Below are 57,223 nucleotides of genomic sequence, written 5' to 3' on the forward strand. Positions count from 1 at the left end.
CCGAGGACGCCGTCTCACGTCAGTCCTCACAGGACAAGCGGCCAAAGCGTTCCTCGGGAGCTCCCGATGACAAAAGAAGGTAATGCCATCAGCGGCGTAGCCGGGGACGGTTCGGGCGAGGCGGGCGTCGTCGTGGTGGAGGGGCTCGAGGCGACGGCGGAGCCGGCCGGCTCGGTGCAGCGGCCGCCGGCCGAGGTGCGGTTTGCGGATGAGCTGCGGCTGCTGGCCGAGACCGACGGCGGGCCGCGGCCGCCGGGGTGGGTGCTGAGCCTCACCGCGGCCCGGCGGTTCATCGTCGGGGACCCGGGCGCGGGGATCAGCCGCAAGTTCGTCGGCGATCCGTCGCTCATCGACCGGGCGCTGGTGTCGCTGGCCACGAGCCGGGGGCTGATGCTCGTCGGGGAGCCGGGCACGGCCAAGTCGCTGCTGTCCGAGCTGCTCGCGGCGGCCGTGAGCGGGGTGTCGACGCTGACGATCCAGGGCGGGGCGGCGACGACCGAGGACCAGATCAAGTACTCCTGGAATTACGCGCTCCTGGTCGCCGAGGGGCCCTCGACCCGCTCGCTGGTGCGGGCGCCGCTGCTGCGCGGGATGGCCGAGGGGCGGGTGGTGCGGTTCGAGGAGATCACCCGCTGCCCGCTGGAGGTGCAGGACAGCCTGCTGTCGCCGTTGTCGGACCGGGTGCTCGCGGTGCCGGAGCTGACCGGCCCGGACGCGATGGTGTTCGCGCGTGACGGGTTCAACGTGATCGCCACGGCCAACACCCGCGACCGGGGCGTCAACGAGATGAGCGCGGCGCTCAAGCGCCGGTTCAACTTCGAGACCGTCTTCCCGATCCCGGACCTGCAGACCGAGCTCGCGCTCGTGGAGGCCGAGGCGGCGGCCCTGCTGCGGCGCTCGGGGGTGACCGTGCCGCCGCGGCGGGACGTGCTCGAGGTGCTGGTCACGACGTTCCGGGAGCTACGGACCGGGCGCACGGCCCGCGGCGACTCGATGGATCGGCTCACGGCGGTGATGAGCACGGCCGAGGCGGTGTCCGTCGCGCACGCGGTCGGGCTGCGCGGGTGGTTCCTGCGCGGGGAGCCCGGCACCGCGGCCGACCTCGTCGCCTGCCTCGCCGGCACCGCGGCCAAGGACAGCCCGGAGGACCTCGCGAAGCTGCGGCGATACCTGGAGCAGCAGGCCACCTGGCGCGGCGGCGAGCAGTGGCGGGCCCTGCACGCCGCCCGGCACCAGCTGCCGGGCTGAGGTCCGCGGTGACGGCAACATGCGGCGAGGGGCGGAACCACGGCCCGGCCCGTGCTCACGGGACCGGCGTCGAGGGGCGAGACCACGGTCCGGCCCGTGCCCGCGGGGCCGGCGAGGGGGTCGCCGCGCGATGACGGTGACGTTCATCGGGGTGCGGCACCACAGCCCGGCCTGCGCCCGCCTGGTCGGCGAGACGATCGCCGCGCTGCGGCCCGCCTACGTGCTCGTCGAGGGGCCGGCGGACATGAACGAGCGCATGGACGAGCTGCTGCTCGGGCACACGCTGCCGGTCGCGGTGTTCAGCAGCTACCGCGACGAGCATCGGCACGCGGGATCGTGGGCGCCGTTCTGCGAGTACTCGCCGGAGTGGGTCGCGCTCACCGCCGGCCGCGCCGCGGGGGCCGAGGTGCGCTTCATCGACCTGCCGGCCTGGCACGAGGCCCTGGCCGGGCGCGAGAACCGCTACTCCGACGCCGAGGAGCGCTACGCCGAGGCCGTCGACCGGCTGTGCGCGGCGTTCTCGGTCGACAACGTGGACTCGCTGTGGGACCACCTCTTCGAGATCGAGCCCGCCACCGCCACCGGCCCGGACAAGCCCGCGGGGCCGGACGCCGGCCCGGACAAGCCCGCGGGGCCGGGCGCCGGCCGGGACGGGCTCGCGGGGCCGGGTGTCGGCCGGGACGGGCTCGCGGGGCCGGGCGCCGGCCCGGTGCGGCGCCACGACGACACCCCGGCCGTGGGCGGGACCGGGTCCGGCAGCGCGATCGAGGCGCGGCTGGCGGTCTACTTCGACCTGCTGCGCGGGGAGTCGGAGGCGAGCGACGGGGATCGGGCGCGCGAGGAGTACATGGCGCGGTGGGTGCGGGCCGCGCGGCACAAGGCCGGAGCGCGTCCCGTCGTGGTGGTCACGGGCGGGTTCCACCGGCCCGCGCTGATGCGGCTCACGGGCCGGGATCACGGAAGTTCGATGCCCGCAGGGGCCGAGCCCGGCGACGGGTGGCCGGCGGCGCCCTCGTTGCCGGGCGGGGCCGTCGGCGGGAGCTATCTCGTGCCGTACTCGTTCCGGCGGCTCGACGCGTTCGACGGCTACCAGTCGGGGATGCCGTCGCCGGAGTACTACCAGCGGCTGTGGGAGTCGGGGGCGCAGGCGGCGGCCGACGGGCTGGTCGGGGCCGTGGTCCGGCGGTTGCGTGAGCGGCGGCAGCGGGTATCCACCGCCGATCTCATCGCGGCCCGGGCCTCCGCCGCCGGGCTCGCGGCCGTGCGCGGGCATCGGCATCCGGGGCGGACCGACATCCTCGACGGGCTGGCCGCCGCGCTGGTGCAGGACGCGCTGGACGAGCCGTTGCCGTGGGCCACGCGGGGCAGGCTGCGGGCCGGCACGCACCCGGTGGTGGTCGAGATGGTCGCCGCGCTCAGCGGGGGACGGGTCGGGCGGCTGCACGAGGCGACGCCGCTGCCGCCGCTCGTGCACGACGTCGCGGCGGAGCTCGAGCGGGAGGGGCTGGTCACGGGCGGGGCGGTCGCGCTGAGCCTGACGGCGCCGGACGGGCAGCGGCGCAGCCGGACGCTGCATCGGCTGCGGGTGCTGGCCATACCGGGGTTCGAGCGGCGGCACGGGCCGGCCACCGGGGTCGATCCGGTGCTGGACGAGCAGTGGACGGTCAGCGAGCACGAGCATCGGCTGCCGTCGCTGATCGAGGCGGGGGCGTACGGGGCGACGCTCGAATCGGCCGCGGCCGCCCGGATCGCCGAGCGCGTCGCGGACGCGGGCGGGAACGTGGGGGAGCTGGCCGGGGCGCTGTTCGACGCGGCGCTGTGCGGCACGACCCGGCTCTCCGAGCAGGTGCTGCGCGACCTCGGGCTCGGCATCGCCTCGGCGCAGGATCTGGGGGAGCTGGGGCGGCTGCTCGGGGTACTGCTGGCGCTGTGGCGGCACGATTCACTCCTCGGCACCGCCGGGTCCGCGGCGCTCGGGGTGGTCATCTCGGCCTCGCACGATCGGCTGCTGTGGCTGGCGGAGGGGGCCCGGGGGGCCTCGGCGGCCGCGGACCCCGGGCGGATCGGGGCCGTGGTCGCGCTGCGGGACGTCGTGCGGCACGCGGGGGCGCGGCTCGGGCTCGATCGTGCGGCGGCGCTCGGGACGATGGCGCGGATCGCGGCCGGGCGGGACGGGCCGCCGGATCTGCGGGGCGCGGCGTTCGGGTTCGGGTGGGCGCTCGGCGCGCAGGACGACCCGGTGCGGGCGGTGCGCGGCGCGGGCGGGGCGGTGGCGCTCGGGGACTGGCTGGCCGGGTTGTTCGCGGTGGCGCGCGAGGAGGTACTGCACGCCGAGGGGGTGCTGGATCTGCTGGACGAGCTCGTCTCCGGGCTCGGGGCGGAGGACTTCCTGATCGCGCTGCCGGCGCTGCGGCAGGCGTTCGCGTACTTCCCGCCGCGGGAGCGGGAGACGATCGCGGAGCACGTGCTGGCGCGGCGCGGGGTCGCGGGGTCGGGGCGGGCGATGCTGCGGGCGCCGTCCGTCGATGCGGAGTCGCTGGCGCTGGCGGCGGTGCTGGAGTCCCGGGTCGACGAGGCACTGGCGCGGCACGGGATGCTGTCGTGAACGGCGAGCCGGTGCCGGGACGCCCCGAAGCGAAGGCCGATGCGAAGGGCGCGGCGGGAGCGGGGGCGCCGGGCGGGGCCGATCCGGGGCTGCAGCGGTGGCGGCTCGTGCTCGGGCACGCCGCCGACGGAGGCCTGGGCGGCCGGGGAGTGCTCGACGGCGTCGGGACGGGGCAGGACGCGGCGCTGGAATGGCTGTACGGGCGGGACGAGGAGCTGCGGCGGCGCGGGGTCCGGGGCAGCGGGCGGCACGGCGGGGACGGGCCGTCGGTCCTCACCACCGTCGACTGGCTCGACCAGATCGCCAAGCTGTTCCCCAAGGAGACCATCGAACGGCTCGAGCGCGATGCGGTGGAGCGGTACGAGATCCATGACGTGGTGACCGATCCCGCCGTCCTGGCCCGGATCGAGCCGAACGAGACCTTGCTGCGGGCGGTGCTGCGTACCAAGCACCTCATGGATCCCGAGGTGCTGCGCCAGGCGCGGCGGATCGTCGAGGCGGTCGTGCGCCAGCTCATGGAGCGGCTCGCCACCGAGGTCCGGCGGGCGTTCACCGGGGCGCGGTCGCGCACGGCGAGCCGGTTCCGGCTGGCGCGGGACTTCGACGTGCGCCGCACGCTGCGGGCCAACCTGGGGCACTACCGGCCGCAGGAGCGCAAGGTGTACGTCGAGCAGGCGTACTTCTTCTCGCGCACCCGCCGCCACGTCGAGCGGTGGCAGCTCGTGCTGCTGGTGGACCAGTCCGGGTCGATGGCCGGGTCCGTGATCCACGCCGCGGTCACGGCCGCGTGCCTGTGGGGGCTGCCGGGCGTGAAGACGCACCTGGTCACGTTCGACACCGACGTGACCGACCTGACCGGCGAGGTCGACGATCCCGTCGAGATCCTGATGAAGGTGCAGCTCGGCGGCGGCACCGACATCGCGCGGGCGGTCGCCTACGGCACGCAGCTGATCGAGCAGCCCCGCCGGACCATCGTCGCGGTCATCAGCGACTTCTACGAGGGCGGGGACCCGGGGCGGCTGGTGCGCGGGGTGCGGGCGCTCGTCGAGCAGGGCACCACGGTGCTGTGCCTGGCCGCGCTGGACGAGCAGGCGGACCCGTCGTACGACCCGGACATGGGGCAGCGGCTCGCCGACGTCGGGGCCGCGGTGGGGGCGATGACGCCGGGCGAGCTGGCGGCGTTCGTGGCGGAGCACGTGGGCCGATGAGGGCGGACGTGCTCGCGCTGACGGCCGACTCGCTGGCCGCGCTCACGAACCGGGGGCTGGTCAAGCGGGCCGCCCGCGAGGCCGAGGCCGCGCCGCCCGGCGTCGCTGAGGACGCCGACGGGACGCTGCGGGGCACCTTCGCCGACGGGGCCGCTCCGGCGCTGCCGACCGGCGGGCTGGAGCGGGCCACCTGCACGTGCGGGGCGGTCGGCGTCTGCCGGCACGTGCTCGGGCTGATCCTGGCGTACCAGGCGGCGGGCGGCAACGGCGAGGAGGCGGTGGGCGGGACCGGCGAGGGGCCGGCGGGCGGGACCGGTGTGGAGGCCGGCGGGACCGCCGGGTGGTCGCCGGGCGGGTTCACGGACGATCAGGTCGCCGAGCGGATCGGGGCGCGGATGATGGCCGCGGCGCGCCGGGCGCGGCGGGCCGGGTACCACGCGCGGGTGTACCGGCCCGGCGCCGCCGATCCCGTCGCGCGCGTCGACCTCGGGTCGGCCACCGTGCGCTTCCTGGTGCCCGACGACCTCGGGTTCGTGCACACCGATGCCGTGGCCGGGACCCGCGACGACGTGATCGCGCTCGCCGTGTGGGCGTTCCGGGAGGCCGACCGGCAGGCCCCGGGCCAGGCCGACGTGCGGGTCGACGTCGGCGAGCCGGTGACGGAGCACGGCGAGGGGCCCGACCTCGCGGCCGGGCTGGCCGGCGAGGTGCTGCTCGGCGGGGCGGTGCAGCTCGGGGCCGGGATCGTCGGCCGCATCGCCGACGTCGCCCGGCGGCTGGAGCGCGACGGGCTGCGGTGGCCGCTGCTGGCCGTCGGGGAGCTGGCGGAGCAGCTCGAGGCGTACCGGGACCGGGGGAGCGGGTACTCGCCCGAGCGCCTGGCCGAGCTGGTCGGGGAGCTGCACGCGCGGGCGCGGGCGGCCCGGGGGCTCGGGGGCGGGGCCCGGGCCCGGGTGCTCGGCACCGAGGAGGCGGCCGAGACGGCGCTGCGGCGGGTCCGGCTCGACGGGCTAGGGTGCCGCGTCGTGGCCGCCGGGAGCGCGGTGACGGGGGACGAGCGGCGGGTCGTCGAGGTGTACCTGGCCCACGCCGACAGCGGCACCGTGCTCGTGCTGCGGCGGGCCTGGGACGGCAACGAGCCCGGGGCGCAGCTCGGGCGGCGGCGGCTCGCCGGGTCGAGCGTCGGGGCGCTCGCGGCCGGCACGCTGGTGACGGAGTCCGCGGTGCGCAGCGCGAGCCGGGCCGTGCGGCTGACGACGAGCCGGGTCGCGAAGGCCACCGTCACGGCGTCGCGCGGCGCGTGGGACCGGTTCCCGGACGCGCTGCTCGTGCGGGACCTGGCCGCGCTCGCCGGGGAGCTCGACGGGCTGCCGCCGCGGGTCGTCCGGCCGCGGATCGAGGCCGAGCTCGTGCGGGTGCTGGAGGTCGCGCGGGTGCACGCCGTGGCGTACGCGCCGGGGGCCCAGCGCCTCCGGGCCGTCCTCGCCGACCGGCACGGCAATCAGGCGGTGCTCGCCGCGACCCACACCGCCGCCGCCCCGGGCCGCCTCGACGCCATCGCCGAGGCCCTCGCGGCCGCGCCGTCGTACGTCAGCGGGGTGGTGCGCAGGACCGGCGGCGGGATCGAGATCGACCCGCTCGCGATCGTGGCGGGGACGACGGTCGTCGTCCCGGATCTGGGTGAGGCCGGCGCCGGGGAGCTCGCGCTGCCGGACGGCGGCCGCCAGGAGCCGCTGCCGGCGGCGCTCGACCACGCGATCGCCACGCTCGCCGAGATGCCGCACCGGGGGCTGCGCCACCTCCCGCCGGGCTTCGGTGACCGGCTGCGCAAGGCCGGTGACGGGCTGAACCGGGTCGGGCTCCACCAGGCCGCCGCCGCGCTCGAGACGCTGCGTGACGCGCTCGGGCCCGACCCCGGCGAGGCGGCGGCGAGGGCCTGGGTCGATGCCCATCTGCGACTGACGGTGACGGCGGAACTGCGGTAGCGCAGTGCCGTTCGACACGTCCGTGGGGGGTCCGACCAAAGGCGTCCGGATGGGGGTAGGGTCCATGGCCGGACCTGTCAGACCGAGCCCCGGGGGGTTGAGCATGGCCGACTCGTTCGTGCATCTCCACGTGCACACCGAGTACTCCATGCTCGACGGCGCCGCGCGCCTCAAGGAGATGTTCGCCGAGGCCAATCGGCTCGGCATGCCCGCCGTGGCGATCACCGACCACGGCAACATGCACGGCGCGTACGACTTCTACAAGCAGGCGAAGGCCGCGGGCGTGACGCCGATCCTGGGCGTCGAGGCATACGTGGCGCCGGAGTCCCGCCTGACCAAGAAGCGCGTCAAGTGGGGGCGACCGGACCAGAAGGACGACGACGTCTCCGGCTCGGGCGGCTACACCCACAAGACGATCTGGGCCCGCAACAAGACCGGCCTGCACAACCTCTTCCGCCTCAACTCGCGCGCGTCGATCGAGGGCCACTTCGTGAAGTGGCCGCGGATGGACGCCGAGATCATCGCCGAGCACGCCGAGGGCCTCATGGCCACCACTGGCTGCCCGTCCGGCGAGGTCCAGACGCGGCTGCGGCTCGACCAGTTCGACGAGGCGCTGAAGGCCGCCGCGAAATACCAGGAGATCTTCGGCAAGGAGAACTACTTCCTCGAGGTCATGGACCACGGCCTCGACATCGAGCGCCGGGTTCGCGAGGGCCTGACCGAGATCTCCAAGCGGCTCAACATCCCGCCCGTGGTCACCAACGACTCGCACTACACGCACCAGGCCCAGGCCGAGGCCCACGACGTGCTGCTGTGCGTGCAGACCGCGGCGAACATCAACGACCCCAACCGGTTCCGGTTCGGCGGGTCGGGCTACTACCTCAAGTCGGCCGACGAGATGCGCGCCGTCGACTCGTCCGAGATCTGGCAGAACGGCTGCAAGAACACGCTGCTGGTGGCCGAGAAGGTCGACACCGCGGACATGTTCAAGTTCGTCAACCTGATGCCGCGCTTCCCGGTGCCCGAGGGCCACACGGAGGAGTCCTTCTTCCGGGCCGAGGTCGCCCGCGGGATGGCCCGGCGGTTCCCGAACGGCGTGGACGAGGTGCACCAGAAGCAGGCCGACTACGAGACGGACATCATCCTCTCGATGGGCTTCCCGGCGTACTTCCTCGTCGTCTCGGACTTCATCATGTGGGCCAAGAACGAGGGCATCGCCGTCGGCCCCGGGCGTGGTTCGGCGGCCGGAAGCCTGGTCGCGTACGCGATGGGGATCACCGACCTCGATCCGCTCCCGCACGGGCTGATCTTCGAGCGGTTCCTCAACCCCGACCGCGTCTCCATGCCCGACATCGACATCGACTTCGACGAGCGCCGGCGCGGCGACGTCATCCGGTACGTGACCGAGAAGTGGGGCGACGACCGGGTCGCGCAGATCGCCACCTTCGGCACCATCAAGGCCAAGGCCGCCATCAAGGACTCGGCCCGCGTGCTGGGCTATCCGTTCGCGGTCGGCGACAAGATCACCAAGGCCATGCCGCCCGCGGTGATGGGCAAGGACATCCCGCTGTCGGGCATCTTCGACCCGAACCATCCGCGGTACTCCGAGGCGGTCGAGTTCCGCGCCCTGTACGACAGTGACCCCGACGTCAAGAAGGTCGTCGAGACCGCCAAGGGCCTCGAGGGCCTGATCCGGCAGACGGGTGTGCACGCGGCCGGCGTGATCATGTCCGCGGAGCCGCTCATCGACCACGTGCCGCTCATGCGGCGCGACGCCGACGGGGCGATCATCACGCAGTTCGACTACCCGACCTGCGAGACGCTCGGCCTGCTCAAGATGGACTTCCTCGGCCTGCGCAACCTGACGATCATCGACGACGCGGTCAAGAACATCAAGCGCCGCGGGATCGACCTGGACCTGCTCTCCCTGGAGCTCGACGACAAGCCGGCCTACGAGCTGCTGGCCCGGGGCGACACCCTCGGCGTGTTCCAGCTCGACGGCGGCCCGATGCGCTCGCTGCTGCGGCTGATGAAGCCCGACAACTTCGAGGACATCTCGGCCGTGCTGGCGCTGTACCGGCCCGGTCCGATGGGCGCCAACTCGCACACCAACTACGCCCTGCGCAAGAACGGCCAGCAGGACATCATCCCGATCCATCCGGAGCTGGAGGAGCCGCTCAAGGAGATCCTCGGCCCGACCTACGGCCTGATCGTGTACCAGGAGCAGGTCCAGCGCGCCGCGCAGAAGCTGGCCGGGTACACCCTGGGCCAGGCCGACCTGCTGCGCCGGGCCATGGGCAAGAAGAAGAAAGAGGTCCTGGAGAAGGAGTACATCCCGTTCCGCGACGGCATGCGCGGCAACGGCTACAGCGACGAGGCGATCAAGAGCCTCTGGGACGTGCTCGTCCCGTTCGCCGACTACGCCTTCAACAAGGCCCACACCGCCGGGTACGGCCTGGTCTCCTACTGGACCGCGTACCTCAAGGCGAACTACCCGGCCGAGTACATGGCCGGCCTGCTCACGAGCGTCGGCGACGACAAGGACAAGATGGCCATGTACCTCGCCGAGTGCCGGCGCATGGGCATCGACGTCCTCCCGCCCGACGTCAACGAGTCCGCCGGCCCCTTCACCCCGGTCGGCAAGGACATCCGGTTCGGGCTCGCCGCGGTGCGCAACGTCGGCCACAACGTCGTCGACGCGATCGTGCGCTGCCGGCAGACCGCCAACGGGCCGTACAAGGACTTCGACGACTTCCTGTCCAAGGTCGACTCGGTCGTGTGCAACAAGAAGACGATCGAGTCTCTGATCAAGGCGGGCGCGTTCGACTCGATGCAGCACCCGCGCCGCGGCCTGCTGGCCATCCACGCCGACGCGATCGACAACTACGCCGACCTCAAGAAGAACGAGGCCATCGGGCAGTTCGACCTGTTCGGCGACGCGTTCGGGGCGGACGACTCCTCCAGCGGCACGGCGATGTCGGTGCAGATCCCGCAGATCGAGTGGGACAAGCGCGAGCTGCTCACCTTCGAGCGGGAGATGCTCGGCCTCTACGTCTCCGACCACCCGCTGTTCGGCCTGGAGTCGGTGCTGTCGAAGGCGGCCGACACCGAGATCAGCCGCCTCTCGGAGGAGGGCGCGGTCGCCGACGGCGCCGTGGTCACCCTGGCCGGCATGCTCACCGGCGTGCAGCGGCGCATCACCAAGCAGGGCAAGCCGTGGGCCTCGGCGTCGCTGGAGGACCTCGGCGGCGCGGTCGAGGCGTTGTTCTTCCCGAACACGTACGAGCTCGTCGGGCAGTACATCGCCGAGGACGCGATCGTGGTGGTGAAGGGCCGGGTCGACCGCCGCGACGAGACGCCCCGGCTGATGGCGATGGACCTGTCGATCCCGGACGTGAGCGCCGCCGACGAGAACCGGCCGGTCGTGCTGTCGCTGCCGGCCACCCGGTGCACCCCGCCGCTCGTCGACCGGCTCAAGGAGATCCTGGTCAACCACCCGGGCAAGGCCGAGGTGCACGTGAAGCTCAGCCACGGCTCGCGGGTGACGCTGCTGCGCCTCGGGCCCTACCACGTGAACCCGACGACCGCGCTCAAGGGCGACCTGAAGGCTCTGCTCGGCCCGAACAGTTTCAGCTGACGTGATCGCGGGGTAGCCTCGGCGGGTGCATGCGCACGCCTTAGCCGACGACCTGCGCCCGCGTCGGTCGCTGTGGCTCTCCCGGCGTGCGCGGTGGTCGGCGTCCGGAGTCGCCGCGCTGGCCGTCGTGCTGCTGGTCTTCGGGTTCGTGTACCGGCTGAGCCAGCGCCCGTACGGCTTCGAGCGCTTCGAGCGGATCGGCGGCGTCGCGCTGCCCGCCGACAGTGTCCGGGCCCGGGCCTTCCTCGACGGCGGCCGCGCCTTCCTCGGCCGGGCCACCGGCGGCGGGGGCTACGAGCTGCGGGCCGTCGACTCCGACAAGCCCGCCGTCGCGATCTGGACCAACACGTCGCTGACCGACGTCGACACGTTCCGCTCGGCCCGCGGCATGGTGCAGGTCACCGGGCTGCCCGACGCGGCCGGGCACCGGCGGGTGACGCTGCTCAACGCCAACAACGGGGTGCCGTTCGCGACCTTCGACGTCGACTCCGGCGACCGCTGGGCGCTCGTGGGCAAGTACTTCGTGCGGTACGCCGACGCCGAGCACCGGCTGCGCGTCACCGACGTCGGCACCGGCAAGACGACCGCGGTGCTCGACCAGCCGGGTGGCGCGGCGAGCTGGTGGCTGACCGACAACTGGAGCGGCCAGCAGGTGCCGACGTCCACGGCGGGGGAGCCGCTGGACGAGGCGCTGACCGTGGACCCGAACATCGTCCGGGCCATCCCCGACCGGGGCCTGGAGGTCGTCGGGCTCGCCGGCGGGCACGTGCTCGGGGCCGGGACGGGCCTCGCCGACCCGGACGATCTCGTGTACCCGTACGAGGACCAGGTCTTCGTGGCGCCCCGGGCGGCGAAGTTCGCGCTGCGGGCGTACGACCGCAAGAGCCTCGGCAAGGCGAGCTGGACGTGGGTGTCCCCGGACGCGCAGGCCCGGCCCCTGTTCGTCACCTCGTGCGGGGAGCAGCGGGTGTGCGTCGGTGAGGAGCACTTCCTCACCCAGCTCGACACCGCGGACGGCCGGGTGGTGTTCCGCATCGCGGCCGAGCGCCCCTCGCAGGCCGTGCCGGTCGGCGACCGCATCATGCTGCGCACCGTGTCCGGCACCGACACCGCGGAGACGCTCCTGGACGCCGACGGCCGGACGGTGCGCAGCTGGCCCGGCAAGCGCGCGGCGCGCCTGGACGAGGGCAGCTACCTGCTGCTGCCGGCGGTACCGCCCACCGGCGCCTACCCGTGGATGGGCGTCGACGCCGAGCACGGCACCGCGCGCAACCTCGGCGACGTCGACGCGCGCCCCGACTCCTGCACCTGGAGCCACACCTACCTGGCCTGCGCGACCGAGGGCGAGTTCACGTTCTACCGCATCCGGGCGCCCTGGTACTCCATCTGAGTCGCCTGAGTCGCCCTGCGCACCCGGGCCCGCCGCGCGATCCGGAACATGGCCACCGCCCCGATCCCGACCCACACGACGTTGACCGCGGTCGACGGCCACGCGTGGCTGACGGCCGAGTTCCAGGCGAGCGCGACCGCCCCGACGATGTTCATGGCCTGGAACGCGAACCCGTCACCGGTCAGGCGCTTGGCGGACACCAGGCCGTACGCGGCGAGCACCAGCCCGGCGCCGACCCACCCCATGAAGCCGATCAACATGCCGACGATCGTCGCATCAAGTGCAGCTAACGTGTGAGCGAGAATATCTACAGCAGCACTGCAGTAAGGCTTCACATGGATCTTGACCCGCGCCGCCTCGCGGTGCTGGCCGCGATCGCCCGCCGCGGCACCCTGGCCGGCGCCGCGGCCGCCCTGCACGTGACCCCGTCGGCGGTGTCGCAGCAGCTCGCCCAGCTCGAGCACAGCGTCGGGCGCCCCCTCGTCGACCGCTCCGGCCGCCGCGCGGTGCTGACGGCCGCGGGCCGGGTGCTGGCCGGCCGGGCCGAGGCGATCGCCCGCGAGCTGGCCGAGGCCGAGCGCGAGCTGGCCGCGATGTCGGGCCGGGCCGCGGGCCTCGTGCGGGTCGCCGCCTTCGCGACGGTGATCCGGCACCTGCTCGTGCCGGCGATGGCGCTGCTGGCCGAGGACTTCCCGGATGTGGTCTGCGCGATCACCGAGCTGGAGGGCGGCCCGGCCCTGCGCGAGCTGCGGCTGGGCGGCATCGACCTGACCATCACCGAGCGCGACGCGGTCCTGGGCCTGGAGACCCACCGCCGGCTGACCGTGATCCCGCTGTGCGAGGACCAGTACCGCGTGGTCGTGCCGGTGGGCTGGCCGCCCGTGCACTCGTACGCGGACCTGGTCGACCGCCCGTGGGTCGCGGGCTCCCCGTCGTCGACGACGGGCCAGATCCTCGACCGGGTCTGCCGCGAGCAGGGCTTTGCGCCCCGGCGGGTGCACGAGTGCCTGGACTATCCGACGGTGCTGGCGCTGGTCGCGGCCGGGCACGGGGCGACGATCGTGCCGGACCTGGCCCTGCGCGGGGTGAGCCGCGACGAGATCACCGTGACGTCGCTGCCGGGCGCGGGCGCGCGCCGGCTGGACGCCCACGTGACGGCGGCGCGAGCCCAGCTCCCAGCGGTGGAGGCGCTGCTGTCGTGCTTGCGGACGGTGGCTCCCGGGCCTCGGTAGTGTCCCGACCGGCCGAGGCCCGGGAGCGTCTCTAGGCGGCGACGATCGTGCCGTCGGGCTGTCTGGTGCAGGTGACCGCCCGGGCGGCCGTCGTCGAGGCGGCGGCCAGGCACTTGGCCAGCACGGCCTGGCCCGCGGCCGTGGGGTGCCACGACTCCTGGCAGGTCTGGAAGTACGAGACGCAGGTGTTGGCGATCCGCTGGATGGCGATCTTGTCCTTGCCCGAGAGGCTGGTCACGAAGGTGCCGCTGGGGCCGTCCTGCAGGCGGATCGGGGTGGCCAGGGCGCCGACCGGGCTCCCGGGCTTCTCGCACAGCCGGGCGCCGTCGAAGGCGTGCTGGACGTCGAGGAACACGAGGTCGTCGTTCGGGCGCTCGGCCGCGAGGGTGTTGCGCACGGTCTGCACCATCGTGCCCAGGCCCTGCGAGAAGAGGTGCCCGGCGGAGAGGCTCGCGCGGTGGATCGGGCAGCCGGCCGCGTACCGCAGGGCGCCGAGGTCCCGGAACTTGTCCCGGTCGTCCTGTCGGCCGTCGGCCTCCCAGTAGGACGGGTCGAGGTCGAACGGCAGCGGGTTGGTGTAGTCCTGGAACACGACCCGGTGCTGGTGGTCGGCGTCGACCTGGTCGAGGGTGGTGAGCAGCTGGCGGACGGCGGCGATCGTCTCGGCGGTGGCCGCGTCGAACTGGGCCTGGGTGGCCAGGTCGCCCGCGGCGCACGGGGCCTGCTCGACGGGGCCGCCGAGGTACGCCCAGAACTCCCACCACCCCGTCCACGCGTCGGCGATGAAGCGGTTGGCGCACTTCTCCGCCACGTCGCCGAAGGTGAACTGGCTGTTGTTGGAGCCGAGCCCGACGAGCACGAGGTCGATGTCGTGCGTCTGGGCGACGGCGCGGAGCTGGTCGAGCTGGGCGGCGACGGTCCGGCCCTTGTCGCGGGCCGAGGACGGCGCGGCGAAGTCGGCGGGGCGGCCGCCGGAGCAGGCGAGGTTGTAGCGGTCCTGAATCCCCGGCAGCGTGGCCTGCAGCAGCGAGGCGTTGGCGGAGCGGTGGCAGAAGAAGGCGTTGCTGTTCGGCGCCGACCAGCCGGGGAAGCCCTGGGCTACCCCGTTGACGTCGACGACGGGCTGGTAGCTGCCCGCCCCCTCGCCGGAGATGAAGCTGTCACCCAGGGCGACGGCGGCGGTGGGCAGGGCGGCGGCGGCAGCGGTGGGCGGGGTGGCGGCTGTCGCGGCGAGCGCTCCGGAGGCGACGACGGTCGCCACGAGCGCGGCACGGAGGAACTTGGACACAGGCGGTCTCCTCGATCCCAGAACGTGAAGAGTTCTCGGATCAGATCACGGGAGCACCGCGGAGGTCAATGTCTAGTAGATCGACATGTGGACATGGTTCGTGTGGTCGCTGCTCGGGTCGCCCTGGCCGCTGGAGTACGGGTGCCAGCCCGCGGCCGGGGTCCAGATCTGGCGGTACCAGATCACGTACATCACCCCGAGCGCCGGCGCGTTGCGCACGAGCCACGTCGCCAGCTCGGTGCCGTACTCCTTCGCCGCGCCCGTCGCCACCCCGCCGAAGCCCTTCGGGTCGGCCGCGAAGTCGCAGGCCCGGCCCTTCGGATGCTCGTAGGGGCCGCTCGGGCGGAAGCACGACACGTGGTGCTCGAAGCCCGCGAGCTTGACCTGCTCCAGCGCGTGCTCGGTGCGCGGGGTCAGGCAGCCCGACGTCGTCGGGTCGTGCAGGCCGCACGTCTCCGGCGGCCACGAGCCGTCGGGCCGGCGCGGGGCCGGCTGGGCGTTGACGAGCGGCGTCTTCACGCTCGTGGTCGTCGCCGGGTCGAGGATCGGCTGCGACTCCCGGTTCAGCGCCTCGGCGAGCGCCTTCTCCACGGCCGCCTTCTGCTGGGCCATCACCGCGAGCTGGTCCTGCTGGCGGCGCACCTCGGTGTCGATGGTCGCCTTGTTCGCCTCGAGGGTGGCCCGCACGCTCGTCAGCTCCTGCAGCTGCGCGGACTGCCGCCGGGCGACGAGCTCGAGCAGGCTCACGCGGTCGGCGAAGACGCCGGGGCTGGGGCTGTCCAGCAGGGTCGCCGCGTCGCGCAGGCCGCCGCCGTACTGGTACGCCGCCACGGTCACCGTGCGCGTGGCCTCGACGAGCCGCTGGTAGCGCGGCTCCAGCTCGGCCTGCTCGGCCTGCACGAGCGCCTGGCGCGTCTGGGAGGCGGCGAGCTGGTTCTGCGCGTCGATGTAGGCCTTGTTGGCCACCTCGAGCTGCTCGGAGAGCGCGTCGGAGCCGGTCTCGACCGCCACCGTCGCCCTGGGGGAGGGCTGCTTGGTCGATGGCTGGGGCTTCGGACTCGCCGACGCGGGGGCCGCCGTCAGGGCCAGCAGGGCGCACACGACGGCCGCGATCCATGGTGATCTGGTCATACCGCTCGTCTGATCGGCAGGGAGCGGGCCGGCTTGAGGGCTACCGCACCGCCGCGTAGAGCCCGGCCGTGGTGCTCGTCCCCGTGGCCCGGACCAGCACCCGCTCCAGGTCGCTGAGGAAGCCGAGCGGGCCGCGCCGGCCGAGGTACCCGTGCGCCGCGCACAGCCGCAGCTCGGCGGTCCGCCCGAGCCGGAGCAGGCACAGGAAGAAGCGCGCTCCCGCCGGAGCCGGATCGCGGGGCACGACCGCGGCCAGCCGCGCGGCCCCGTGCACCCCGGCGGCCCCGGTCGAGTCGTGCCGCCGGTCGGCGAACCAGCAGCCGTCCGGGCGGGAGTCCTCGTAGGCGACCTCGGCCCGGCGCAGCAGCGAGCCGAACGGCTCGTGCCGGTAGCGCGAGGGGGTGCAGTCGAGCCGGAACCCGCCCGCCGGCACGCGCAGGGCGGCCTCGTCCTCGCCCGTGTACGCGGCCAGCTCCAGCGCGACGGCCGCGAGCAGCACCGTGACCGGGTCGGCCCGGTGCCGCGCGCCGAGGCAGTGCACGGCGAGCGCGAGCGCGGGCGACTCGATCAGCCCCGAGTCGAGATCCATGTGATCCACCGGTGCCGAAGGTAGGGCCGCCCGGGCAAGCCGATCAATGCGTTCTCGAGGAACTTGCCGGTTTCTTGCGGCACGCCGGGGATAGATTGGCAGACATGTGGCAGATCACCATCAGCGACGCCTGCATCGGCTCCGGCAGCTGCGTCGGGGTCGCGCCGGGCCGTTTCGACCTCGACGACGCCGAGGGCCGCTCGCACCCGGTGCACCCCGAGATCGAGCCGGGCGACGAGGCGGTGCTCGACGCGGTCGCGAACTGCCCGATGGAGGCGATCACCGTCGTGGACCTGGAGACCGGCCGGACGGTCGAAGCCTAGGAGGGTCGAGGCCTAGGACGGGGCCTGACCGCGGTAGGCGGCCAGGAGCGCCTCGGCCGCCTGGACCGGGGTCAGCGAGCCGTCGAGGACCGCGCGCTCGACGCGGGGCGTCAGCTCGCGCACCGCCGGCGACGTGCGCAGGCCGTCGAGCAGGGCGTCGCGGGTCATCGCCCAGACCCAGCCGATCTGCTGGCGCTCCCGCCGCGACCGCAGCTCGCCGCCCGCCTCCAGCCCGTCGTGGTGGCGGCGCAGCCGGTCCCACAACGTGTCCAGGCCGGCCCCGGTCAGGCCGCTGCACGTGAGCACCGACGTGCCGGAGTGCAGCAGCCGCAGGGCGCCGGAGAGCTCGCGGGCCGCGGCGCGGGCGTCCTGCTCGTGCGGGCCGTCGGCCTTGTTCACCGCGATCACGTCGGCCAGCTCCAGCACGCCCTTCTTGATGCCCTGGAGCTGGTCGCCGGTGCGGGCCAGGGCCAGCAGCAGGAACGTGTCGACCATGTCGGCGACCGCCGTCTCGGACTGGCCCACCCCGACGGTCTCGACCAGCACCACGTCGTAGCCCGCGGCCTCCACGACCACCATCGCCTCGCGGGTCGCGCGGGCCACCCCGCCGAGCGTGCCGGAGGTGGGGGAGGGGCGCACGAACGCGGCGGGATCGTTGGCCAGGCGGTTCATCCGCGTCTTGTCGCCCAGGATGCTGCCGCCGGTGCGGGTCGAGGACGGGTCGATCGCGAGGACGGCGACGCGGTGGCCGGCCTCGATGAGGTACATCCCGAGCGCGTCGATGAACGTGGACTTGCCGACCCCGGGCACGCCGGTGACGCCGATCCGCCGGGCGCCGCCCGCGTGCGGGGCGAGGGCGTGCAGGAGCTCCTGGGCGCGGGCGCGGTGGTCGGCGCGCGTGGACTCGACGAGCGTGATCGCCCGGGCGATCCAGGCGCGCGAGCCGCCCCGCACGCCCTCGACCAGGTCGCTCAGTGCTGCAACCGGGATCGCAGCACCTCCAGCAGGTCCAGGGCCGCGTCGGCGATGACGGTGCCCGGGCCGAAGATCGCGGCCGCGCCGGCCGTGCGCAGCTCGTCGTAGTCCTGCGGCGGGATCACCCCGCCGACCACGATGAGGATGTCGTCGCGGCCCAACTCGGCGAGCTCGTGGCGCAGGGCCGGTACGAGCGTCAGGTGCCCCGCGGCGAGCGAGTTCACGCCCACGATGTGCACGTCGGCCTCGACCGCCTGCCGGGCCACCTCGGCCGGCGTGGAGAACAGCGGGCCCACGTCGACGTCGAAGCCGAGGTCGGCGAAGGCGGTCGCGACCACCTTCTGGCCGCGGTCGTGCCCGTCCTGGCCCATCTTCGCCACGAGGATGCGCGGCCGGCGGCCCTCGTCGTCGGCGAAGGCGTCGGTGGCGGCGCGGGCGCGCTCCACGTTTCCGGCGCCGGCCGCCTCGTCGCGATACACCCCGGAGATGGTACGGATCTGCGCCGTGTGCCGCCCGAAGACCTTCTCCAGCGCGTCGGAGATCTCCCCGACGCTCGCGTGCGCCCGGGCCGCGGCCACGGACAGCTCGAGCAGGTTCCCGCCGTTGGACGCGCCCTCGGTGAGCGCCCGCAGCGCGTCGTCGCAGGCGGCCTGGTCGCGCTCGGCCCGCAGCCGCTCCAGCCGGGCGATCTGGGCCGCGCGCACCGCCGAGTTGTCGACCTTGAGCACCTCGATCGGCTCGTCGGTGTCGGGCCGGTACTTGTTCACCCCGATCACCGGCTGCCGCCCCGAGTCGATGCGGGCCTGCGTGCGGGCCGCTGCCTCCTCGATGCGCAGCTTCGGGATGCCCTCGTCGATCGCCCGGGCCATGCCGCCGGCCCGCTCGACCTCCTCGATGTGCGCCCAGGCGCGGGCGGCGAGGTCGTGGGTGAGCCGCTCGACGTAGGCGCTGCCGCCCCACGGGTCGATCACCTTCGTGGTGCCCGACTCCTGCTGCAGCAGCAGCTGCGTGTTGCGCGCGATGCGGGCCGAGAAGTCGGTCGGCAGGGCCAGGGCCTCGTCCAGCGCGTTGGTGTGCAGCGACTGCGTGTGGCCCTGGGTCGCGGCCATCGCCTCGACGCAGGTGCGCACCACGTTGTTGAAGACGTCCTGGGCGGTCAGCGACCAGCCCGACGTCTGGCAGTGCGTGCGCAGGCTCAGCGACTTGGGGTTCTTGGCGCCGAACTCGCGCACCAGCCGCGCCCACAGCAGCCGCCCGGCCCGCAGCTTCGCGACCTCCATGAAGAAGTTCATGCCGATCGCCCAGAAGAACGACAGCCGCGGCGCGAACACGTCCACGTCCAGCCCGGCGTCGCGGCCGGCCCGCAGGTATTCGACGCCGTCCGCGAGCGTGTAGGCGAGCTCGAGGTCGGCGGTCGCCCCGGCCTCCTGGATGTGGTAGCCGGAGATCGAGATCGAGTTGAACTTCGGCATGTGCTTCGAGGTGTACCCGAAGATGTCGCTGATGATCCGCATCGACGGCGCGGGCGGGTAGATGTAGGTGTTGCGGACCATGAACTCTTTGAGGATGTCGTTCTGGATGGTGCCCGAGAGCTGCTCGGGCTTCACCCCCTGCTCCTCGGCGGCCACGATGTAGAGCGCCAGCACCGGCAGCACCGCGCCGTTCATCGTCATCGACACGCTCATCCGGTCCAGCGGGATGCCCTCGAAGAGGCGGCGCATGTCCAGGATCGAGTCGATGGCGACCCCGGCCATGCCCACGTCGCCGGCGACGCGCGGGTGGTCGGAGTCGTAGCCGCGGTGGGTCGCCAGGTCGAACGCGACCGAGAGGCCTTTCTGGCCGCCGGCCAGGTTGCGCCGGTAGAACGCGTTGGACTCCTCGGCCGTGGAGAAGCCGGCGTACTGCCGCACGGTCCACGGCTGCGTCGTGTACATGGTCGGGTAGGGGCCGCGGACGAAGGGCGCGATGCCGGGCAGGCTCCCGAGGGACTCGACCCCGGCGAGGTCGTCGGGGCCGTAGACGCCCTTGACGTCGATGCCCTCGGGCGTGGCCCAGACCTCGCCGGGCTCACCGCGCTCGGCCGGCTCGACGCGCGGCGTGCCGAGGGCGACCTCGGAGAAGTCGGGGATCACGGTGCCACTCCCAGGTCCTCGTGCGTGCGGCGCAGGACGGCGAGCGCGTCGCAGCCGCTGTACAGATAGGCGTCCACGCCGTCGTAGTCGCCCTTGCCCGCGAGCCAGACCGTCGCGACGCCCTCGGCGCGCAGGCGGGCGGCGGTGGCCGCGGCCTGCTCGGCGTAGGAGCGGTCGGAGCCGCAGATGCACGCGACCGGCGCCGCGCTGTCCTCGGTCAGGCGCACGCCCCCGGCCGCGAACAGGTTCGCGGCGAAGGCGACGCGGGCGGAGTGCGCGGCCACCGGGCCGAGCGCGACCAGGCGCACCGTGGGGGGCTCGGCCGCGGCGTCGGCGGCGTCGCGGAGCGCCTCGAAGCCGTGGGCGTACGACATCCGCGGCAGGCCGCCGCCCGGCGGCACCGGTGCCGGGGGTCTGATCGGCCGCCGCTCGTCCAGGTCCGGGAACTCCGACACGCCCGTGATCGGCTGCCGGCGGTGGGCCAGGTCGGCCTCGCGCCGCTGCCGGACCGCGCCGACGCGCTCCTCGACCAGCCCCGAGCGCAGGGCCGCGGCCATCCCGCCGGCGCGCTCGACCTCGGTGAAGACGTCCCAGGCGGCGTGCGCGAGGGCGTCGGTGCGCGACTCGACGTACCAGGACCCGCCGGCCGGATCGAGCACCCGGGCGATCCCGGACTCCTCGATGAGCAGGGACTGGGTGTTGCGCGCGATGCGCCGGGAGAAGGCGTCGGGCAGGCCGAGCCGCGCGTCGAACGGCTGCACGGTGACCGCGTCCGCGCCGCCGGCCCCGGCGCCGAAGCACGCCACGGTGGTGCGCAGCAGGTTGGTCCAGGGGTCGCGGGCGGTCATCATCGCGTCGCTGGTCACCGCGTGCTGCCGCTGGGCGCCGAGGTGCGGCACGTCGCAGACCTGCGCGACCCGCGTCCAGATCCGCCGCGCGGCGCGCAGCTTGGCGATCGTGGCGAACTGGTCGGCGGTCGCGGCGAAGCGGAACTCCAGCTGCTTGAGGGCCATGCCCGCGGAGAGCCCGGCGCCGACGAGCTCGCGCAGGTACGCGACCCCGGTCGCCGTGGCGTAGCCGATCTCCTGGGCGTCGCTCGCGCCGGCGTCGTGGTACACGGTCGCGTCCACGGTCGCGATGGGGACGGGGGAGGCCTTCAATGCCGACAAAATGCTCATATCGGGCGATGTTCCGGTCCGCGCGGCCAGGCCGAGCGGATCGGCGCCCAGGTTGCCCGACTTGTCCGCTCCGGGCAGCGCCAGGAACGCGCGCGCGGCCTCGTGGGTCAGCGGCCCGTGGTCCAGCACGACCGCGGCCAGATCGAGCAGCACCCCGTCGAGCGCCTCGGCGAGGTCGCCCGGGGCGATCCCGGCCAGCCACAGCGACGTGGCCCCGTTCTCGAGGTCGGCCAGCACCGCCGCCCGGGTCACCTTCGGGTCGAGATCGGCGTGGCGCTGCCGCACGTCCCACGGCCGCGGCGCCGCGCTCGCGCCCCGCACGAACGGCACGTGCCCCGGCTGACCGGCCGGCGGCGCGGGGTCGGCCGCCGTGTACAGCGGCGCGATCCGCAGTCCGTCGTAGGTCTCGGTCGCCAGCAGGTCCGCCACCGCCTCCGGCGGCGTGTCCTCGCCGGCCAGCCCGGACTTGCGCAGCACGCCCAGTGCGAGCCGCTGCCAGTCCAGAAGTTCCTCGGTGGGCGTGCTCATGGTGGACACGTTAAGGCCGCGTGCGCGCCGGTGGGCACCCCTGTGACAACCTCCACCCACTCCACACTGCCACCGGATCAGCCCCTACGCAGGATCTGCAGGCCGAGCACGACGCCGAACGGGGAGTCGGTCACCGCCGTCACCGCGCGGTGGCCCCCGGTCCGGGCGGTGAGCAGGAGCTGGGACACGAGGACGTGCTCGGCGACGCACTCCATGTCGACGAAGGCCTCGTCGTCGCCGATCCGCAACAGCGCCCAGACCTGCCCGTCGCCGAGGCAGATGGCCTGGAGGCGGTACTCCCCGGCCGGCAGGGTGCGATCGTCGTCGAGCCGCAGGAGGTTGTCGCGCCGCCCGCTCATGAGCCGCTCGGGCGTCGTCTCGACCGCGTCGGACTCGGGCTTGTTGTACTCCCGCACCCGGCGCAGCATCGTGCCGACCTGCTCGCCGGAGAGCCCGGCGGGCACGGGGTCGGTGGTGGCCGGGGCCAGTGGTGCGGCCGGCGCGGCGACGATCGTGCGGGTTGCGGGGCGGGCGGTCGCGAGCGCGTAGCCGAACGCGACGCCGACCACGAGCACCACGGCGATCGTCAGCGCCCCTTGACCACCACGGCCACCACCGCCACCACGGACGCGCTCAGGCCGCTCCGGCACCGGCCGCGCGCCGGTCACCTCGATCTCCACGCTCACCCTCCGGCGCCGGCGGGTCCGGCTGGGCCGGGATCGTGGGGCTCACGGGAGCGGGCGCGAGGCCCACGACGAGCCACGTCGCGGCACTGACCCCGGCCAGCATCGCCATCACGATCGTAACCCGGTCGACGGAGGTGGACAGGTGCCAGTCGATGGGGTACGGCGAAATGAGATAGATGAACGTGATTGCGGCCCAGTAGCCGCCGAAGACCACCCACAGCCATCCGTCGCCGGCCAGCCCGAGCGCGTGGCGGCGCCCGCGCAGGAAGAAGGTGCCGAGCGCCGCGGCGAGCAGGGCGGCCCCCACGACGTAGCCGACCTGGTCGTTCAGCGCCGCCTGAATCTCCGGCAGCCGGCTCCAGGCCGCGTGGTCGCCGTGCAGCAGCTCCCCGAAGCGGCCCTCGGCCATGAGGTCGTTCTTCGCGCCGAACGTGCGCGCCGTCGCCGACCAGACCGCGGCGATCCCGACCGGCAGCCAGCACCACGCGGCGCGGCGCGGATCGCGGCGCAGGCGGACCGTCGCCACCACCGCGACGACCCCGGCGAGCGGCAGCCCCTCGTTCTTCGTCAGCACCGCGGCCGAGACGAGGAACAGCGCGAGCGGCGTGACCCGCACCGGATCGGCCGCGCCCAGCAGCAGCACCGCCCCGGCGATGAACGCGGCGGCGTACATCGTGTCGCTGTAGCCCTCGGCCGGCGCGGTGTACTCCGGCAGCCAGGCCGCGCACGCGGCGGCCAGCGCGGCCGGGACCGACAGCCAGGCCGGGGCGCTCGCGGTCGCCCGGCGCACCGCGTACGCCACCAGCACCACGGCCGACCAGGTGATCGCGACGTTGACCGCGATGGCCGGGCGGAACGTGAGGGAGTCCAGCAGCCGCCACGCCACCGCGACCGGGGCCGAGGCGATGGGAGGGTAGTCGGTGTGGGTGATCGCGATCGTCTCGTTGCCGATCGCGGCGCGGGCGAAGTCGCCGCCCTGCGCGAAGTATCCGGCGTGCTGCCACCAGATCGCGTGCGCGTCCCAGCCGACCGGGCTCTGGAACATCATCAGGAAGGGCGCCAGCATCGGTACGCCCAGCAGCCCCGCCTCCCGCCAGGAGCCCCCCGGCACCGGCGCGGCGCCGCGCGCGAACCACGCCACGGCGACGGTGGCCAGGAACACCGCCCCGAACCAGGGCAGCAGCGGCCCGCGCAGCCACAGCATGAGCACCACGGCGACGGCCGACACCGCGGCGGCGGCGAGCGGGGAGAGCACGACGGCCAGCGGCACCGAGCGGGTCAGCGCCCACGCCAGCGGCAGCCCGGCCACGGCCAGCGCGAAGACGGCGACGATGCTGGTCATCGGGCGGCCGCCGTGAGCTCGAGCCCGACCCCGTCCGGGAGCCTGGGATCGACGAGGCGGCGCAGCACGACGTCGGCCCGCTCGCGGGCGCTCACCGTGGTCACGCCGTGCATGGCGGCCAGTTCCTGCAGCCGGAACCACCAGATGCCGTCGGGCTCGTCGATGTAGACCAGCGCGCCCGCGGGGACCTCGCGCCCCATCTGCTCGCCGAGGTGCTCCATGGCCGTCAGGAGCTTGCGCTCGGGCTGCCCGGCGGCACCCCGGTAGCGGGCCGCGAGATAGGCCCCGGCGTGCGCGGCGTGCGTCGCGTTGATCACCGCGGGAACCAGCGCCGCGACCGCGACCAGCGCGACGACCAGCCGTGCCGCGATGAGCCGTCCGTCCCTCATCCATCCCCCGGTGATCCGTGTGGCGGGGACTATACGTGGCGCGGTGGGTATCTCGCGCCCCGCAGAGGGGTGGTTCTGCCCGGGCCGGCTCAGCGTCTGACGATGCCGCCGATCAGTCCGTAGTCGATCGCCTCCGCCGCGGTGAGCACCCGGCCGGACTGCAGGTCGTCCTCGACCCGGGAGCGGGCCTGGCCCGTGGCGCCCGCGATGCGCAGGATCAGGTCCTCCAGGTCGCGCAGGTAGCGCCCGGCCTCGGCCACCACCTGGTCAGCCGTGCCGCCGGGGGAGGAGACCTTCGGCTCGGCGAGCCGGAACCGCGCGTGCGCGAACGCGGAGCGCTCGGCCGCGGCGCAGAACACCCCGAGCGCCGCCCCGCTCACCTCGCCGACGGCGGTGGCGTGCACCGGGGCGTCGATCGAGTCGATGGCGTCCACGAGCGTCCAGACCGCCGCGAGGTGGCCCTGCTCGGCGCTGAGGTGCAGGCTGATCGGCTCGGCCCCGGCGGCGTCGAGCGCGAGCAGCGTCGCCGCCGCCCGGGCGGCCATCTCGGGCTCGATCGGCCCGCGCAGGAACACCATGCGCCGGCCGAACAGCTGCTCGTCGAGCCAGGGCGCGTGCTGGGCCGGCGCCGGCGTCGGCTCCTCGTCCCGCCGTTCGTAGTAAGGGCGCATCAGCCGAACATAGGCGAGAATCGGTGATCCGGCCGCGTGCCGTTCCCGGTTTCCGCTCCGGGCTGAAACCCCCTCGGTGCCCCGGTCCGGCCCGCGCAAATGTGGCAAACCGGTCGCGTTGAAACCCTAGGCTGGCACCATGCGGTGAGGAGGCACCGGCAGGCGGTGCCGCGTCGCAACCGTCGGGAGCCGCCATGGCGGACGTTTCCACCGCAGAGTCCGGACTGGTGGACCAGGACCTCGCCGAGATCGTGCACGAGGTCTGGGACGCCTACCTCCAGCAGCCCGACGCCACCGCGGTCGACGCCCCGCCCGTGCAGGACGCCAAGGCGATCACCGCCGCCGTGTCGATCACCGGCGCCTGGGAGGGCCACGTCCGCGTGCTCGTCCCGCCGAGCGCGGCCGGCGACATCACCGCGATCATGCTGGCCATGGACGCCGCCGAGATCACCGACCGCGACGTGACGGACGCGATGGGGGAGCTCATCAACGTCGTGGGCGGCAACATCAAGAACCGCGGCGCCCAGCCCGCCAAACTGGGCCTGCCGGTCGTGGCGACGGGCCGGATGCTGTTCCCGGCTACGCGCGAGACCCACCGCCTGGCGATCGGCTGGCCCGCAGGCGACCCGATCGTGTTCAGCGTGCTGCACGTCAACCCGGACCGGGCGGTCCTGCCCGTGGCGGCCAAGAAGGCCTGACATCCCGCGTGTGTCCGGCGGCCGGAGCCGCCGGACGATGCGGGTCAACAGGGGCCGGCCCAGCGGGTCATGCGCGGGCCCCCGTCAGCTCCGGGCGGGCGGCCAGGATCAGCCCCAGCGCCGCGTAACCCACCAGCAGGTGCGTCCCGCCCACGTAGTCGGCGGCCGGTGAGCCCAGGATGGCGAACGTCGGCACCGTCACCACGGCCCAGCTCTCGGCGACCGTCGGCCAGATCCGGGCCGCGCCGCGCCAGCGGGCGGTGAACAGGATCTTCAGGCCGATCACGAACATGCCCACCATCGACAGCGGCCAGAACACGTCCATCGGCACCAGCCAGACGGCGTCGCGCAGGGCCGGGATCGCGTGCAGGAAGCTCCACACGGTCGCGACGGCGAGCAGGGCGTGCTCCACGTACAGCATGCCGCGCGCCGCCTTCGAGGTGCCCGTGGCCGCGGTGCGGAGCTGGATCGCCAGCAGGCCGAAGAGGCCGAGCTGGAAGGCGCCGCCGCCCAGGTCGGCGATGGTCTTGCCGAGGGAGTCGGTCGGGTTGCTGCCGACCGTGAAGATGGTGGCCGCCCAGGTCAGGGTACCGGCGGCCAGGCCCAGGGCCAGCGCCCGGGTCGGGCCGGTCGAGATGCGGGCGGTGACGGTGGGCGAAAGGTCGGTACGAGCGGGAATCGGTTCAGTTCGAATGGTCATGCCGGGAACTCTGCGGCGCCGGCCGACCCGGGCGGCAGGGTCCGGCGACCCCGGCACCGTCCCCCGTCGTGTCCCGCACCGGACGGGACTGCGGTCCTCGGGCCTTCGGGACACCTCGGATGGCACCATGACCGGGTGTTCAAGCCCCGCGTGCCCACCCTGGTCGGCGGCGTGTTCGTGTGCCTCACGCTCGCCGCGACCGTCGCCTCCGTCGCGCTCGAGGCGCGGATCGGGGCGCGGCAGCGGGCGGACGACGGGCTCGAGGCCGGCTGGATCTCGGGCCTGGCCGGGCTCGCCCTCGCGGTGCCGGGCGGGCTGCTCGTGCACCGGGTGCCGCGCAACGCGGTCGCGTGGATCCTGTGCGCGAGCGGGCTGCACTGGGCGCTCGACGGGGCCGCGGTCGCCTACGTCGCCCATGCGGTCGCGCACAGCCCGGTGCCGGAGGGGACGGCGTTCGCCTACTGGGTGTACCAGCGCGTCGGCGCCGGCCTGCTGTTCTCCCTGCCGCTGCTGCTCGTCTTCTACCCCGACGGGCACCCGCCCCGCGGCCGGTGGCGCTGGGCCGTGCTGGGCAGCCTGGGCGCGACGGCGATCCTGCCCACGACGCTGCTGTTCGTGCCCGCGCGCATCGCCGACGCGATGGACGACGGCCCCGCGCCCGCCGCCGTGCGCGGCCTGTCGATCGACCTGCTCGCCCTGCCGCTGCCCGACGCCGCCTGGCAGGTGCTGCTGCGGATCGGCTACGCCGCGCTGCCCCTGAGCCTGCTGGTCCCCTTCGCCGTGGTCTTCCGCCGGTACCGTGCGGCGACCGGACTGCAGCGCACCCGCATGCGATGGCTGCTGTGGGCCGGCGTGGTGGACGTGCTCGTCATGCTCTCCGCGCTCGTGCTGCCCCAGTCGGTGCTCGGCGCCGGGCTGTTCGTGGCGATCGCGATCACCGGCGGGGCCATCGCGATCGGCGTGCTGCGCCCCCAGCTGATCGACATCGACCGGCTGCTCGGCGGCACGGTGCTCTACGGTGCCCTGGCCGCCATCGTGGTGCTCGTCGACGCGGCGATCCTCGCGCTCGTCACCACCATGCTCGGCGACCGGGGCGCGGCGCTGGTGGGCCTGCTCGTGGTGCTGCTGGTCTACGGCCCGCTGCGCAACCGCCTGTGGGTGCTGGTCCAGCGTGTGGTGCTGGGGCAGCGGCACGACCCGTACCGCATCATCTCCGGCCTCGCCGAACAGCTCGAGCGCTCCGACAGCCCCGAGCACCAGCTGCTGGCCGTCGTGCGCAGCGTCGCCGAGGCGTTCCGCTCGCCCTACGTCGCCGTCGAGGTCCACCGCACCGGCGGGCAGGCGCTGCTGGCCGAGCACGGCACGGCGCCCGCGGACGTGCAGACGATGCCGATCACGTACCGCGACGAGACCGTCGGCCGCCTCATCCTCGCCGCCGGCGGCTACCGGACCGCGCTCTCCCCTCGCGACGAGCGCCTGCTCGCCGACGTGGTCCGCCAGGCGGCGGCCGCGGCCCGCTCCAGCTACCTCGCGGCCGAGCTGCAGGTGAGCCGCGAGCGGCTGGTCGGCGCGCGGGAGGAGGAGCGCCGCCGGGTCCGCCGCGACCTGCACGACGGCCTCGGACCCGCGCTCGGGGGCGTCGCGCTGCGCATCGACACCGCCCGGAACCTGCTGTCGCGGGCGCCCGAGCGGGCCGACGAGATCCTGCGGCAGGCCCGCGAGGACGTCTCCACCGCGCTCGCCGACGTGCGGCGGCTGGTGCACGACCTGCGCCCGCCCGCGCTGGACGACGTCGGCCTGGCCGGCGCGGTCGGGCAGCTCGCCGAGCGCCTCCGCGCGCCCGGGCTGACCACGCGGGTCTCGGCCTCGCTCCCGGCGGACCTGCCGGCGGCGGTCGAGGTGGCGGCGTACCGCATCGCCTCCGAGGCCCTGACCAACGTCACCAAGCACGCGAACGCCGCGACCTGCACGGTCGCGCTGACCGCCGGCGACGGCGCGCTCACGGTCGAGGTTCGCGACGACGGCACCGGGATCGCGCCCGGCACCCCGAGCGGCGTCGGCCTCGTCTCCCTGCGCGAGCGGGCGGCCGAGCTCGGCGGCCGCTGCGAGATCGAGTGCCCCGCGGACGGCGGCACGCTCGTGCGCGCCCACCTGCCCCTGCCCGCCCCGGCACTAGGCTGACCGCCATGACCAACGACCGCGCGATCCGGGTCCTCGTCGCCGACGACCACCCGATCTTCCGCGACGGGCTCGCCGTCCTGCTCGGCTCGGTCGACGGACTCGAGGTCGTCGGCACGGCGGCCACCGGGCTCGAGGCGGTCGAGCTGGCCGTGGCGCGGCGGCCGGACGTCGTCGTCATGGACGTACAGATGCCGGATCTGAACGGCATCGAGGCCACCCGGCGGCTCGCGGCCGAGGCCCCCGAGTCCGGCGTCGTGGTGCTCACCATGTCCGAGGACGACGGCACCGTCTTCGCGGCCGTACGCGCCGGCGCCCGCGGCTATCTCGTGAAGGGGGCCGAGCAGGAGGAGATCGTGCGCGCGATCACCACGGTCGCGGCCGGCGGCGCGGTCTTCGGCGCCACCCTCGCCAGGCGCATCGCCGAGTTCTTCGCCGCCGGCCCCCCGTCCGCGAGCACGGCCTTCCCGGAGCTGACCGCCCGCGAGCGCGAGATCCTCGAACTGCTCGCGGCCGGCCGCTCCAACGCGCAGATCGCCCAGGTGCTGTTCCTGTCCCAGAAGACCGTGCGCAACAACGTGTCCAACGTCTTCGCCAAGCTGCGGGTCGCCGACCGGGCCGAGGCCATCGTCCGCGCCCGCGAGGCCGGGCTGGGCCTTTCCTAGGGCACGACCGGGCCCGAGATCATCATGGCGTGCTGGAGCACCGGCGAGGCGTCCTGGCCCGGCGTCGGGTGGACGTCGGCCGGCAGGTAGTACAGCTCGTAGGCGTGGTGCTCCTGCAGCGTCGTGATGCTCGGCACCGTGAACGTGAACGGCGGCGAGATCGTGGTGCCGGTCGTGACCGTCGGCCACACCGTGCCGGAGCCCGGGAAGAGCAGCCCGTTGGAGTGGTCGTCGAGCAGCCAGATCCGCTTCGGGTCCAGCGGCGGGCAGGTGCCGACCGCGTCGGTGGCCGTGAACTGGCCGTTCTCGAACTTCAGGTGCATGCCGACCGCGCACTGACTCGGCAGCAGGCTGCTCGGGCCGCCCGGAATCTCCCCGCCGCCGATCGTCGGGGTCGGGCCGCCCGAGGGCCACGCGTTCGTCGGCAGGCTGCCGGTCGTCCACTGGCTGGGGTGGTCGCCGCTGAGGCTGGGGCCGCCGACGCCGACCTGGGAGGCGTCCTGGAACCCGCCGCCGAGGCGCCCCGTGGCCACCCCGATGACCAGCACCAGGCCGACCACCCCCGCGAAGACGCCCGCCAGGGCGACCCGGCGCCGGCGCCGCACGTTCACCGTGTGCCGGCGCTCGATGACCTCCTCCGGCTCGTCGACCGGCGGCCGCCCGGCCCGCCGCACCACCTCGGCGAGGCCCGCCTCGGCGTCGAAGGGCTCGTCGGCGTACGCGCGGCGCACGAGCTCCCGGGTCACGTCATGCTCGGCCATGCTCACTCGCCTCCATGATCTGCTGGAATCGGCGCACGTACGGCTGCAGCACCTTGCGCAGCTCTGCCACGTGCGTGCGCACGGTCGACTCGCTCATCTCGAGCACGCTCGCGATCTGCGCGTAGCCGTCGTCGTGCAGGAAGTAGAGCAGCGCCACCTGGCGCCGCCGGGGCGGCAACGAGTCGATGAGCCGCCGCACCGCCCCCTCGAGGCCGAGGCTGTCCTCGACCCGGCCGAGGCCGTCGTCGTCCGCGGAGGGCTCGGTCCACGGCCGGTCCTCCAGACCGATGTACCGCGACTCCGCCTCCGCCCGCCGCCGCGCATAGTTCTTCGCGGTCGTCAGCACGTACGCGCGGCGCTGGGGCGGCCCCAGCTCGCGCAGCCGGTCCCAGCGCTCGAGCATCCGGGCGAAGCCCTCCGCGGCCGCCTCCGCACCGAGCTCGCGGCCGGCGAACGCGCACATGACGTGCTGCACCCGCGCCGCCTCGGTCCGGTAGAACTCCGCGAAGTCCTCCGGTGCCGTACCAATCTCGTGCATCACGTCTATAGAGAGCCGAACGACCCCGATTCCGTCCAGTGGCCACACGGTACGCCTGAAGGGTGACCGATCGAGCGGCCGCCGTCACCCTCTCGGATCGGGGTCGTTACCGGGGTCAGCTAGCCCGAACCCCCCTTCCCGGCGAGCGAACGGACCCCTCCATGCGACCAGGAGTCGGCGGCGCGCACAGATCCCGGCAGCGCTGGTTGACGGCGTCCGCGCCGCTGACCCTGACGGCCGCCGCCGCGGTCCTGCTCGGCGGCCCGCCGCTCGGGCTGGCCGTCCCCGCCGCCGTGCTCGTGGCCGCGGCCGTCTCCGGGCTCCTGCACGCGGGCCGGCTGATCGGCCTCGCGGTCGCGTCGCACCGGGCCGGCGGCGGGCGCCGGACGGTGGCGAGTGCCGGCGGCCTCGCCGCGGGGCTCGTCGCCGCCGGGGTGTGCGCCGCGCTGCCGTCCACCGCGCCCGTCGCGGCGCCGGTCGCCGGGCTGGCGCTCGTCGCGGGCCTGCTGCACCTGCCCGGCGTCGCGGCCGGCCCCGGTGCCGCGCTGCGCCGCGGCCTCGACGGGATCTGCGTGGCCCTCTGGAAGTTCCTGACGCTGCTCGTACTCGTCCTGGAGCAGCGCGGCGAGGCGAGCCGCACCGTCTTCGTCACCTGCCTGCTGGCCATCCTCGGGCTCACGATCGCGGTGGTGAGCGGCGTGCGGGCGCCGTTCCCGCGCGGGGCCGCCGTCACCGCCGCCGGCGGCGTGGCCCTCACCGTGCTCGCCCTCGCGATCGTGCCGCTGCTACCCGCCGAGCCCGCCCGGCACGACGCCTGGCTGCTGTCCGCCGGAGGCCTGCTCGTTCTGGGTTCGGTACTGGTCTGGGCCGGCGCCCGCCGCTCGCTCGACGGGCGCGCCAAGACCGCCCGCGTCACCGACGGCACGCTGATCGGCGACCCGCTGCTGGTCGCGCCGGTGCTCGCCGGGGCCGCCGCGGTGCTCTACGCGCTGGTGAGCCGAGGTCGCATCGGCACCCCGGCGATGGTGGTGGGTGCGGCCGCCGTGCTCGTCGTCGTGCTCCGCGAGATCGTCGAGGCGCTGGTGACCCGGCGCTTCAGCGGCGAGCTCGCGGCGACCCGCAGCGCGTTCGCGACCATCGTGGCCGGCTCCAGCGACGTGATCCTGGTGCTCGCCGAGGACCTGGGTGCGCTGGCAGTCGCCCGCCGCGGCGCGCCAGTTCGGCCTGTCCGACCAGGAGGTGCTCGGGCGCCCCTTCGTGCGTCTCGTGCACGCCGGGGACGTGGCCACGGTCCGGGCGGCCCTCGCGGACGGCCCGGGCACGACGGCACCGCTGCGGACCCGGATCTTCGACGGCTTCGGGGTCTGGCGGCACGTGGACTGCACCGTGAGCGACCTGCGCGACGACCCCGCGGTCGCCGGCGTCGTCGTGCACCTGCGCGACGCCGAGGAGCGGCTCGAGCTGGAGCGCAGCCTGCGGCGCAGCACGCGCAACGACCCGCTCACGGGCCTGGCCAACCGGGGCGCCCTGCTGCGCGAGCTGGCCGCCGGCACCGGGTTCCTGGTCACCGTCGGCCTGGACGGCTTCGCCGGCGTCAACGACCTGCACGGCCCCGGCGTCGGCGACGCCCTGCTGGTCGAGGTGGCCGGCCGCATCCGCGCCGCGATCGCCCCCGGCGACGTGGCCGCCCGCCTCAACGGCGACGAGTTCGCGGTGTTCACGCGGGCCGACCGGGTGCGCGCGTACACGCTCGCGACGCGCCTGGCGGGGGAGCTCGGGGAGCCGTACGCCGTGCCCGGCACGGTGCTGCGCCTCTCCGCCGGCATCGGCCTGGCCCCGGCCGGCGGCGGCCCCGAGGACGCCCTGCGCCGCGCCGACCTGGCCCTGCGCCGGGCCAAGCGCACCGGCCGCGGCCGCGTGCAGTGGCACGACGAGGCCGCCGAGGTGGCCTACGTCCGGCGGGCCACGCTGGAGCAGCACCTGCCCCGCGCGATCGAGCGGGGCGAGCTGGATCTGGCCTACCACCCCGTGTACGACCTCGTGGAGGGCCACCCGATCGGCGTCGAGGCCCTGCTGCGCTGGCGCCACCCGCGCCTGGGCACCGTGCCGCCCGCGGAGACCCTGGCGGTGGCCCGCGAGCTGAACCTGACGGCCCCGATCACCGACTGGGTCCTCACGCGCGCGGCCCGGCAGCTCTCGCTGTGGCAGCATGAGGGGTACCACCTCTGGATCTCGGTGAACGCGGGCTTCGACGACTTCGTGGACCCGACCTTCCCGGCCCGGCTGAGCCTGGCCCTGGACAGCCACCAGATCCAGCCGCGGGACTTCGTGATCGAGCTCGCCGAGCGCGAGGTCGGCGCCGACCTGGAGCGGGTGACCGAGCCCATGGCGACCGTCCGCGCCGTCGGGGTCCGCACCGCGCTGGACGGCTTCGGCACCGGCTCCGCCTCCCTGGCCCACCTGCGCCGCCTGCCGACCGACCTGTTGAAGGTGGACCGCACCCTGTTCACGAGCCCGGTGGCGAGCAGGGGCCGGGCGGCACCGATCATCGACGTGGTCGTGGGCCTGGGCCGCCGCCTGGGCGTGACGGTGGTGGCGCACGGCCTGGAGGCGGAGGAGCACCTGGAGCTGGTGCGCCGCGCGGGGTGCCGCTACGGCCAGGGCCACTACTACGGCCCACCGGGCCCGGCGGAGCGCATCGAGGCAGCTCTGGTCCGCCAGCGCACCTGGTAGCCGTCACCCACACCGAGATCCCGGCCGCCCTCACCGCCGCAGGCAGCGACTTGCGCACCCTCGGCGACCCCGGCTACGAAGGCAAGACCGGCACCATCACCGTGGCGTTCAAGACCCCAAAGGCGGCCGCCTCACCCTGCACCAACAGCGGCTCAACCAGGCCCACAACGCCGTCCGCGCGATCGCCGAACGCGGCAATGCCCTCCTCAAAGGCAGGTCAAAGCGCTACGCAACGTCAGCCTGTGCCCCTGGCGGATCGGGAACATGGTCGCCGCAGCACTCGTCCTGCTCCACTTCGACCACGCCAGCACCACATGAGACCCTCAGTAATCACGACGTTGCACGGAATGACTCACTGACTGACTTCCTGTAGATCATGGATGAGCTCCGACACAGCGACCGGGTCGATCGCGCCGAAGCCGGGGACGAGCTTGCCGTCGGCGTGGGTGGGCAGCCACACGTTGCCGAGGGTCTGCTGCTGTTCGGCGGTGACGTCGCCGATGAACATGCCGGGGTCGAGGTCGATCGAGGCGACGAGGCCGCCGGGCAGGTCGCGCTCCATAGTGCACAGCATGCCGCCGTCGCCGACCTTGCCCATCCGCCAGCCGCGGCGCACCAGCCCGAGGAGCCGTCCGACGTGGACGGTGCGGCCGTCCTGCCGGTCGAGGCTGTGGGCGGTACGCTCGTTGTCGGTCAGCACGTGGACGTCGCGACCCAGCTGCGCGAACGGCTGCAGGACCTCGTAGTCGGCGAACACCTCCGCCCACGCCGCCAACCGGTCGCCGAGCCGGAGCGGGTGCGCAAGCCACACCGTTGCGGTCGCGGTGACGACGATCGGCTCGTCTTCCACGTCGGCGTACGTGCGGTCCTCGGCCACCCGGAAGCACGCCTCGCCACCGTCGGGGCCCTCGGACGTCACCCAGAGCAGCCGGCGCGCGACGTGCCACAGCAGCGGATGTCCCACCAGGTACCGGTGGAACTCCGCACTGCTCCACCGGCGCTGGTCGGCCATGGCGCGCTCGAGGCGGCGGATCTGGTCGGCCGCCACGGTCCGCACGTCCTTCTTCAACCCGAGGAACCGCTGGTACGCGGCGGGCGCGGCGACCGGGTCGTCCTTCACTCCGGGCCTGGGCAGCGCGGCGCGGCGGGTACCGGCGGCGTCGGTAACAAAGGGCATGAGGTGCTCGTCGAAGCCGACGATGAACCGGCGCGGCCCGTAGTCAAGGCTGAGGCTGCCGTCGGTGTCGAGACCGAGGTCGGGCACGAGGCGGTCCGCGAGCTGCTCCAGGGTGAGACCGGTGTCCCGGGCCAGGGTCTCCAGCCGCTCCTTGGCGAGCCGGCGGGTGCTGTGCTTGGAGGCTTTGTCGGCGACACCCTGGATATGCATGAGCGCCACGTCGGTGCCGATCGCGGTGAGCACGTCGAGGCCGCGCGCGGCCCGGGTGTGGTCCTGGTAACCGGGCCAGGAGCGGATCAGCGGACCCAGCCTGCGGGCCGTCTCGTCGTCGCCGATGAGGCCCTGCATGTCGAGCGCCCATCGGCCGACCGACGGACAGTTGGCGTCGACCCAGCGCAGCAGGAGGGCCCGGCCGAAGGCGGCCAGCGAGACGGGGTCGCAGACGTCCTTCACGATCTCCAGACCCGCATACGGCAGGGCGGGCTGGGACAGCGAGAGCATGGTGACCACGTGCCGCGCCGACTCGACCGGCAGGGTCCGCACGCCGTCCCGCAGCCGGATCGTCGGCAGCGTCGGCACGCCGACCCAGCGCGGGATCTTCGGCAACGTCGAGGGCAGCCGCTCGAGCGGATCCGTGTCGAACATCGCCCGGATCGCGGCGCCGGCCGCCGAACCGTAGTTGTCGGCGGCGGCGAGTACCAGATCTCGGTGACCGTCCGTGGCGAGCGCCAGCAGTGCGTGCTCGGCGAGTTCGCGGCGCGGGCCGGGCTCCTCCAGGGCCGGCGGCACGAGATCGCGGGCGGCGGCGGCCGGGTGGCGGGACAGCCACTGCCGCGCGAGGTCGCGGGTCCACGCTGACCGGGACTTCACCCGCAGTTCCATCATCAGGTCAGCCAGCTCCGGGCCGGTGAACGGCAGCAGCCGCAGCGTCGTCTCGGTGACCATCTCCCGCGACAACGCGACGAGGTCCGGCACGGCGTGCAGCGCGTCGGCTCCCGGCGTGCCGTCGGATGCCAGCGGCGCGGAGCGGGTCAGGCCGGGCACCACGACCGGCTCGCAGCGGCGGGACCACGGCGGGGTGACGAGCACATCCGGCAGCCCGTCGTGCCCAGTGGCCGCCGGGTCGGTCGTCGGCGGCAGGTCCGTCGTGGTCACGCAGACACCTCACGCAGGTCACGGATGAGTTCGGACATCAACCTCGTCCCGAACTCATTCGGCAACCGAGGCATGCGCCGAAGCCGCATCCTATTCGTGTTGTCTCCTCGCGTACCGGTTGTCTCCTCGCGTACCGGCAGGACCGAGGCGTATGTGACACTCATCGTCGACGCAGCGCCCTATGAAGTTGATCTGTGAAAGGACCACCTTCATACCGGGGTGCTGCGTCTTTTCTATGCACCACAACGGATTCGGCGTGTCACCACCGCGGAACCGCCGGCGACTACCCAACGTCACCCACCGTTACCCGTGCAGCACGTCGGCCAGCGCAATGTCCTGACGGATTTCGTTGGCCTCATCAAGACCATGGATTGGGTCAACGTCGTGAAACAGCCGCGGAACGACTAGCCACGGGAGCCAGGCAAATGATCGAAGCAACAGCGGCCGATCGCGATCTGTGGGCGGCCGTCGTGGAAGCGGAGCAGACGCTGTCGCGGCTGCGAGCCGAGTTCTACCAGCGCGCGACTGGCCGAGCGGAGGTCCTGCGACAGGCCCTGCGGGGTTCGAACCGTGAGCGGTCGGCGGCCCTGCAGTTTCTGCAGCATCTGCCCGCCGACGTCCCGGAGCTCGCCGAATCGCTCGCCTACATCGCACTGTCCGAAGGGTGGGCGGGCAACGCCCGGCGCGCGCTGCAGCGTGGTTCGCGAGCCGTCGTCCGGGAGAAGGTCGCCTGCTGGGCGATGGACCGTCTACCGGACGCCGATGAGATCGACTACAGCCGGGTGGCCGAGATCCTCATCGCGCTGGAGATGTGGCCGGTGCTGCGGAACCTCGTCCAGCAGGCGGAAGCCCACTGGAATGCCGACATCCGGGAGGTCGGCCGGGACGTCATGGAGCAGTACGGGCCGATGATCACGGCGTCCTGAGTTCGGCGCGCTCGGCGGCAACATGCCGATTCGGGTTGACCTCGCCACCGGCCAGTGCCGCTTTCTCGGCCGGAGATTGCCTTCGTCGACGGCTCGGTCCTGATCGTTCCCTGGAACTCCGTGGCGGCGCTCGACGAAGGAGACGAACTGGCCGAGCTCGGCGGCAACATGCCGATTCGCGTGGATCTTGCCACTGGACAGTGCAGCTGGCTCAACGTCGACGAGGTGGGCGACTATCTCGGTCGCGGGTTCAGGCTGTGACCCGCCCGTAGTGCCGCGCAGAGGCGGGTTCCTCCGGCGACGGATGGGCCCGCCTTCGCTGTGAGTGCGGGTCAGCGGAACGCGGCGCCCATGTCGTTCAGGGACTCGTGCATCACGTCGGCCAGCGGCGTGCCCTTGGGGCGGTCCAGCCACACCTGCACCGCCACGCGCATCGCGACCAAAAACGCCGCCGCCATCAAGCGGGCGTGCATCGGGGACGCGGGGGAGCGGCGCGCGATCTCCGTCGTCAGCTCGTCCTCCATCGACGCGTACGTCGAGACCTGCTGCGCCGCCAGGGCCGGGTGCCGGCGCACGAGCCGGACCTGGGTCACCCAGTGCGGGTCGCGGGAGCCGAGGTCGCGCTGGAACTCCAGGGCCGCCGCGGTGAGGGCCGCCCACGGGGGTTCCGACGGCGGGCGCTCCGCCACGGCGGAGACCAGGCGGCGCACGCGCTGCTGGTCGCCGTACAGCAGCGCCTCCTCCTTGCTCGCGAAGTAGTTCGAGAACGTCCGCCGCGACACCTCGGCCGCGTCCGCGATCGCCTCCACCGTCACCTTGTCCACGCCGTGCTCGATCGACAGAGCCACCGCGGCCTCGTGCAGGGCCTGGCGGGTGGCGATCTTCTTGCGTTCCCGCAGGCCTGTTCCCACGCCACGATGTTACCTAGTTCTCATTGGGCAAACTTGCGCAGAGGGCAAGTTTTTTGGATGCTTGTATCAGGCAAGTATTGCGGGAGGGGTCCGAGTGGAGCATGTCGTCGCGCTGCGCGACGGGCTGCGCGAGCTCATGAAGGTCGTGCGGTGCGTGAAGCAGCAGCACCAGGCCGGGCCCGGCATGGTCGCGCCCGGGGTGGCCGGGATGCTCGCCGTGATCGAGCGCCATCCGCGGCTGCACCTCAAGGATCTCGCCGCGGCCTGTGCGCTCGACCAGTCGACCACCAGCCGGGCGGTCAGCGCGTTCGTCCAGGACGGGCTCGTGCGCCGCGTCGCCGACCCGCACGACGGGCGGGCCAGCTTCCTCGAGCTCACCGACGAGGGCCGCGACGCCCTCGCGAAGGCCGAGGAGCGTTACACCACCCTGCTCGCGGGCGCCCTGCGGGACTGGACCCCCGCCGAAGCCGAACACTTCGCCGGCCTGCTGCACCGATTTGCGCAGTCGCTGCGCGAGAACCAAACCATGGAGGCAACACGATGAGTCAGACGCACACCGAGGAGCCGATGACCCATCGGCAAGTGCTGGAGGCGCTCAGCGGCCTGCTGCTCGCGCTGTTCGTCGCGATGGTCAGCTCCACGATCGTCTCGACCGCGCTGCCGAAGATCATCGGCGCGCTCAACGGCACGCAGACGCAGTACACCTGGGTCGTCACGGCAACCCTGCTCGCCGCCACGGCGACGACCCCGATCTGGGGCAAGCTCTCGGACCTGTACAGCAAGAAGGTCCTCGTCCAGGTCTCGATCGTGATCTACGTGATCGGCTCCATCATCAGCGGCATGGCGCAGAACACCGGCGAGCTCATCGCCGCCCGGGCCTTCCAGGGCATCGGCGTCGGCGGCCTGCAGGCGCTCGTCCAGGTGGTCATCGCCGCGATGATCCCGCCCCGCGAGCGCGGGCGCTACAACGGCTACCTCGGTGGCGTCATGGCCGTCGCCACCGTCGGCGGCCCGCTGCTCGGCGGCGTCATCGTCGACACCTCCTGGCTCGGCTGGCGCTGGTGCTTCTTCGTCGGCGTGCCGGTGGCCATCCTGGCCCTCGTCGTGCTGCAGAAGACCCTGCACCTGGTGACCATCAAGCGCGACAACCTGAAGATCGACTACCTGGGCGCCACGCTCATCGCGGCCGGTGTCAGCGTGCTGCTGGTCTGGGTCTCCTTCGTCGACGGCTCGTTCGCGTGGGCGTCCTGGCAGACCGCGGCCATGGTCGGCGCCGGTGTGGTGCTGCTCGCGCTCGCCGTGTGGGTGGAGTCCCGCGCCGCCGAGCCGGTCGTGCCGCTGAACATCGTCAAGCAGCGCACCACGGCCCTGTCGATCCTCGCGAGCCTCGCGGTCGGCATGGCGATGTTCGGAGGCGCCGTCTTCCTGGGTCAGTACTTCCAGATCGGCCGCGGCTACACCCCGACCGAGGCGGGCCTGCTCACCATCCCGCTCATGGCCGGCGTGCTGCTGTCCTCGATCGTGGTCGGGCAGCTCATCACCCGCACCGGGAAGATCAAGCCCTACATCATCGCGGGCACCGTGGTGCTCGTCGCGGGCTTCGGCGTGCTGGCCACCATCGACCACCAGACCTCGCTGGTCTTCGTGAGCTTCGGGATGCTCCTGGTCGGCATCGGGGTCGGCATGTCGATGCAGAACCTGGTGCTGGCGGTGCAGAACACCGTACCGCTGAAGGACATCGGCGCCGCCAGCTCGACGGTCGCGTTCTTCCGCTCCCTCGGCGGCACGATCGGCGTGTCGGTCCTCGGCGCCGTCCTGGCCCGCCGGGTCACCGACAACATCACGCACTCGCTCGCGGCCGCCGGCGTCCAGGCCCCGGCCGGTGGCGGCGAGACCTCCAACCTCAACCTGAGCGCCCTGCCGCCCGCGTTCCAGCACATCGTGCGGGCCGCGTACGGCGACGCCACCGGCCACATCTTCCTCATCTCCGCGGCCATCGCGGTGGTGGGCGTGATCGCCGCGGTGCTCATGAAGCCGGCCATGCTGCGCAGCACGCTGGACCTCTCGGCGCAGAAGCCGGCCTCGGACGAGCCGGTCGGCGCCGCCCGGTAGCCGAACGGCCACAAAAGCACGGGCGGGGAAGGCTCACCCCCTGGAGCCTCCCCGCCCGCTCGCGTGCAGGCGCAAAATGGCCGGCATGCCGCTCATCGCGCATCTCAGCGATCCGCACATCACCACCGGCGCCCTGTCCGCCGAGCCCGCCCGCGGGCTCTACAAGGCCCTGACCCGCGTGCTCGCCCTGGAGCCGCGCCCGGACTGCGTCATCGTGACGGGCGACCTCGTCGACCACGGCCGCTCGGACGAGTACGAGGTGCTCAAGGAGCTCATCGGGCACTTCCCGGTGCCGATCCACCTCGTCCCCGGCAACCACGACGGCCGGGCCGCGCTGCAGGCCGCGTTCGGCCTCGAGCGGACCTCGTACGTCGCCGAGTACCCCGACTTCAGCGTCGTCGTGCTCGACTCCCTGCGCCCCGAGCTCGGCGACGCCGGCATCCTCGGCCCCGAGCAGCTCGAATGGCTCGACCACACGCTCGGCCGGCATGGCGGGGCGCCTGCGTTCGTCTGCCTGCACCACCCGCCGGTCCGGGTCGGCATCCCGGGCATGGACGCCATCCGGCTCGTCGACGGGCCCGAGCTCGCCGAGGTGCTGCGCCGCCACCCGCACGTCGTCCGGGTGCTCGCCGGGCACCTGCACCGCGTCGTGACCGCCGGGTTCGCCGGGACCATCCTGAGTGTTGCGCCCAGCACGTACCGTCAGGTGGACCTCGGCATGCGCGAGGGCCGCCCGGTCGGCTTCGTCCCGGAACCGTCCGCGTTCCTGCTGCACCGCCTCGAGGGCAGTGAGTGCGTGACCCATCTGGTGCAGGTGAGCCACACGGGTGCGCCCGTGATCGCGTATTGAGGCCGTTGAGCCGACCGCGCGTGGCACGTTTCCGGGATTTGGGGCGTCGCGGCTGCCCGTACCTTGAATGCAGCAGATGAGCGCAGCACCCCATACAGACGCACCCGAGAGGAACCACCCCCATGAGCGAGTACGGCGAGTACGAAGCGGGCCACGAGACCGCCTCCCTGGAGGCGGCCCACTCCGGCCAGGGCCAGGAGCTTGACCACCAGTCGCAGTACGGCATCCTCGAGCAGGACCACCACAGCTACGAGCACGAGGAGTTCGAGCAGCTCAAGCACATCGAGTACACGGACGCCGCGGGCAACCACTACGAGATCACCGAGTACACGCACTACGAGCACACCGAGGTCGAGGACAGCCACACGCTCATGGCCTACGGCCAGGAGAGCACCGGCGAGGCGGGCTTCGGCGAGGCCGACAGCACCGACGCCGGCTTCGGTGAGGCGGGCTTCGGCGAGTCCGGCTTCGGCGCCGCGTCGGCGGGCTCGAGCCTGGAGAGCATCACGTCGCGGCTGCAGAGCTTCCTCGGCAACGGCTTCGACGACGCCAGCGCCTAACCGGCCCCTCTCGGGGGGTGCCAGCGCTCACGGCGCCGGCCGGCGGGACTTCCGCCGGTCGGCGCCGCGTCGTGTCCGGACTCACGTCGGCCCGCGGGTGCGCTGCTGAGCAGCGAGGACGTGGTCCGGTGTCATTTGTCAAGCATTTTCGGGACCGGAATTCGGCGGCGGTCCGGCCGCAACCGTCGCAGACTGGGACGCCATGAGCCTCGACGACGACTGGCACTACCTGCCCACCCGGACCCGGGCCGGCGCGCTGCAGCGCGGACTCGGGCGGGGCGCGGTGCGGGCCAGACAGGACCCGGCCGCGCCGGAGCTGGTGTACGCCTGCATCCGCCGCGACCATCGCTGGCTGCCCCTGGACGACCGCGGGGTCTACCTCGCCCGCCTGGTCCGCGACCTGGAGCTGCCGATCGGGCCGATCATCGCCCGGCTCTACACCGCCGACGACGACTCCGGGGAGTTCACGCACGTCCTGCGGGTCGCCGAGGCGCTGAGCCGCGCCGGGTCCGGTGACATGGTCGAGAGTCTGCGGCGGTACGTCCGGATCGGCCCCTACTGGCGCGAGGCCCTCGGCACCATCGCCGCCGCGTGGCCCGCCAACTGGTGGGACGACCTGCTCCCGGTCGCCGCCGACCGCCTCGCCAGCGCCGGCCGCCCGCTGCACCTGCCGCCGGGCGCCCCCTGGGGCGAGTGGGCCGGCCGCGACGAGCGCATCCACGCCGCCGTGGCGCACGGGCCCGAGCCGCTGACCGGGCTCGGCGAGCTGCTGAGCGCCGCCGACGACTTCGGCTGCCTGGCCGAGCCGGTCGTCGACTCGCTGCCGGCCGCCCGGCGGGTCGTGGCCGATCCGGCCTCGGGGCAGTACTGGAGCGCCCTGTGCGTGCTCGCCGAGCAGGGCGACGAGTCCGACGGCCCGGCGCTGCTGGCCGGCCTCGACTGGCTCGACCAGCGCGAGGACGACATGTGCGGCTACGACCGCCTGGTCGACGGCCTCGCCCGGGTCGGCGGCGACGCGGCCCGCCAGGCGCTGCCCCGCGTCCGCTCGCTGTGGTTCAGTCCGCACTCGTACGAGCGCGCCGCCTACCTGCGCGCCCGGCTGGAGCTGGAGCCGGACGCGTGCGCGGGCGCGCTGACCGAGGGCCTGTGGGACTGCCAGGCCGACGTGCGCCTCATCGCCGTGCGCCGCGTCCCGCTCGACGAGAAGCTCGAACGGCGCCTCGCCTACCTGCGCGACGACCCGATCGAGACCCCGGAGGTCCGCGCGGCCGCCGCGGAGCGCCTGGCCCTCGAGGCGATGCTCTAGCCGGCCGGCACCAGAAGACCCGGCCTCAGCGCATCACGACGACGGCGTCCAGGACCCGGCGCAGCGTCGCGGCCGGGTCGGCGTCGGGCCCGTCGACCACGAGCACGCCCAGGGCGGCCGCGCCGAAGGTCCAGGCGCACACCACGTACCCGAACCCGTCGCGCCGCGTGTCCGTGCACGTGGCCCGGCCGCGGTTCGGTCCCGGGTCGGCGTCGGCCGTCGTCCCGCCGCCGGAGTCCGGCACGAACCGCAGCGTCCGTTCGCGCAGGGTGCGCAGCAGCGCCGCGTCGTCGGCCCGCTGGACCGCCCGGCCGGTGCCGCCCCAGACCAGCAGGGGCCGCCCGTCGGCGCTGAGGTACGCCGCGCTGAACGGCCGCGCCCCGAGCGCCTCCTGGTCGCCGAGCACTCCCTCGGCCAGCGTGGCGGCGAGCGCCGGGTTGGCCGCCCAGTCCCCGATCCCGGCCGGGGCCGCGAGCCCGACCGTCCGCCCGAACACCAGATCGCTCGTGAGCAGCAGAAACAGCACCAGCACCGCGCAGCCCGCGATCCCCGCGGCCCACATCGCCGCCCGGCGCGGGTCGGCCGGCACCACCGGCTCGGGCGCGAGCGAGTCGAGGTCGAAGTTCGTCGCGGCTCACGGCAGGCAACATACGTGACCCGGTCGATGCGCGCGGACCTGTCGCGTGCGTGACACATCGGCGCAAGTGCGCGCCAAGTCGCCGCCAAGTGGCGCCCCGCATGCTTACCGCAGCAACACCGAAGGGACCGCGGCGACGGGGTCCTCGCACCACTTACCTCGAGAACACGCTCTCGATATTCATACATATATGAGCCGGCCCCGCGACACTCCTCCCCCCTCGTGTCGCGGGGCTTCTCGTGTGTCCGGGGCCTACTTGGCCGTGCCGCAGGTGGCCTGGATGCGCTGGGTCAGCCGGTCGGCGAAGGCGGGGTCGCTGACGACCTGCTGCTGGAACGCGTCGACCTGCGCCGCGGTGAGGTCCGTGTAGATGGGGCGGGACGCGTACGCCGAGGCCATCGCCGCCGGGTCGGTGTAGACCTGCGACTGCACCGAGCAGAGGTGCTGGGCGGTCGCGTCGAGGAAGATGGTCTCGCGGCGGTCCTGGGTCAGCGAGGCCGACGGCGACGGCTTCGGCGCCTGCATCTCCGTCTTGGTCGAGTTCCCGGACTTGCCACACGCGCAAAGGCCCGCCGTGAGGGCCAGGGCGGCCACGGCGAGCAGGGCACGGGAGCGGATCACCAGAGTTCCCACCTCTCTGTGGAAAAAGCGGAGGGCCGGCCGGCGCCGCGGGAGAAGCCGGTCGGCCCGGGCCGTCAGACGACGACGAGCGTCAGGTCGTTCGAGTCGGTCGTGCTGCCGTAGGAGAGCTTGACGGTGAGCTTGTAGGTGCCGGCGGCCACGTTGGTGGCGTCGAACTTGACGGCGGCGAAGTCGTCGGTGCCGACGGCCAGGCCGGTGCCCTTGTTCAGGGCGGTGTAGGCGCGGCCGGCCGGGTAGGACACGGCCAGGCCGCTCGGCGCGCCCGCGACCGTGATCTGCAGGTTGTCGACGCCGGCCTTGCGGGACTGGAAGACCAGCTGCGACCAGACCGGGGTCGCCTTGGGCACGGTCACGAGGGTCGTCTTCTGCACCACGGCGTCGCCGGTGACCGAGACGACCGGGAGCGTGGCGGTGATCGAGCCGGAGCGCGGGGTGCCGGTGCAGGACGTCGCCCCGTCGGCCTTCGTGGTGTAGGAGTAGTCGAGCTTGAGCGGGACCAGCGCGAGCAGGCTGTTGGAGGAGAGCGAGACGTTGAACGCGGCGTAGTCCACGTGGCCCTTGGCCAGCGAGTCGCCCTTCGACAGCGACGAGTAGGTCGCGGTGTTGGCCGGGTACTTCACCGTGACCCCGGTGCCGCTCGCGGTCACCTTCACGTCGCAGATGTCGCTGGTGGCGGCCCACATGGTGCCCACCCAGCCCGTCTGGCCCGGCAGCATCGGCGCGAGCACCGGCACCACCAGCCCGAAGTCCGGCGTCGCCGCGGAGGCCGGGGTCGCCGCGGGGAGCATGGCGGCCGCGCCGGCGGCGCAGGCGAGGGCGATGGAGGCGGTACGGCGCATCGGAGGGGTCCTTCCCAGGATGACTGCTGTCGACCGGCTGATCGGCGGCGGGCGGGGCGGGTTGAGGCAGGTCGTGGTTCACCTCCGGTTCGGCTGGGGTCGATTCGGGTTCGGGTCTCCGAGCCGCTCAGGTCTCCTAACCACTCAGGGCGACCCAGGACTCGTACTGGTGCACCGCGATGCCCGCGAACGCCGGGTACCGCTGGGCCGCGGAGTCGACCGCGGCCAGGGTCTTGTGCAGCTGGCCGGCGGTGGCGCCGTGGAAGCTGCAGTAGGCGCAGTCGCCCAGGGCCTGCGTCTCCGCGCCCAGGCGCGCCGGCTTGGCGACCCGGCCGGCCCGCCGCAGCAGGTCGTCGGCGACCCCGACCATCGAGTTGGCGCCGGTGGCGGTGTTGCGGTAGCTCATCACCGTGACGCCGGAGACGCGGGCGAGCACGGCGTCGGCCAGGTTCGCCCCGCCGGCGAGCGTCACGGTCGGCAGCCAGAACGGCACGTCGGCCTCGAGCGGCAGGTCCGTGGCCGCGGCCGTCTTTTCCAGCAAAGACAGATAATTCGGTACCAGTGATGCCTGGTCCTGGCCCCAGGAGGGCAGCAGGTAGGGCTCGACGTCCAGGTGCAGCCCGTGGAACAGGCCCGTGGCCGCGGCGCCCTCGGCCCAGGCCAGCGCGGTGGCGTGGTCGGTCGTCCAGCCGGGCTCCCCGCCGAGCGCGTCGAGCACGATGCCGGCCGCGTCGCACAGCTCCCGCAGGCGCCGCAGCCGCGCGGTGTCGTCGGTGCGCGGGTCGTAGTACGCGAACAGCGCTCGCACCCCGTTGGCCGCGGCCCAGTCCACGACCGGCCCGGGGTCGTCGTGCTCCCACAGCCACATCGCCCGCGTGCCCGGCGGCGCCACCGAGGTCTCCGGGGCCAGCCCCGGCAGCCGCGGCGGCGTGGCGGCGATCAGCGCGATCGCCACGAGGAGCACGCACAGCAGGGTCTGCGCGGCCGAATCCGGGACGCGCCGCATGCCCGTCCCATCGGCCGGCGGGTGCGGATCGTGAGGGTCACACCGCGCCACGTTGACGTGCCGGTCGCCCGTGGGACACGATGGCGGGCGAGCGGTATGCGGAGGAACCCGGTGCGAGTCCGGGACGGTCCCGCCACTGTGACCGGGGAGTCGCACCTCAGCACCCACGGCCGGCGACGGCCGGGGCGGTCGAGGGGCGGCGCGGATCCGGCAGTCAGGAGACTCCGGCCGCTCGCAACAGCCGCCTCGCGGGCGCGGACCCGCCGAAGGGAAGAGTGCCCGTGACCCCGCCGTATCCGTTCTCGGCCGTTGTCGGCCTGGCCGATCTGCGCCTCGCCCTGCTGCTCACGGCGGTCTCGCCGGCCATCGGCGGGGTGCTCGTCCGGGGGGAGAAGGGCACCGCCAAGTCCACCGTCGTGCGGGCACTGGCCGCGCTGCTGCCCGAGGTCGAGGTCGTCGCCGGCTGCCGCTTCGCCTGCGACCCGGCCGCGCCCGACCCCGAGTGCCCCGACGGCCCGCACATTCCCGGGGCGGGCACCCACCACCGCCGGTCCGCCCTGGTCGAGCTGCCCGTGGGGGCCACCGAGGACCGTGTCGTCGGCACGCTGGACCTGCAGCGGGCCCTCGGCGACGGGGTCAAGGCCTACGAGCCGGGCCTGCTCGCCGCCGCGAACCGCGGGGTCCTCTACGTCGACGAGGTCAACCTGCTGCCCGACCACCTCGTCGACCTGCTGCTCGACGCCGCCGCCATGGGCCGCGCGCACGTCGAGCGCGACGGCGTCTCGGTCAAGCACGCGGCCCGCTTCCTGCTCGTGGGCACCATGAACCCCGAGGAGGGCGAGCCCCGGCCGCAGCTCGTGGACCGCTTCGGGCTCGTCGTCGGGGTCGCGGCGCCCCAGGAGGCCCCGCCGCGGGCCGAGGTCGTGCGGCGGCGGCTGGCGTACGAGGCCGATCCCGCGTCGTTCGCCGAGCGCTACGTGGCCGAGGACGCCGCCCTGGCCGCGCGGATCGTGAGCGCCCGGGCCCGGCTCGGGGCGGTGGCCCTGCCCGATGCGGAGCTCGACCGGATCGCGCGGATCTGCCTGGCGTACCGCGTCGACGGCCTCCGGGCCGACATCGTGGTGGCCCGCACGGCGGTCGCGCTCGCGGCCTGGCACGGGCGGACCGTGGTCACGAAGGCGGACGTGCGCGACGCGGCCCGGCTGGCGCTGCCGCACCGGCGCCGGCGGGACCCGCTCGACCCGCCGGGGGCCGACCGCGACCGCCTCGAAGAGGTGCTCGAGCAGGAGGCCGGGCCGGACGAGGACCCGCCGCCCGGCGATGGCGGGCCGCCCCCGGACGATGACCCGGTTCCGCCGAGCCCGACGGATATTTCGGAAATGTCCGACTCGCCGGACGGGCCCGGCGAGTCGCCGGGGTCGGAGCGAGCCGGGGGTCCGCCGCCGCCGGTCGCGCCCGAGCAGCGGCCGCCCGTCGAGCCGAATGATGGTTCCGTTACCGATACATCCGATTCGCGGGGCGAATCGGATGCATCGGAGGCGGGGGACGCGGCGGGGGACAGCGTCGGGGCGCCGGGGCAGCTGGCGTTCGCCGGGGTGCCGTACAAGCCGAAGCTGCTCAGCATCGCGGGCCGGGCGAACCGCGAGGCGGGCGCCCACGCCGGCCGCCGCTCGCCCGCCCTGTCCCGCCACGGCCGCGTGGTGCGCTCCCGCGCCCCGCTCGGCGGCAAGCTCACGAGCATCCACGTGCCCGGCACCATCCGCGCCGCCGCGCTGCGCGGGTCGAGCCGCGCCGAGGCCCGCGACGTGCGCGAGGCGGTCAAGGTCGGCCGCGAGGCGAACCTGGTGCTGTTCGTCGTCGACGCGTCCGGCTCCATGGCCGCCCGGCAGCGGATGAGCGTGGTGAAGACGGCGATCCTGTCGTTGCTGCGGGACGCGTACCAGCGCCGGGACAAGGTCGGGATGGTCTCCTTCCGCGGCCACGACGCCACGCTGGTGCTCGAGCCGACCGCGAGCCACGAGGTCGGCGTGGTGCGCCTGGCCGAGCTGCGCACCGGGGGCCGCACGCCGCTGGCCGCCGGGCTGCGCCAGGCCGCCCGCACCCTGCACGGCGAGCGCCGCCGTGACGCCCGCCGCCGCCCGCTGCTCGTGGTCGTCACCGACGGGCGCTCGACCAGCGGGCCGGACCCGCTCAGCGTCGTACCGCTGCTGCACGGCGTCCCCGCGGTCGTGGTCGACTGCGAGCAGGGCCCGATCCGCCTCGGCCTCGCCCGCCGCCTGGCCTCGGCCCTGGACGCCTCCTGCATTCCACTCGCGAGCCTGGGAGCCTAGACAGATGCCGCAGGGCAAAGTAGAGAACGTGCCCGACGACGGGCTCACCACCCGCCAGCGCCGCCGCCAGCACGTGCTCGCCGTGCACACCGGGCAGGGCAAGGGCAAGTCCACCGCCGCGTTCGGCATGGCCCTGCGCGCGTGGAGCGCCGGCTGGCCCATCGCCGTGTTCCAGTTCGTGAAGAGCCCGAAGTGGAAGGTCGGCGAGGAGACCGCCCTGCGCGCGCTCGGCGAGACCGGCCAGGGTGGCAGCGTGGTGTGGCACAAGATGGGCGAGGGCTGGTCGTGGATCCAGCGGCCCGGCACCGAGCGCGACCACGCCGTCGAGGCGGCCGAGGGCTGGGCCCAGATCAAGCGCGACCTGGCCGCGGAGGCGTACCGCTTCTACGTCCTCGACGAGTTCACGTACCCGATCAAGTGGGGCTGGGTCGACATCGCCGACGTCGTGGAGACCCTGCGCGAGCGGCCCGGCAACCAGCACGTGGTCGTCACCGGCCGCGACGCGCACCCCGACCTGGTCGAGCTGGCCGACCTGGTGACCGACATGACGAAGGTCAAGCACCCGATGGACGCCGGGCGAAAAGGCCAGCAGGGCATCGAGTGGTAGCGCGGCTCGTCATCGCGGCACCGGCCTCCGGCCACGGCAAGACCACCGTCGCGACCGGCCTGCTGGCGGCGTTCGCCGCGCGGGGCGAGCGCGTGGCGCCGTTCAAGGTGGGGCCGGACTACATCGACCCCGGCTACCACGCCCTCGCCGCCGGCCGCCCGGGCCGCAACCTCGACCCGGTGCTCGTCGGCGAGGAGCTCGTCGGGCCGCTGTTCGCGCACGGCTCGGCCGGCTCGGACCTGGCCGTGGTCGAGGGCGTCATGGGCCTCTACGACGGGCGCACCGGGGCCGGCGAGTTCGGCTCCACCGCGCACGTGGCCCGGCTGCTCGCCGCGCCCGTCGTCCTCGTCGTCGACGCGACCGCGCAGGCGCGCTCGGTGGCCGCGCTCATCCACGGCTTCCGCTCGTTCGGCGACGGCATCCACATCGCCGGCGCGATCCTCAACCGCGTCGGCTCGGACCGCCACGAGCAGATCCTGCGGGACGCCTGCGCCGAGGTCGGCACGCCGGTGCTGGGCGTCCTGCGCCGCCACGACGCCGTCGCCGCCCCGTCGCGCCACCTCGGCCTGGTGCCGGTGGTGGAGCGGTCGGCCGAGGCGGCCGCGTCGGTCGCGGCCCTGGCCGGGCTCGTGGCCGCGAGCGTGGACCTGGACGCGGTGCTGGCCGTGGCCCGCTGCGCCCCGCCGCTGTCCGCGCCGCCGTGGACGCCGGCCGTCGCCGAGCCCGTCGCCGGTGCGCCGGTCGTGGCGGTCGCGGGCGGGCCCGCGTTCTCGTTCGGCTACGCCGAGACCGTCGAGCTGCTCGCCGCGGCCGGCGCCCGGGTGTCCACAGTGGACCCGCTGCGGGACGAGGCCCTGCCCGACGGCGCCCGCGCGCTCGTCGTGGGCGGTGGTTTTCCGGAGGTGTACGCCGAGCAGCTCTCCGCCAACGAGCCCCTCCGCCGCGCGGTGGCCGGCCTGGCCGCCTCCGGGGGCGCGATCGCGGCCGAGTGCGCGGGCCTGCTCTGGCTCTGCCGCACCCTCGACGGCCGCCCGATGTGCGGGGTCCTGGACGCGGAGGCGGCCATGACGCCCTCGCTCACGCTGGGGTACCGAGACGCCGTCGCCCTGTCCGACAGCGTCCTCGCCCCGGCCGGCACGCGCGTGACCGGCCACGAGTTCCACCGCACGCGCGTCACCCCGGCGACGGGCGCGGCCCCGGCCTGGGCGTGGCGCGAGGGCCGCGACGGCTTCGTGTCCGGCGCCGTGCACGCCTCCTATCTGCACCTGCACTGGGCCGGCCACCCGGCCTTCGCGCACCGCCTGGTGGCGTCGTGCGTCTAGTGCTCGGCCTCGGCGCCCGCCCGTCCACGGACCCGCAGGAGGTGCTCTCCCTCCTGCGCGAGTCACTGTCCACACTGGACGACATCGGCGTGGTGGCCACGGTGGACGCCCGCCGCGACCTGGCGGAGTCGGTGGCCGCCCGGCTCGGGTGCGCGGTGGTCTCCTTCCCGCCCGAGGAGCTGGCGGCCGTGCCGGTGCCGTCGCCCTCGGCGCGCGTGTCGCAGGCCCTCGGTACGCCCAGCGTCGCCGAGGCGGCCGCCCTGCTCGCCGTGGCCGGCCCCGCGGTGCTCACCGTGGGCAAGCGCTCCTCGCCCGGCGCCGCGATCGCCGTCGCCGCGCCCGCGCCCGGCGTCGTCGTCGTGGGCATCGGGGCCGGCGGGGAGCTGAGCGCGAAGGGCCTGGCCGCGCTGCGGGACGCCGAGGTCGTGTTCGGCGGCCCGCGCCAGCTCGACCTGCTGTCCGATGTGGACGCCGAGCGCGTCGCGTGGCCGTCGCCGCTCGTGCCCGCCCTGCCCCGGCTCCTGGCCGAGCGGCACGGGCGGCGCGTCTGCGTGCTGGCCAGCGGCGACCCGATGCACCACGGGATCGGCACCACGCTCGTGCGCCTGCTCGGCCCGGCCCACGTCACCGTGATCCCGCACCCGTCCTCGGTGTCGCTCGCCTGCGCGCGGCTCGGCTGGCCGGTCGAGGACACCGACGTCGTGCGCGACGCCGCGCTCGTCCGGCGTTTCCTGCACGACGGCCGCCGGGTGCTCGTGCTCTCGGCCGGGCGGCAGACGCCCGCGGAGGTCTGGCGCATCCTGGAGGAGACCGGGTTCGCGGACAGCGCCGTCACGATCCTCGAGGACCTCGGGGCGCCGGACGAGCGGATCCACCACGACCCGGCCGCGGCGCGCCCGCTGAACATCGTGGCGGTCGAGGCGCGCGGCGGCACCGGGATCGCCGTGGTGCCGGGGATCGACGACGGGCGGTACGACTCCGACGGCCAGCTCACCAAGCGCGAGATCCGGGCCGTCACGCTCGCCGCGCTGGGGCCGTGCCCGGGGGAGCTGCTGTGGGACGTGGGCGCCGGCTCGGGCAGCATCGGCATCGAGTGGATGCGCGCCCACCGGGCCTGCCGCGCGGTCGCCTTCGAGCGCGACGAGGCCCGGGCCGGGCGCATCCGGCGCAACGCCGAGACGTTCGGGGTGCCCGGGCTGCGGCTCGTGCTCGGCCGCGCCCCCGAGGTCCTGGCCGGGCAGCCCCGGCCGGACGCGATCTTCATCGGCGGCGGCTTCACGGCCCCGGGTGTGTTCGACGCGTGCTGGAGCGCGCTGCGCCCCGGCGGGCGGCTCGTCGTCAACGCGGTCACCATCGAGTCGGAGCGGCTGGTGGCGGAGCTGCAGCAACGGCACGGCGGGGACCTCACCCGCATCGCGGTGAACCGGGCCGCGCCCGTCGGAGGGTTCCTGGGGTGGCGGCCGATGCTCCCCGTGACGCAGTGGGTGGTGCACACGTGACCGTGTACTTCATCGGGGCCGGCCCGGGCGCGGCCGACCTCATCACCGTGCGCGGCCGCGACCGCCTGGCCGCGGCGCCGGTGTGCCTCTACGCGGGCAGTCTCGTGCCCGTCGAGCTGCTGGACTGCTGCCCGCCCGGCGCCCGCCTCGTCGACACCGCGAACCTCGACCTCGACCAGATCCTGGCCGAGCTCGTCGCCGCGCACGAGCGGGGGCTCGACGTGGCCCGGCTGCACTCCGGCGACCCGTCGGTGTTCAGCGCGATGGCCGAGCAGCTGCGCCGGCTGGACGCGGCCGGCGTGCCCTACGAGATCGTGCCCGGCGTGCCAGCGTTCGCGGCCGCCGCGGCGTCGCTCGGCCGCGAGCTGACCGTCCCCGGCGTCGCCCAGTCGGTGATCCTGACCCGCACGGCCGCCCGGGCGACCCCGATGCCGCCCGGCGAGGACCTGGCCACGCTCGCCGCCAGCCGGGCGACGCTCGTGCTGCACCTGGCGGTCCAGCGCATCGAGGTGCTCGCGCCGGAGCTCGCCCAGTGGTACGGCCCGCAGTGCCCGGCCGCGGTGGTGGCCTACGCGAGCCGCGCCGACGAGGTGATCCTGCGCGGGACGCTGGCCGGCATCGCCGGACAGGTCCGCGCGGCGGGCATCAGGCGCACCGCGGTCATCATCGTGGGGCCGGCGCTCGCCGCCGAGGCGTTCCCCGACAGCCACCTGTACTCCACCAGCCGCCACCGCGACTAGCCGGGACTAACCGAGGGCGATCCAGACGTCGTCGAGGGTGCCGTGGAACTGGTCGTTGTCGGTGCCGTTTCCCTTGCCGCCGACGCTCAGCGGCACGGTGTTCGTGATGGCCAGCGTGGCCGGGATGGCGAGCGTGGCGTGCACGGCCCCGTCCACCAGCAGGGTCAGGGCCGCGCCGGCGCGCCGGCACTCGAGCGTGTGCCACTTGCCGTCGGCGATCGAGACGTCGGAGCGGGCCACGTGAATGCCGCGCACGACGTTGTCGGACACGACGCAGCTGGGCCGGCCCGCCTTGCCGTCGACCTGGAGCTTGTACTGCCCGCCCGAGGCCGAGTACCCCTTCTGCAGGATGTTCTCGCCCGAGCCGGTCTGGCCCTTGGCCAGCCGCACCGTCGCGCCGAAGCGGATCGGGTTCGCGCCCGGGTTGAGCTCCGGCGCGTCCGGCGCCTGCAGCACCGCGTGCGGGCACTTCTTGCCGGTGCACTTGGCCGGGAACGCGGCCGCGCGCCCGCTGCCGCGCGCCGGCAGCCGCACCTTGCCCCCGTGGACGGCGGACGGCGCCAGCGTATGGCCGTGCCCGGAGACGTCGGCGACGGTGGCGCCCTTCTGGGCCGCGTCGAAGTCGTAGCGCGCGATGACGACCGGCTCGGCGGCGGCCGGGCTCGCGATCGCCCCCGAGCCCATGACGGGCAGCGCGGCCACCCCGGCCGCCACCCCGGCCAGATTCCCCCATGTCTTCATGTCCGAAATGTTCCATATTCGCCGGACGCGAAACGCCGCATTCCACCAACGTGTCGGTTACTGTGCGCGTCTGTTCGTACGACCCATGGTCACCGGACCGGCTCTGTCAGACTGGATCGCGTGCGACGGGCGGCGGTGATCGGGGCGGTTGTCATCTGTGCCGTGGCCGTTCCGGCGCCGGTGTTCGCGCGGCCCGAAGGGGCCACGGAGGCGTGCCGCATCACCGACCCGGCGGTCACCGAGGCGTCCGGCCTCGCGGCGCTGCCCGGCGGCGGGTACCTCGTCGAGAACGACTCGAACCCCGACCCGAAGAAGACGCGCCTGTTCTACCTCGACGCGGACTGCAAGGTGACCCGCAGCGTGGGCTACCCGACGACGGCCCGCGACCCCGAGGACCTCGCCGTGGGCCGCGACGGCACAGTGTGGATCGCCGACATCGGCGACAACAGCCCGCTCACCGGCGGCTCCGGCAAGCGCCGCGACACGATCGCGCTGTGGACCCTCGCGCCCGGGGCGAAGAGCATGAAGATCCATCGGCTGCGGTACCCCGACGGGACCCCGCGGGACGCCGAGGCGCTGATGATCGACGGGTCGGGCCGCCCGGTCATCGTCACCAAGGACCCCAGCGGCCAGGTGTTCCGGCTCGACACCCCGCTGCCGACGGACAACGCCGAGGGGGCCCCGCTGACCGCCGTCGGCCGCTTCGAGGCCACGCACACCGGCACCAGCAACCCGTGGGGCTTCCTCGGCGAGGGGTTCGTCACCGGCGCGGCCGTCTCGCCCGACGGCACCCGGGCGGTCGTGCGCACCTACGCCGACGCCTACGAGTTCGACGTGCCCGACGGCGACGTGGCCAAGGCGATCACCACCGGCACGCCGAGGGTGATCCCGCTGCCGGACGAGCCGCAGGGCGAGGGGATCGCGTACACGCCGGACGGCCGCGACTTCCTCACCGTGTCCGACCAGCCGGGGCCGGTGAGCATCCTGCGGTACACCGTGCAGCGCCCGAAGCCGTCGCCCTCGCCGGTCGTGTCGAGCCCGGCCGCCGCCCCGAAGCCGAGCCCGGGCGCCGTGGCGGCCGCCGGCCCGGACCGGCGCGGCAAGGTGGCGCTGCTCACCGGGGCGTTCGTGGTGGTGACCATCGGCCTGGTCGCGGGGGTGGCGCGACGCGCGCGGCGGCGGTGAAGCGGCCCTGTGTGACGATCGGCCTGGTCGCGAGGGAGGTGCGGCGGTGAACCGACCCTCCGGTGTCGACGCGCATCGGCGCGCGTGACACGATCGCTACCGAGGGATCAAGGGGGAGGTCGGAACCGCGGTGGTGCGCATCGAGGTGGAACGCGCGACGACGCGCGACATGCGCCGGCGCAATCGCTCGACGCTGCTGTCCGAGCTGTTCTTCCGGGGGCCGCTCAGCCGCCACGACCTGAGCCGCATCACCGGCCTCAGCGCCGCGACCGCCAGCAGCGTGACGGCCGAGCTGCTGCACGAGGGCCTCATCATCGAGGCCGGCCAGATCGAGTCCGACGGGGGCCGCCCCCGCGTGCTGCTGCGCGTCAACCCGGACTTCGGCCGGCTCGTCGGCGCCGACGTCGGCGAGACCGGGGTCAAGGTCGAGCTGTTCGACCTGTCGATGACCCGCCTGGCCACCGTCGACGAGCCGCTGCCGTCCTCGCGCCCCGACCCGTCCGTGGTCGCGGGCCAGCTCGAGGCCGGGATCCGGGAGGTGCTCAAGGACACCGCGGCCCAGGACGTGCTCGGCATCGGCATCGGCGTGCCCGGCACCGTCGAGCAGGCCGACCCGCCGCTGGTCTACGCCCCGACGCTGGGCTGGCGCGGGGTCTCCTTCCACACTCTGCTGCGCGAGCGCGGGATCACCGCCCCGCTGTTCGTCGAGAACGGCGCCAAGACCCAGGGCCAGGCCGAGATGTGGTTCGGCGCCGGCCGGGGCGCGGGCAACGCGGTGATCGTGCTCGTCGGCTCGGGCGTCGGGGCGGCCGTGATCACCAACGGCACCGTCTACCGCGGCGCCAGCAGCAGCGCGGGGGAGTGGGGGCACACCACCGTCGTCTACGGCGGCCGGCAGTGCCGCTGCGGCGCCCGCGGCTGCCTGGAGGCCTACGTCGGCGCCGAGGGCATCCTCGAGCGGGCGCGGGCCCTCGACCCGTCCCGCCCCGCCGCCGCGGGCGAGATGGCCGACGTGGCCGCGCTCATCGCCGCCGGGACCGAGGCCGCGACCGCGACCCTCGACGAGACCGCCGGCATGCTCGGCGCCGGCATCGGCAACCTGGTCAACCTGTTCAACCCCGAGCGCGTGGTCCTCGGCGGCTGGGCCGGCCTGGCCCTCGGCGCGCGCCTGCTCGACAAGATCCGCGCGGCGGCCCGGGAGCAGGCCCTCGAGCACCCCTTCGGCCAGGTCTCGATCGAGCTGTGCGAGCTCGGCCCCGACGCGGTGGCCTTCGGCGCCGCGACCCTGCCCATGGCCGAGCTGCTGCGCCGGGCGTCGCGTCCTTAAGGAGCCCCGCCGGCGCCCGGTCCCGGGTATCGCCCGGCGCTGAGCAACGCCCTGCTCACGCCGTGTCGCCAGGCTCAAGGGGACCTTAATGGCACCCCTTTTTTTGCCTCTTTTATTGACGCGTGATGGATCTGGTCATAGCCTGCCCTCAATCTGGAAGGGCGCTTAACAGATAGCTTGCCGCCCGAAACGGGCGCCCGTCCGGGGCCACCCTCATGAAAGGCCTCTCATGGCAAGAACCCGCCTGATCCGCCGCGGAGTGATCGTCGCGGCCGCCCTCGCCGTCGTCGGCGTGGTCGGTGTCGTGGCGATGAACTCCGCGTCCGCCGCCACCGTCGGAGCCATCACCGGCTACGGCGGCAAGTGCGTCGACGTCGCCGCGGCCAGCTCCGCGAACGGCACGCAGGTGCAGCTCTACACCTGCAACGGCACCAACGCCCAGCAGTGGACCATCGGCGACGACGGCACGATCCGCGCCCTCGGCAAGTGCCTCGACGTCGCCGCGGCCAGCTCGGCCAACGGCACGAAGGTGCAGATCTACGACTGCAACGGGACCACCGCCCAGAAGTGGACCCGCAACAGCGACGGCACGCTGCGCGCGCTCGGCAAGTGCCTCGACGCGACCGGGCCCAGCTCGGCCGACGGCACCCCGCTGCAGATCTGGGACTGCTTCGCCAGCGCCAACCAGAAGTGGACGCTGCCCGGCGGCACCACGACGCCGACCTCCAACCCGCCGACGTCGAACCCGCCCACGTCCAACCCCGCGATGGGCGCGGCGCCGTACGCGTACCTCGGCTGGGGCAACCTGCCCGACCCGCGCACCATCATGAGCGCGACCGGCGTCAAGTGGTTCACGATGGCGTTCATCCTCTCCAACGGCGCCTGCGACCCGCTCTGGGACGGCAACCGGCCGCTCACCGGCGGGCAGGACCAGAGCACCATCAACAACATCCGGGGCGCCGGCGGTGACGTCGCCGTGTCGTTCGGCGGGGCCAGCGGGCCGTGGCTGGAGCAGACCTGCAGCAGCGCGAGCGCGCTCGCCGCGGCCTACCAGAAGGTCATCAACGCGTACGGCCTCAAGGCGATCGACATCGACATCGAGGGCACGGTCTACAACAACCCGACCCTCCAGCAGCGCACCATCGACGCGCTCAAGACCGTCAAGGCCAACAACCCGAACACCGCCGTCTACGTCACGTTCCCGAGCGACCGCACCGGGCCGGACTCGTCGATGATCAACCGGGCCGCGGCCAGCGGCCTGACCGTCGACGCGTGGACCATCATGCCGTTCGACTTCGGCGCGGCCGGGCAGAACATGGGCAACCTTACGGTCCAGGCGGCCGAGGGCCTCAAGAACGTGGTCAAGAACGGCTACCACTACACCGACGACCAGGCCTACCGGCACTCCGGCATCTCCTCGATGAACGGGATCACCGACGTCGGCGAGACCGTCACCGTGGCGGACTTCCGCACCATGCTCGCCTACGCGCAGCAGCACCACCTGGCCCGCTTCACGTTCTGGTCGGCCAACCGCGACCGGCCGTGCAACGGGGGCAGCACGAACGACGACACGTGCAGCGGCGTCTCGCAGAGCGCGTGGGACTACACGAAGGTCATCGCCCAGTACCAAGGCTGAGACCCGATGAGCGGGTGCCCCGGTATGCGGACGGCCGGGGCACCGGCACGAAAGGAAACGGCGGGCCGGTCGACTCACCCGAGGCCGGCCCGCCTTCCCCAGGGGGTGAGGTAGCACACGTCGGTTGTCGGGTGGCATACATCGGGGATTCAACGGGGCCGCGGCGCGCATAAGTTGCTCTTCGTCCGACGAAGACACTCCGCGTGCCACATGCGGTACCACATAAAGGAATCCCCGATGAAGCGCCTGCTGCCCGTCGTCTGCGCCGTGCTGCTGCTCACCGCCGCGTGCGGCGATGACAAGAAGGAAGCCCCCAAGACCGACTCCGCCCCCGCGTCCGCCTCCGCGGCCGCCGAGTCCGCCGCGCCGTCGACCTCCGCCGGCGCGTCGGCCAAGGCATCGGCGAAGACCTCCGGCCAGGCCGGAAAGCTCGAGTTCTCCACCGTCGGAAAGCTGACCGGAGAGCTGTTCACCAAGGACCCCGACTGCAAGTTCGGGCAGTGGGACACCAACTCCACCGGCGTGGAGCCCAAGTACCGCTCGTCCGTCGCGAGCTTCAAGCAGTTCGACTGCTACGAGAAGAAGGGCGACTCGCTCCCGCACCGCGGGCAGCAGGCGCTCTTCGTGGAGTTCAAGGCGGCCAACGCGGCCCGGGCGTACGCGCAGGACCAGGCGAAGTCGTACCCGACGCTCCTGGCCGGCAGCACCGTCGTCGTCGGCGGCACCGGCCTGAAGGCGACGGACATGAAGGCCTGGCTCGAGTCCGTCAACGAGACGATCGGCGGCTCGGGCCAGATCGCCGCCTGACGGCAGGAGCCCAGTGGTGGTCCCGGGGGTGGGAACAGCTTTCCGTACCCACCCCCAGAAGGGACCGCAGTGACACCCTCCACCACACGGCGACGGCC

The 57,223-nt window shown here is 73.8% G+C and carries 50 protein-coding genes and 1 riboswitch; of the genes, 28 read left to right on the forward strand and 22 right to left on the reverse strand.

Translation table 11 applies throughout. The features are described from left to right. Positions 1–174: 174 nt before the first annotated feature. The 6 genes from ABT369_RS00005 (at position 175) to ABT369_RS00030 (ending at position 12,073) form a co-directional block, all read left to right on the forward strand. Positions 175–1,248, forward strand: a complete 1,074-nt coding sequence (locus ABT369_RS00005; protein ID WP_350609842.1) for an ATP-binding protein — start codon at positions 175–177, stop codon at positions 1,246–1,248. A 130-nt stretch (positions 1,249–1,378) separates the two neighbouring features. Then, positions 1,379–3,853 carry a DUF5682 family protein gene (locus ABT369_RS00010; protein WP_350608930.1) on the forward strand — a complete coding sequence of 825 codons (2,475 nt, stop codon included), beginning with the start codon at positions 1,379–1,381 and terminating at the stop codon, positions 3,851–3,853. Positions 3,854–3,942: 89 nt separating this feature from the next. After that, positions 3,943–5,061, forward strand: coding sequence for a VWA domain-containing protein (locus tag ABT369_RS00015; protein WP_350609844.1), 1,119 nt, complete (start codon positions 3,943–3,945; stop codon positions 5,059–5,061). Further along, on the forward strand, positions 5,058–7,046 hold the full coding sequence (locus tag ABT369_RS00020; RefSeq protein ID WP_350608931.1) for a YehQ family protein: 1,989 nt from the start codon (positions 5,058–5,060) through the stop codon (positions 7,044–7,046). Before ABT369_RS00015 ends, ABT369_RS00020 begins: the two co-directional genes overlap by 4 nt. A gap of 103 nt (positions 7,047–7,149) precedes the next feature. Continuing rightward, positions 7,150–10,683 carry a DNA polymerase III subunit alpha gene (dnaE, locus tag ABT369_RS00025; RefSeq protein WP_350608932.1) on the forward strand — a complete coding sequence of 1,178 codons (3,534 nt, stop codon included), beginning with the start codon at positions 7,150–7,152 and terminating at the stop codon, positions 10,681–10,683. A gap of 25 nt (positions 10,684–10,708) precedes the next feature. After that, complete coding sequence (locus ABT369_RS00030) at positions 10,709–12,073, forward strand: hypothetical protein (RefSeq protein ID WP_350608933.1); 1,365 nt, start codon at positions 10,709–10,711, stop codon at positions 12,071–12,073. On the opposite strand, the gene ABT369_RS00035 is transcribed toward ABT369_RS00030, so the two are convergent. Continuing rightward, a complete protein-coding gene (locus tag ABT369_RS00035) occupies positions 12,040–12,333 on the reverse strand; it encodes a CBU_0592 family membrane protein (RefSeq protein WP_350608934.1) in 294 nt (97 codons plus the stop codon). The genes ABT369_RS00030 and ABT369_RS00035 overlap by 34 nt on opposite strands. Before the next feature lie 75 nt (positions 12,334–12,408). On the opposite strand from ABT369_RS00035, the gene ABT369_RS00040 reads away from it, so the two are divergent. Then, positions 12,409–13,305, forward strand: a complete 897-nt coding sequence (locus ABT369_RS00040; protein WP_350608935.1) for a LysR family transcriptional regulator — start codon at positions 12,409–12,411, stop codon at positions 13,303–13,305. A 31-nt stretch (positions 13,306–13,336) separates the two neighbouring features. Here ABT369_RS00040 and ABT369_RS00045 read toward each other — a convergent pair whose 3' ends face one another. From ABT369_RS00045 to ABT369_RS00055, 3 genes are all read right to left on the reverse strand, one after another. Then, positions 13,337–14,593 (reverse strand): SGNH/GDSL hydrolase family protein, encoded by a 1,257-nt coding sequence (locus ABT369_RS00045; RefSeq protein ID WP_502891675.1) that lies wholly within the window; start codon positions 14,591–14,593, stop codon positions 13,337–13,339. 72 nt (positions 14,594–14,665) lie between these two features. Then, complete coding sequence (locus ABT369_RS00050) at positions 14,666–15,724, reverse strand: coiled-coil domain-containing protein (RefSeq protein ID WP_350608936.1); 1,059 nt, start codon at positions 15,722–15,724, stop codon at positions 14,666–14,668. A gap of 40 nt (positions 15,725–15,764) precedes the next feature. Then, complete coding sequence (locus ABT369_RS00055) at positions 15,765–16,322, reverse strand: hypothetical protein (RefSeq protein WP_350608937.1); 558 nt, start codon at positions 16,320–16,322, stop codon at positions 15,765–15,767. A 95-nt stretch (positions 16,323–16,417) separates the two neighbouring features. Here ABT369_RS00055 and ABT369_RS00060 point away from each other — a divergent pair, with 95 nt between their 5' ends. Further along, on the forward strand, positions 16,418–16,636 hold the full coding sequence (locus ABT369_RS00060) for a ferredoxin (protein ID WP_350608938.1): 219 nt from the start codon (positions 16,418–16,420) through the stop codon (positions 16,634–16,636). Between the two features lie 12 nt (positions 16,637–16,648). Here the strand turns inward: ABT369_RS00060 and meaB are convergent, their stop codons facing one another. From meaB to ABT369_RS00095, 7 genes are all read right to left on the reverse strand, one after another. Next, complete coding sequence (gene meaB, locus ABT369_RS00065) at positions 16,649–17,590, reverse strand: methylmalonyl Co-A mutase-associated GTPase MeaB (protein WP_350608939.1); 942 nt, start codon at positions 17,588–17,590, stop codon at positions 16,649–16,651. A 17-nt stretch (positions 17,591–17,607) separates the two neighbouring features. After that, a complete protein-coding gene (gene scpA / locus ABT369_RS00070) occupies positions 17,608–19,743 on the reverse strand; it encodes a methylmalonyl-CoA mutase (protein ID WP_350608941.1) in 2,136 nt (711 codons plus the stop codon). Then, a complete protein-coding gene (locus ABT369_RS00075; RefSeq protein ID WP_350608942.1) occupies positions 19,740–21,449 on the reverse strand; it encodes a methylmalonyl-CoA mutase subunit beta in 1,710 nt (569 codons plus the stop codon). Before ABT369_RS00075 ends, scpA begins: the two co-directional genes overlap by 4 nt. 77 nt (positions 21,450–21,526) lie before the next feature. Beyond that, positions 21,527–22,129, reverse strand: coding sequence for a hypothetical protein (locus ABT369_RS00080; protein WP_350608943.1), 603 nt, complete (start codon positions 22,127–22,129; stop codon positions 21,527–21,529). Beyond that, positions 22,083–23,477, reverse strand: coding sequence for a hypothetical protein (locus ABT369_RS00085; RefSeq protein ID WP_350608944.1), 1,395 nt, complete (start codon positions 23,475–23,477; stop codon positions 22,083–22,085). The genes ABT369_RS00080 and ABT369_RS00085 overlap by 47 nt, the downstream gene beginning before the upstream one ends. Next, positions 23,474–23,866 (reverse strand): hypothetical protein, encoded by a 393-nt coding sequence (locus ABT369_RS00090; RefSeq protein WP_350608945.1) that lies wholly within the window; start codon positions 23,864–23,866, stop codon positions 23,474–23,476. Before ABT369_RS00090 ends, ABT369_RS00085 begins: the two co-directional genes overlap by 4 nt. An 89-nt stretch (positions 23,867–23,955) precedes the next feature. Further along, entirely contained in the window at positions 23,956–24,537 is a 582-nt protein-coding gene (locus tag ABT369_RS00095; RefSeq protein ID WP_350608946.1) for an ATP-dependent Clp protease proteolytic subunit, read from the reverse strand. Between the two features lie 194 nt (positions 24,538–24,731). Between ABT369_RS00095 and ABT369_RS00100 the strand changes: the two genes are divergently transcribed. Next, positions 24,732–25,235 carry a chemotaxis protein CheX gene (locus tag ABT369_RS00100; RefSeq protein ID WP_350608947.1) on the forward strand — a complete coding sequence of 168 codons (504 nt, stop codon included), beginning with the start codon at positions 24,732–24,734 and terminating at the stop codon, positions 25,233–25,235. A gap of 67 nt (positions 25,236–25,302) precedes the next feature. Here ABT369_RS00100 and ABT369_RS00105 read toward each other — a convergent pair whose 3' ends face one another. Beyond that, positions 25,303–25,935: a hypothetical protein gene (locus tag ABT369_RS00105; protein WP_350608948.1), complete on the reverse strand. Its 633-nt coding sequence runs from the start codon at positions 25,933–25,935 to the stop codon at positions 25,303–25,305. Between the two features lie 135 nt (positions 25,936–26,070). Between ABT369_RS00105 and ABT369_RS00110 the strand changes: the two genes are divergently transcribed. Beyond that, positions 26,071–28,116 (forward strand): sensor histidine kinase, encoded by a 2,046-nt coding sequence (locus ABT369_RS00110; protein WP_350608949.1) that lies wholly within the window; start codon positions 26,071–26,073, stop codon positions 28,114–28,116. Positions 28,117–28,121: 5 nt separating this feature from the next. Next, positions 28,122–28,778 (forward strand): response regulator, encoded by a 657-nt coding sequence (locus ABT369_RS00115; protein WP_350608950.1) that lies wholly within the window; start codon positions 28,122–28,124, stop codon positions 28,776–28,778. Here ABT369_RS00115 and ABT369_RS00120 read toward each other — a convergent pair. The 3 genes from ABT369_RS00120 to ABT369_RS00130 all read right to left on the reverse strand — a co-directional run bounded on the left by ABT369_RS00120 (position 28,775) and on the right by ABT369_RS00130 (position 31,215). Continuing rightward, positions 28,775–29,539 carry a hypothetical protein gene (locus ABT369_RS00120; protein ID WP_350608951.1) on the reverse strand — a complete coding sequence of 255 codons (765 nt, stop codon included), beginning with the start codon at positions 29,537–29,539 and terminating at the stop codon, positions 28,775–28,777. The two genes, ABT369_RS00115 and ABT369_RS00120, sit on opposite strands and share 4 nt — an antisense overlap. After that, a complete protein-coding gene (locus ABT369_RS00125; protein WP_350608952.1) occupies positions 29,526–30,077 on the reverse strand; it encodes an RNA polymerase sigma factor in 552 nt (183 codons plus the stop codon). The genes ABT369_RS00120 and ABT369_RS00125 overlap by 14 nt, the downstream gene beginning before the upstream one ends. A 982-nt stretch (positions 30,078–31,059) precedes the next feature. Beyond that, the gene (locus tag ABT369_RS00130; RefSeq protein ID WP_350608954.1) at positions 31,060–31,215 is read right to left on the reverse strand and encodes a hypothetical protein; all 156 of its coding nucleotides are present in this window, start codon (positions 31,213–31,215) and stop codon (positions 31,060–31,062) included. 47 nt (positions 31,216–31,262) lie between these two features. Between ABT369_RS00130 and ABT369_RS00135 the strand changes: the two genes are divergently transcribed. Then, entirely contained in the window at positions 31,263–32,810 is a 1,548-nt protein-coding gene (locus tag ABT369_RS00135; protein ID WP_350608955.1) for a putative bifunctional diguanylate cyclase/phosphodiesterase, read from the forward strand. Positions 32,811–33,162: 352 nt separating this feature from the next. On the opposite strand, the gene ABT369_RS00145 is transcribed toward ABT369_RS00135, so the two are convergent. Continuing rightward, entirely contained in the window at positions 33,163–35,142 is a 1,980-nt protein-coding gene (locus ABT369_RS00145) for a DUF4132 domain-containing protein (RefSeq protein WP_350608956.1), read from the reverse strand. 425 nt (positions 35,143–35,567) lie between these two features. Between ABT369_RS00145 and ABT369_RS00150 the strand changes: the two genes are divergently transcribed. After that, the gene (locus ABT369_RS00150) at positions 35,568–36,068 is read left to right on the forward strand and encodes a hypothetical protein (RefSeq protein WP_350608957.1); all 501 of its coding nucleotides are present in this window, start codon (positions 35,568–35,570) and stop codon (positions 36,066–36,068) included. A gap of 54 nt (positions 36,069–36,122) precedes the next feature. Then, positions 36,123–36,329, forward strand: a complete 207-nt coding sequence (locus ABT369_RS00155; RefSeq protein WP_350608958.1) for a hypothetical protein — start codon at positions 36,123–36,125, stop codon at positions 36,327–36,329. A 71-nt stretch (positions 36,330–36,400) separates the two neighbouring features. Here the strand turns inward: ABT369_RS00155 and ABT369_RS00160 are convergent, their stop codons facing one another. Next, positions 36,401–36,979 carry a TetR/AcrR family transcriptional regulator gene (locus ABT369_RS00160; protein WP_350608960.1) on the reverse strand — a complete coding sequence of 193 codons (579 nt, stop codon included), beginning with the start codon at positions 36,977–36,979 and terminating at the stop codon, positions 36,401–36,403. Between the two features lie 94 nt (positions 36,980–37,073). On the opposite strand from ABT369_RS00160, the gene ABT369_RS00165 reads away from it, so the two are divergent. The 5 genes from ABT369_RS00165 to ABT369_RS00185 all read left to right on the forward strand — a co-directional run bounded on the left by ABT369_RS00165 (position 37,074) and on the right by ABT369_RS00185 (position 41,807). Further along, positions 37,074–37,523 carry a MarR family winged helix-turn-helix transcriptional regulator gene (locus tag ABT369_RS00165; protein WP_350608962.1) on the forward strand — a complete coding sequence of 150 codons (450 nt, stop codon included), beginning with the start codon at positions 37,074–37,076 and terminating at the stop codon, positions 37,521–37,523. Continuing rightward, positions 37,520–39,091 carry an MDR family MFS transporter gene (locus ABT369_RS00170; RefSeq protein WP_350608963.1) on the forward strand — a complete coding sequence of 524 codons (1,572 nt, stop codon included), beginning with the start codon at positions 37,520–37,522 and terminating at the stop codon, positions 39,089–39,091. The genes ABT369_RS00165 and ABT369_RS00170 overlap by 4 nt, the downstream gene beginning before the upstream one ends. A gap of 85 nt (positions 39,092–39,176) precedes the next feature. Then, positions 39,177–39,941 carry a phosphodiesterase gene (locus tag ABT369_RS00175; protein WP_350608965.1) on the forward strand — a complete coding sequence of 255 codons (765 nt, stop codon included), beginning with the start codon at positions 39,177–39,179 and terminating at the stop codon, positions 39,939–39,941. 122 nt (positions 39,942–40,063) lie between these two features. Beyond that, on the forward strand, positions 40,064–40,501 hold the full coding sequence (locus tag ABT369_RS00180; protein WP_350608967.1) for a hypothetical protein: 438 nt from the start codon (positions 40,064–40,066) through the stop codon (positions 40,499–40,501). Between the two features lie 202 nt (positions 40,502–40,703). Next, complete coding sequence (locus ABT369_RS00185) at positions 40,704–41,807, forward strand: hypothetical protein (RefSeq protein WP_350608969.1); 1,104 nt, start codon at positions 40,704–40,706, stop codon at positions 41,805–41,807. Positions 41,808–41,832: 25 nt separating this feature from the next. On the opposite strand, the gene ABT369_RS00190 is transcribed toward ABT369_RS00185, so the two are convergent. From ABT369_RS00190 to ABT369_RS00205, 4 genes are all read right to left on the reverse strand, one after another. After that, positions 41,833–42,396 (reverse strand): hypothetical protein, encoded by a 564-nt coding sequence (locus ABT369_RS00190; protein ID WP_350608971.1) that lies wholly within the window; start codon positions 42,394–42,396, stop codon positions 41,833–41,835. 300 nt (positions 42,397–42,696) lie between these two features. Further along, the gene (locus ABT369_RS00195; protein WP_350608973.1) at positions 42,697–43,065 is read right to left on the reverse strand and encodes a hypothetical protein; all 369 of its coding nucleotides are present in this window, start codon (positions 43,063–43,065) and stop codon (positions 42,697–42,699) included. A 74-nt stretch (positions 43,066–43,139) separates the two neighbouring features. Then, positions 43,140–43,925, reverse strand: a complete 786-nt coding sequence (locus ABT369_RS00200) for a hypothetical protein (protein ID WP_350608974.1) — start codon at positions 43,923–43,925, stop codon at positions 43,140–43,142. Positions 43,926–44,061: 136 nt separating this feature from the next. Continuing rightward, entirely contained in the window at positions 44,062–44,931 is an 870-nt protein-coding gene (locus ABT369_RS00205; protein ID WP_350608976.1) for a hypothetical protein, read from the reverse strand. A 102-nt stretch (positions 44,932–45,033) separates the two neighbouring features. Next, a riboswitch (cobalamin riboswitch) is annotated at positions 45,034–45,155 on the forward strand. Positions 45,156–45,212: 57 nt separating this feature from the next. On the opposite strand from ABT369_RS00205, the gene ABT369_RS00210 reads away from it, so the two are divergent. The 5 genes from ABT369_RS00210 to cobM are packed head-to-tail and all read left to right on the forward strand — an operon-like array spanning position 45,213 to position 51,429. Continuing rightward, a complete protein-coding gene (locus tag ABT369_RS00210) occupies positions 45,213–47,261 on the forward strand; it encodes a VWA domain-containing protein (protein WP_350608978.1) in 2,049 nt (682 codons plus the stop codon). 4 nt (positions 47,262–47,265) lie between these two features. After that, a complete protein-coding gene (gene cobO / locus ABT369_RS00215; protein WP_350608979.1) occupies positions 47,266–47,868 on the forward strand; it encodes a cob(I)yrinic acid a,c-diamide adenosyltransferase in 603 nt (200 codons plus the stop codon). After that, positions 47,862–49,190, forward strand: a complete 1,329-nt coding sequence (locus ABT369_RS00220; RefSeq protein WP_350608981.1) for a cobyrinic acid a,c-diamide synthase CobB — start codon at positions 47,862–47,864, stop codon at positions 49,188–49,190. The genes cobO and ABT369_RS00220 overlap by 7 nt, the downstream gene beginning before the upstream one ends. Next, on the forward strand, positions 49,181–50,689 hold the full coding sequence (gene cbiE, locus ABT369_RS00225; protein WP_350608983.1) for a precorrin-6y C5,15-methyltransferase (decarboxylating) subunit CbiE: 1,509 nt from the start codon (positions 49,181–49,183) through the stop codon (positions 50,687–50,689). Before ABT369_RS00220 ends, cbiE begins: the two co-directional genes overlap by 10 nt. Then, a complete protein-coding gene (gene cobM, locus ABT369_RS00230) occupies positions 50,686–51,429 on the forward strand; it encodes a precorrin-4 C(11)-methyltransferase (RefSeq protein ID WP_350608985.1) in 744 nt (247 codons plus the stop codon). Before cbiE ends, cobM begins: the two co-directional genes overlap by 4 nt. A 6-nt stretch (positions 51,430–51,435) precedes the next feature. On the opposite strand, the gene ABT369_RS00235 is transcribed toward cobM, so the two are convergent. Continuing rightward, positions 51,436–52,170, reverse strand: a complete 735-nt coding sequence (locus ABT369_RS00235; protein ID WP_350608987.1) for a LamG-like jellyroll fold domain-containing protein — start codon at positions 52,168–52,170, stop codon at positions 51,436–51,438. A 162-nt stretch (positions 52,171–52,332) separates the two neighbouring features. On the opposite strand from ABT369_RS00235, the gene ABT369_RS00240 reads away from it, so the two are divergent. The 4 genes from ABT369_RS00240 to ABT369_RS00255 all read left to right on the forward strand — a co-directional run bounded on the left by ABT369_RS00240 (position 52,333) and on the right by ABT369_RS00255 (position 57,125). Then, positions 52,333–53,355 (forward strand): hypothetical protein, encoded by a 1,023-nt coding sequence (locus ABT369_RS00240; RefSeq protein WP_350608989.1) that lies wholly within the window; start codon positions 52,333–52,335, stop codon positions 53,353–53,355. 130 nt (positions 53,356–53,485) lie between these two features. Next, complete coding sequence (locus ABT369_RS00245) at positions 53,486–54,682, forward strand: ROK family protein (RefSeq protein WP_350608991.1); 1,197 nt, start codon at positions 53,486–53,488, stop codon at positions 54,680–54,682. A 229-nt stretch (positions 54,683–54,911) separates the two neighbouring features. Beyond that, a complete protein-coding gene (locus ABT369_RS00250; protein ID WP_350608993.1) occupies positions 54,912–56,318 on the forward strand; it encodes a ricin-type beta-trefoil lectin domain protein in 1,407 nt (468 codons plus the stop codon). 237 nt (positions 56,319–56,555) lie between these two features. After that, complete coding sequence (locus ABT369_RS00255; protein WP_350608995.1) at positions 56,556–57,125, forward strand: hypothetical protein; 570 nt, start codon at positions 56,556–56,558, stop codon at positions 57,123–57,125. Positions 57,126–57,223: the final 98 nt, after the last annotated feature.

The organism is Dactylosporangium sp. NPDC000244, assembly GCF_040300725.1.
Taxonomy (GTDB): domain Bacteria; phylum Actinomycetota; class Actinomycetes; order Mycobacteriales; family Micromonosporaceae; genus Dactylosporangium.

Coding starts and splice junctions, on each gene's coding strand:
- ABT369_RS00175 (WP_350608965.1), top strand. CDS start 39,177: ATGCCGCTCATCGCGCATCTCAGCGATCCGCACATCACCACCGGCGCC.
- ABT369_RS00010 (WP_350608930.1), top strand. CDS start 1,379: ATGACGGTGACGTTCATCGGGGTGCGGCACCACAGCCCGGCCTGCGCC.
- ABT369_RS00120 (WP_350608951.1), bottom strand. CDS start 29,539: ATGGCCGAGCATGACGTGACCCGGGAGCTCGTGCGCCGCGCGTACGCC.
- ABT369_RS00180 (WP_350608967.1), top strand. CDS start 40,064: ATGAGCGAGTACGGCGAGTACGAAGCGGGCCACGAGACCGCCTCCCTG.
- ABT369_RS00205 (WP_350608976.1), bottom strand. CDS start 44,931: ATGCGGCGCGTCCCGGATTCGGCCGCGCAGACCCTGCTGTGCGTGCTC.
- cobO (WP_350608979.1), top strand. CDS start 47,266: ATGCCGCAGGGCAAAGTAGAGAACGTGCCCGACGACGGGCTCACCACC.
- ABT369_RS00105 (WP_350608948.1), bottom strand. CDS start 25,935: ATGACCATTCGAACTGAACCGATTCCCGCTCGTACCGACCTTTCGCCC.
- ABT369_RS00090 (WP_350608945.1), bottom strand. CDS start 23,866: ATGAGGGACGGACGGCTCATCGCGGCACGGCTGGTCGTCGCGCTGGTC.
- ABT369_RS00150 (WP_350608957.1), top strand. CDS start 35,568: ATGATCGAAGCAACAGCGGCCGATCGCGATCTGTGGGCGGCCGTCGTG.
- ABT369_RS00075 (WP_350608942.1), bottom strand. CDS start 21,449: ATGAGCACGCCCACCGAGGAACTTCTGGACTGGCAGCGGCTCGCACTG.
- dnaE (WP_350608932.1), top strand. CDS start 7,150: ATGGCCGACTCGTTCGTGCATCTCCACGTGCACACCGAGTACTCCATG.
- ABT369_RS00200 (WP_350608974.1), bottom strand. CDS start 43,925: ATGCGCCGTACCGCCTCCATCGCCCTCGCCTGCGCCGCCGGCGCGGCC.
- ABT369_RS00040 (WP_350608935.1), top strand. CDS start 12,409: ATGGATCTTGACCCGCGCCGCCTCGCGGTGCTGGCCGCGATCGCCCGC.
- ABT369_RS00095 (WP_350608946.1), bottom strand. CDS start 24,537: ATGCGCCCTTACTACGAACGGCGGGACGAGGAGCCGACGCCGGCGCCG.
- ABT369_RS00235 (WP_350608987.1), bottom strand. CDS start 52,170: ATGAAGACATGGGGGAATCTGGCCGGGGTGGCGGCCGGGGTGGCCGCG.
- ABT369_RS00170 (WP_350608963.1), top strand. CDS start 37,520: ATGAGTCAGACGCACACCGAGGAGCCGATGACCCATCGGCAAGTGCTG.
- ABT369_RS00020 (WP_350608931.1), top strand. CDS start 5,058: ATGAGGGCGGACGTGCTCGCGCTGACGGCCGACTCGCTGGCCGCGCTC.
- ABT369_RS00085 (WP_350608944.1), bottom strand. CDS start 23,477: ATGACCAGCATCGTCGCCGTCTTCGCGCTGGCCGTGGCCGGGCTGCCG.
- ABT369_RS00125 (WP_350608952.1), bottom strand. CDS start 30,077: ATGCACGAGATTGGTACGGCACCGGAGGACTTCGCGGAGTTCTACCGG.
- ABT369_RS00050 (WP_350608936.1), bottom strand. CDS start 15,724: ATGACCAGATCACCATGGATCGCGGCCGTCGTGTGCGCCCTGCTGGCC.
- ABT369_RS00060 (WP_350608938.1), top strand. CDS start 16,418: ATGTGGCAGATCACCATCAGCGACGCCTGCATCGGCTCCGGCAGCTGC.
- ABT369_RS00035 (WP_350608934.1), bottom strand. CDS start 12,333: ATGTTGATCGGCTTCATGGGGTGGGTCGGCGCCGGGCTGGTGCTCGCC.
- ABT369_RS00255 (WP_350608995.1), top strand. CDS start 56,556: ATGAAGCGCCTGCTGCCCGTCGTCTGCGCCGTGCTGCTGCTCACCGCC.
- ABT369_RS00185 (WP_350608969.1), top strand. CDS start 40,704: ATGAGCCTCGACGACGACTGGCACTACCTGCCCACCCGGACCCGGGCC.
- ABT369_RS00130 (WP_350608954.1), bottom strand. CDS start 31,215: ATGGTCGCGAACGCGCTGCGGGTCGCCGCGAGCTCGCCGCTGAAGCGC.
- ABT369_RS00100 (WP_350608947.1), top strand. CDS start 24,732: ATGGCGGACGTTTCCACCGCAGAGTCCGGACTGGTGGACCAGGACCTC.
- ABT369_RS00115 (WP_350608950.1), top strand. CDS start 28,122: ATGACCAACGACCGCGCGATCCGGGTCCTCGTCGCCGACGACCACCCG.
- ABT369_RS00250 (WP_350608993.1), top strand. CDS start 54,912: ATGGCAAGAACCCGCCTGATCCGCCGCGGAGTGATCGTCGCGGCCGCC.